Here is a 42617-nt window from a genome sequence, read left to right on the forward strand (position 1 = left end):
GAATAGAGGATCATCCATATGTTCTTTATGTTTTTTATTAAATACATTAGCTAATTCCTCAGGATCAGTAGGATTTTTCATCTGTTTAAATGGAACCTGCAAAGCACCGAGACAATAACATTTACTTTCTTCATTTCTTATTATTCCGTGATGACTGGTTAAAACTTTCCTTTCTGGGTCATAATTACAAACATCAAGCGTTTTAATTAAATTATATGTATCACCGGCGGAGAGTCTATGATTTGCCAGTCCTGCAGTATAGTTACCATTAAAATGGATTTCATGATTTCCAGCCAGAACGACGACATTTTTATTTATACGACTATCTTTATTACTCTCCATATTCCGCATAGAATTTAGCAAAGTAAGTATGTATTGGTCACCAAAAATAGTACTACATCTATCGCCGGTATGATCCCCAAGGAAGATACAGGGGGTAATCGCATCGCCTTTTAAAAAAATATGTTTATGCAACTTATTCAGGGTAAGATCCCTTGAATTTAATAAATCGTAGAGTTCTTCATTCTTTTTATGTTTGTATGCAAATGAAGCCATGCTTTCGTGATTTAATAATTCACATAATAAACTCCAACCATTTTTACTGATGCCTATATGCCCTGAAACGAGCAATGCATAAAGTACAGCACCCACTCTTCCATCTGTATCGCCAAAATAAGCCGTGTTGGCATTTTGTGAGTTTATCTGACCACACTGTTTATAAAAATCTATATTTGAGAAGATAGATTTAACTCTGTCATCAAACTTTTCCTTAGTGAGCATCTCAGTAGAGACATCCCAACGCCAGTCAGGTTTAAAATTACCGCTAAGAAGAGTAAAGAAATTTTCAGATATGATAGAAAGCCCATCAATTTTATAAATTATGTCTGATTTATCTCCGGAGAAATTAATAAAATAATAACCATCCCTACGCTCAATCGTAACGGTTATGGGAGACGATAATTTTAACACATGGTTATTGTCTGGTATAATTGTAAAGATAAACGTGTCAGTATCCATGTTGGCGAAACTATTATATTCTTGGATATCTATAGAAGGTTCACTATTGTAAAGCGATGTTTTCACCGTCTGATGAAAATAGTCATTTACATTCCAGTGACCATATTGCAGGAAATAGATGATATGCAGGCCTGCATTGTTACCTATTTGCGAAAATTTATCCAGAATATTAACTTCAACTGTCTTTGAAAGATGTTTTTTATCAACCTTGCCATGGTGTTGATGATTGTTAACTTTATCTGAATGCTTATCTTGATGGCTTAAGGATTTGTTTCCAATCAGATTGTGAATTGCTTTCATAAATAACCTGTGATATTTTTGAATTGTTTGTTACAAAATAAACGATACATGTCTGAAAGACATATTTACGACGATATAAAGCAATAATAATTATATGTTCGCTGATTTTAAACACCGAGACCATCCGGTCTTTTACCAATAATGAAAAATAATCCCTCCCTGGAAGATAATTGTAAAGAACGACATAATAAGAATTAATCTTAGGATAAATATTTATTTACCATGGCCTTTTGAACGCTGAAAAGTAGCGCTCTCCAAAGTAAACCCCGCTATAGTTATACTATGCATTTGTCTTTAATGATATCTCGTCATTGTATTAACAGGCTGAAATTATCATTAATGCACGTTTCAATATTAGCAGGGATACCTGAGGAGTTTAAAGTGAACATATATATCGGGTGGCTTTTCAAATTAATCCCTTTAATTATGGGCTTGATTTGTATCGCGTTAGGTGGCTTTGTGCTGGAAAGTTCAGGGCAAAGCGAATATTTCGTCGCGGGTCATGTGCTCATTTCTCTGGCAGCCATATGCCTGGCATTATTCACTACCGCATTTATTATCATTTCGCAGCTCACGCGCGGCGTTAATACGTTTTACAATACATTGTTCCCCATTATTGGCTATGCGGGGTCAATTATCACCATGATATGGGGTTGGGTACTGTTAGCAGGCAATGATGTGATGGCAGACGAGTTTGTCGCCGGCCATGTTATTTTTGGCGTTGGTATGATTGCCGCCTGTGTATCGACAGTGGCAGCGTCATCCGGTCACTTTCTGCTCATTCCTAAAAACGCAGCGGGGAGTAAGAGCGACGGAACACCGGTACAGGCTTATTCTTCATTAATCGGTAATTGCCTCATTGCCGTTCCCGTGTTACTCACCCTGCTCGGTTTCATTTGGTCGATAACGCTGTTACGCAGTGCCGACATAACCCCACATTATGTCGCCGGTCACGTATTGCTTGGGTTAACCGCAATCTGTGCCTGTCTAATTGGCCTTGTTGCCACAATCGTCCATCAAACACGTAATACGTTTTCAACGAAAGAGCACTGGCTGTGGTGTTATTGGGTTATTTTTCTCGGCTCAATCACGGTGCTGCAGGGCATATACGTGTTAGTCAGCTCCGATGCAAGCGCCCGACTGGCTCCCGGCATTATTCTCATTTGCCTCGGAATGATCTGTTACAGCATATTCTCAAAAGTCTGGCTACTGGCACTGGTCTGGAGACGTACCTGTTCGTTAGCCAACAGAATACCGATGATTCCCGTCTTCACCTGCCTGTTTTGCCTTTTCCTGGCATCGTTTCTTGCAGAAATGGCGCAGACCGACATGGGATATTTTATTCCTTCGCGGGTTCTGGTCGGTTTGGGAGCGGTATGCTTTACGTTGTTCTCAATCGTTTCAATATTAGAAGCGGGTTCTGCTAAAAAATAATTGCAACGTACCGGATAAAACCAGCGTCGACCAATTGCGTAACGCTGGTTTTTCTTAGGTATCATGAAATAACTTAACATTGATGGTTAAGTATAAAAAAACAGCAAAGTTACTGTCTTTTTTCAACCTGTTCATATTTTATAAAGATCTGGACTTCGGTCGATTTTTAATCACCATTCCCCCACCTTATTTTAAGCATGGAGGGTTTCAGTTCACGGGCTTATTAGAAAATAATCACAAGATAGCCACTATCAAAATTAGCTCATTTTTAATGCGGCTCTAATAATTTTCATCTTTAGGTAATAGGTCAGGACGACTTCGCTGCAATCAAATCCTGCGCACAAGCCCACGCACTCGACCACGCCCACTGGAAGTTATAGCCTCCCAGCCAACCAGTGACGTCCATCACTTCACCGATGAAGTACAGCCCAGGCACTTTGCGCGCTTCCATCGTCCGTGAAGAGAGTTCGTTGGTATCCACGCCGCCGAGCGTCACTTCGGCAGTGCGATAGCCTTCAGTGCCGTTCGGCTGCACACGCCAGTCGGTCAATGTGCTAATCAGTGCCTGTTGGTCACGTACGTTGAGCTGTTTTAGCGACACCTCCGGGATTTGCCCGAGTTGTTGTAACCGTTCAACCAACCGCTTAGGTAGATGAACCGCCAGTGTGTTTTTCAGGCTCTGATTCGGATGTGCGTTACGCTGTTCATTCAGGAAGGTTTCGAGGTCCACATCCGGTAGCAGATTAATGCTGACAAATTCACCCGGTTGCCAGTAGCTGGAAATCTGCAACACTGCCGGTCCAGACAAGCCGCGATGGGTGAAGAGTAAGTTCTCACGGAAAACGGTGCCGTTTTCAGCCGTAATCACGGAAGGTACCGCCACACCCGCCAGCACCTGTAACTCCTCGAGCAACGGTTTATGCAAAGTGAATGGCACCAGACCCGCGCGGGTCGGCAGCACGTTGAGGCCAAATTGTTCGGCAATCTTATAACCAAACGGCGATGCCCCCAGCCCCGGCATTGACAGCCCACCGGTCGCGATGACCAGTTTTTCGCTACCGACGGTCATGCCATTCAGTTCAAGCGTGAAGCCTGTTTCATCCTTCGCCACACTCAGCACTTCGCTTCGCAATCTGAAGGTCACATTGCCCTTCTCGCACTCAGCCACCAGCATGTCGACAATCTGCTGCGCGGATTCATCACAGAAGAGTTGCCCTAACGTTTTCTCGTGCCAGGCAATGCCGTGCTTATTGACCAGATCAATGAAATCCCACTGGGTAAAACGCGCGAGTGCAGACTTACAAAAATGCGGATTCTGGCTCAGATAAGCGCCCGGTTCGACATAAAGGTTGGTAAAGTTGCAGCGCCCACCGCCAGACATGAGGATTTTGCGCCCTGGTTTTTTACCATTATCGATCAGCAGAACCCGGCGTCCTGCCTGACCTGCCAGCGCAGAACAGAACATACCCGCCGCACCAGCGCCTATAATAATGGCATCAAACCTTTCCACGTTGCGCTCCTCTAAGAAAAAACGGGCGTGAATTGTAAAGATTCCTCAGTGGTCGCACCAGCATCAATATTACTAAAAGGAAGTATTTGCCTGAATTATATAAGATAATTATTTTTTGAGTGCAATCTATACAGGAGGCAAATCAAAAAAAGTCTATATTTCACTTTGCCCGCGCCGCGAAAGTCACTGATAATGCGCCGCGTTCATGTCCTCAAAATGGCGTAACGTCCTATGCTACATTTGTTTGCTGGCCTGGATTTGCATACCGGGCTGTTATTATTGCTTGCACTGGCTTTTGTGCTGTTCTACGAAGCCATCAATGGTTTCCATGACACAGCCAACGCCGTGGCAACCGTTATCTATACCCGCGCGATGCGTTCTCAGCTCGCCGTGGTTATGGCAGCGGTGTTCAACTTTTTGGGTGTTTTGCTGGGTGGTCTGAGTGTCGCCTATGCCATTGTGCATATGCTGCCGACGGATCTGCTGCTTAATATGGGATCGTCTCATGGCCTTGCCATGGTGTTCTCTATGTTGCTGGCGGCGATTATCTGGAACCTGGGTACCTGGTACTTTGGTTTACCTGCATCCAGCTCTCATACGCTGATTGGCGCGATCATCGGGATTGGTTTAACCAATGCGTTGATGACCGGGACGTCAGTGGTGGATGCACTCAATATCCCGAAAGTATTAAGTATTTTCGGTTCTCTAATCGTTTCCCCTATTGTCGGCCTGGTGTTTGCTGGCGGTCTGATTTTCTTGCTGCGTCGCTACTGGAGCGGCACCAAGAAACGCGCCCGTATCCACCTGACCCCAGCGGAGCGTGAAAAGAAAGACGGCAAGAAAAAGCCGCCGTTCTGGACGCGTATCGCGCTGATCCTTTCCGCTATCGGTGTGGCGTTTTCTCACGGCGCAAATGATGGTCAGAAAGGCATTGGTCTGGTTATGTTGGTACTGATTGGCGTCGCGCCAGCAGGCTTCGTGGTGAATATGAATGCCACTGGCTACGAAATCACCCGTACCCGTGATGCCATCAACAACGTGGAAGCTTACTTTGAGCAGCACCCTGCGCTGCTGAAACAGGCTACCGGTGCTGATCAGTTAGTACCGGCTCCGGAAGCTGGCGCAACGCAACCTGCGGAGTTCCATTGCCATCCATCGAATACCATTAACGCGCTCAACCGCCTGAAAGGCATGTTGACTACCGATGTGGAAAGCTACGACAAGCTGTCGCTTGATCAACGTAGCCAGATGCGCCGCATTATGCTGTGCGTTTCTGACACTATCGACAAAGTGGTGAAGATGCCTGGCGTGAGTGCAGACGATCAGCGCCTGTTGAAGAAACTGAAGTCCGACATGCTTAGCACCATCGAGTATGCGCCGGTGTGGATCATCATGGCGGTCGCGCTGGCGTTAGGTATCGGTACGATGATTGGCTGGCGTCGTGTGGCAACGACTATCGGTGAGAAAATCGGTAAGAAAGGCATGACCTACGCTCAGGGGATGTCTGCCCAGATGACTGCGGCAGTGTCTATCGGCCTGGCGAGTTATACCGGGATGCCGGTTTCCACTACCCACGTACTCTCCTCTTCTGTCGCGGGGACGATGGTGGTAGATGGCGGCGGCTTACAGCGTAAAACCGTGACCAGTATTCTGATGGCCTGGGTGTTTACCCTTCCGGCTGCGGTACTGCTTTCCGGCGGGCTTTACTGGCTCTCCTTGCAGTTCCTGTAATCGCACGCACCAAAACGAGCGGGTCAGTTGGCCCGCTTCAGATTGTTGACATAGTGCGCTTTGTTCATGCCGGATGCGGCGTGAACGCCTTATCCAGCCTACAAAAACATGCAAATTCAATAGATTGCAGAGATTATGTAGGCCTGATAAGCGTAGCGCATCAGGCAATTTTGCGTTTGTAATCAGTCTCGAGCGGGTCAGTTTGCTGGCCCGCTTTTTTTATGCGTTATTTTTTCTGAAGTGCTTAATGCCAAATCATCAATGCAATCAGACTGACCACCACCAGACCACACAATGCGCTGGTCAGAATAAACTGCCGACGCACCCGCTCACAGCGGCGAATAAACTCATCATCGTGATGATCGCGATAACGTTGGGCATAGATATACCAAACGAGACGCACCTGTTTGTTGGGTTGGCCATGTGAGGTAAAAAAGCCCCCTCCATCAACATATTGATAGAGCAATGGATCGCAGTTACGCAGTACCACTAACAACGCGCGTAGTGATGAGAAATAGCGCGCCATGTTAACAATGCAAACGACACATAAAGCCCAAAATAATGCGACGGTGCTTATCATACCTCCTCCCCGGCGACCTGCCCGCGGAGTTCCACCCCGGGGCTACCGCTCCCGATACGCTGCCAATCAGTTAACACCAGGTCCTGGAGAAACCGCTTTTGTGGTGACCAACATCCGAGCGGCTCTATAGATAGTGTAGGAGATCAGGTTGTTTTTTTTCCAGAAGGTTAACCACTATCAATATATTCATGCCGAAAATTTGTTTATCTAACGGGTAAGCAAGGCGGATTGACGGATCATCCGGGTCGCTATAAGGTAAGGATGGTCTTAACACTGAATCTTTACGGCTGGGTTAGCCCCGCGCACGTAGTTCGCAGGACGCGGGTGACGTAACGGCACAAGAAACGCTAGCTGGCCAGTCATCGACAACTTTATGGAAGGAGTAACACTATGGCTTATAAACACATTCTCATCGCGGTCGATCTCTCCCCGGAAAGCAAAGTTCTGGTAGAGAAAGCAGTCTCTATGGCTCGCCCCTACAATGCGAAAGTTTCTCTGATCCACGTAGATGTAAACTACTCTGACCTATACACCGGGCTTATTGATGTGAATCTGGGTGATATGCAGAAACGCATCTCTGAAGAGACACATCATGCGCTGACCGAGCTTTCCACTAATGCAGGCTACCCAATCACTGAAACCCTGAGCGGCAGCGGCGATCTGGGCCAGGTTCTGGTCGATGCAATCAAGAAATACGATATGGATCTGGTGGTTTGTGGTCACCACCAGGACTTCTGGAGCAAACTAATGTCTTCCGCACGTCAGCTGATCAACACCGTTCACGTTGATATGCTGATTGTTCCGCTGCGCGACGAAGAAGAATAATCTTCCCTCCACGACGTGTGCCTGAACGCCCGCATATGCGGGCGTTTTGCTTTTTGGCGCGCCTTGTTACCTGATGCAGCGTATACGCCTTATCTGGCCTACGATCTGCGTACGCAATCAAAATCCCCAGCCAATACAACATTTAACACCATCATATTTTCCATCATTAGTGTGATCAGCTGGTTATTTTCTGTTGTAATAGTGTATTAATCTATTCACCGCATCAATATTAAGAATCTCTGACAGATGTAAACTTTTTCGCGCGTTATCCCTTACGCGTTCATACTTTTCAGGATGGTATTGGAAGGTTAATAAATATGAATACAACAACACCCATGGGGATGCTGCAGCAACCTCGCCCATTTTTCATGATCTTTTTTGTCGAGTTATGGGAGCGATTCGGCTACTACGGCGTGCAGGGCGTACTGGCGGTTTTCTTCGTTAAACAGCTTGGATTCTCGCAAGAACAGGCTTTTGTCACCTTTGGTGCGTTTGCTGCGCTGGTCTATGGCCTCATCTCCATTGGCGGCTATGTCGGCGACCACCTACTGGGGACCAAACGCACCATTGTTCTTGGAGCGCTTGTGCTGGCGATTGGCTACTTCATGACCGGGATGTCGCTACTTAAGCCTGACCTGATTTTCATCGCCCTGGGCACTATCGCTGTCGGTAACGGCCTGTTTAAAGCTAACCCCGCCAGCTTGCTTTCGAAGTGCTATCCGCCGAAAGATCCACGGCTTGATGGCGCATTCACCCTGTTCTATATGTCGATCAATATCGGCTCGTTGATAGCGTTATCGTTGGCCCCTGTGATCGCTGATAGATTCGGCTATTCAGTCACCTACAACCTGTGCGGTGCGGGATTAATTATCGCGCTATTGGTTTACATCGCCTGTCGCGGAATGGTGAAAGACATTGGTTCTGAACCCGACTTCAAGCCGATGAGCTTCAGCAAACTGTTGTACGTGTTACTTGGCAGCGTGGTGATGATCTTCGTCTGTGCATGGCTGATGCACAACGTAGAAGTCGCCAATCTAGTGCTGATTGTTCTCTCCATCGTCGTCACCATCATCTTCTTTCGTCAGGCATTCAAGCTGGATAAAACCGGGCGTAATAAAATGTTTGTCGCCTTTGTTCTGATGCTCGAAGCGGTGGTGTTTTACATTCTCTACGCCCAGATGCCAACGTCGCTGAACTTCTTTGCCATCAACAACGTGCATCATGAAATTCTCGGCTTTTCCATCAACCCGGTCAGCTTCCAGGCGCTTAACCCGTTCTGGGTGGTACTCGCCAGCCCAATACTGGCAGGTATCTACACGCATTTGGGTAACAAAGGCAAAGACCTCTCGATGCCGATGAAATTTACTCTCGGTATGTTTATGTGCTCGCTGGGCTTTTTGACGGCTGCAGCTGCGGGAATGTGGTTTGCTGATGCACAAGGACTGACATCGCCGTGGTTTATCGTGCTGGTTTACTTGTTCCAGAGCCTGGGTGAACTGTTTATTAGCGCCCTTGGCCTGGCGATGATTGCTGCCCTGGTGCCGCAGCATTTGATGGGCTTTATTCTCGGGATGTGGTTCCTGACGCAAGCTGCCGCGTTCTTGCTTGGCGGCTATGTGGCAACATTTACCGCAGTACCAGACAACATTACCGATCCGCTTGAGACGTTGCCCGTCTATACCAGCGTGTTTGGTAAGATTGGCCTGGTTACGCTGGGCGTTGCGGTGGTGATGCTGCTGATGGTGCCGTGGCTGAAACGAATGATTGCGACGCCCGAAAGCCATTAATTATTCTTGCAGAAAGCAGGGTAGCGATAACGCTACCCTGCTTTACTTTTACACCGGCGTTCCGGCATAAATATCAAAGCGATGCCCTTTGGTGACAACCGCGTTTGGCGTGGCGACATTCGCCAGCGGCGGCGCGTAGTCCGGGCGCTTTACCACCACGCGTTTGGTCGCCAGCAAGCGTGCAGGCTCCAGCAATCCATCAGCGTCGAGATCCGGCCCCACCAGCGACTGGAACACGCGCATCTCTTTTTTCACCAGCGCGCTTTTCTGCTTATGCGGGAACATCGGGTCGAGATAGACCACCTGCGGGCGGGGAGTAATATCGGTTAGCGCCGTCAGGCTGGAGGCGTGGATTAACTGTAAACGCTCCTGCAACCAGCCGCCGATTTCCGCATCCGCATAACCACGCGCCAGGCCGTCGTCGAGCAATGCAGCAACCACCGGATTACGCTCCAGCATCCGCACGCGGCAGCCGACTGAAGCCAGCACAAAGGCATCGCGACCTAAACCTGCGGTAGCGTCTACTACGTCCGGCAAATAATCGCCTTTAATGCCTACCGCTTTCGCCACCGCCTCACCGCGACCACCGCCGAATTTGCGTCGGTGCGCCATCGCTCCGCCAACAAAATCAACAAAGATGCCACCAAGTTTTGGCTCATCACGCTTGCGCAGTTCCAGATGCTCCGGTGTTAACACCAGCGCCATCAGGTTGTCTTCATCATGTTCCAGCCCCCAGCGAGCCGCCAGAACAGATAAGGCACCGTCTCCGGTGCCTGTTTCATCAATTAAGCAGATTTTCACTGAATGATCAGCCCTTAATGCCGTAATGCTCCAGCATCGCATCCAGTTGCGGTTCACGACCACGGAAGCGTTTGAACAGATCCATCGGCTCTTCTGAACCGCCACGGCTCAGAATGTTGTCGAGGAACGACTGTCCGGTTTCACGGTTGAAAATGCCCTCTTCCTCAAAACGCGAGAAGGCATCTGCTGCCAGCACATCGGCCCACAGGTAGCTGTAGTAACCTGCAGCATAACCACCGGCGAAAATATGGCTGAAAGCGTGCGGGAAACGGCCCCATGACGGAGACGGTACCACGGCAACCAGTTTCTTGATTTCTGCCAGAGTTTCGAGGATTTTCGCCCCCTGATCCGGACGGAATTCTGCATGTAGACGGAAATCGAACAGGCCGAACTCCAGCTGACGCAGAATAAACAGCGCCGCCTGGTAGTTCTTCGCCGCCAGCATTTTATCCAGCAGTTCTTTCGGCAGCGGTTCGCCAGTCTCATAGTGACCGGAGATAAACGCCAGCGCCTCCGGCTCCCAGCACCAGTTTTCCATAAACTGGCTCGGCAGTTCGACCGCATCCCACGGCACCCCGCTGATCCCGGATACACCGGCGGTTTCAATGCGGGTCAGCATATGGTGCAGACCATGACCGAACTCGTGGAACAGCGTGATTACTTCGTCATGCGTAAACAGCGCCGGTTTACCATTCACCGGGCGGTTGAAGTTACAGGTCAGATACGCGACCGGTTTTTGCAGCGAACCGTCGGCTTTACGCATCTGGCCTACGCAGTCATCCATCCACGCCCCGCCGCGTTTGTTTTCACGGGCATACAGGTCGAGGTAGAAGCTGCCGCGCAGTTCGTTGTTCTCGTCATACAGTTCGAAGAAACGGACATCCGGGTGCCAGACATCAACATCTTTGCGCTCTTTGGCTGTGATGCCGTAAATACGTTTCACCACTTCAAACAAGCCGTTAACCGCTTTGTTTTCCGGGAAGTACGGACGCAGTTGTTCGTCGCTGATGCTGTAGAGGTGCTGTTTCTGTTTTTCGCTGTAGTACGCAATATCCCACGGCTGCAACTCATCGACGCCAAATTCGGCTTTGGCGAAGGTGCGCAGCTGTGCCAGCTCTTTTTCACCCTGCGGACGGGCGCGTTTTGCCAGATCGGTTAAGAAATCAAGCACCTGCTGCGGGTTTTCTGCCATTTTAGTGGCAAGGGATTTAAAGGCGTAGTTTTCAAAGCCCAGCAGTTGCGCCAGTTCGTGACGCAGCGCGAGGATCTCTTCCATCACCTTGCTGTTATCCCACTTACCGGCGTTCGGGCCTTGATCGGAAGCGCGAGTGCTGTAAGCGCGATACATCTCTTCACGCAAGGCCTGGTTGTCGCAGTAGGTCATTACCGGCAAATAGCTTGGGATATCCAGCGTCAGCAAGTAGCCCTCCAGTTCTTTCGCTTCGGCCTGGGCTTTTGCCGCTGCCAGCGCGCTTTCTGGCATACCCGCCAGTTCCGCTTCGTCGGTAACGAGTTTGGTCCAGCCCATCGTCGCATCAAGGACGTTGTTGCTGTACTGGTTGCCCAGTTCGGAAAGACGGGTAGCAATTTCGCCGTAGCGTTGCTGTTTCTCTTTCGGCAGACCGATGCCAGAGAGTTCAAAATCACGCAGGGCGTTATCAACCGCTTTCTTCTGCGCCGTATTCAGCGTGGCGTAATGATCGCCATCGCGCAGATCGCGGTACGCTTTATACAGCCCTTCATGTTGCCCTACCCAGGTGCTGTATTCTGACAGCAGCGGCAGGGTTTGTTCGTAGGCTTCACGCAGTTCCGGGCTATTTTTCACCGAGTTCAGGTGGCTGACCGGGGAGAAGATACGCCCCAACACATCGTCCACTTCCGCCAGCGGCTGGCAGAGATTTTCCCAGGTGTACGGTGCCCCTTGCGCTACTACGCGCTCCACATTTTCGCGGCAGTCATTCAATGCCTTCGTCACGGCTGGAACGACATGTTCCGGGAGAATTTTAGAAAACGGAGGCAATTCAAAGGGAGTCAGTAACGGATTCGTCATTAGCGCAGTCCTGGTTAAAGAGGTTAAGGAAGCGCTCAACAGGCGCTTTACATAATGTGTGTAGCATGGGGTTAAGTGTAGTGAATTTCAATGAGAAACGTTACGCTTTCGCGGCGACGGCCTCTTTTCGGTATACTGTCCTGATAGGCTTTTGTGCGCCCCGAATACGGGCCGATTTTTACTTACCGGAACACCTTTACCCATGCTCAGTTATCGCCACAGCTTTCACGCTGGCAACCACGCCGACGTTCTTAAACATACCGTTCAGAGCCTGATCATCGAGTCACTGAAAGAGAAAGATAAACCGTTTCTCTATCTGGATACCCACGCGGGTGCGGGACGTTATCAGTTAGGCAGTGAACATGCCGAGCGTACCGGCGAATATCTCGAAGGTATCGCCCGTATCTGGCAGCAGGACGATCTGCCTGCGGAGCTGGAACCGTACATCAGCGTGGTGGAACATTTTAACCGTAGCGGGCAGTTACGTTACTACCCAGGTTCGCCGTTGATTGCTCGCCAGCTACTGCGCGAGCAGGACAGTCTGCAACTGACCGAGCTGCACCCGAGCGATTACCCGTTGCTGCGTGCTGAATTTCAGAAAGACAGCCGTGCGCGCGTGGAAAAAGCCGACGGTTTCCAGCAGCTTAAAGCCAAGCTGCCGCCGGTTTCTCGCCGTGGTTTAATCCTTATCGACCCGCCGTATGAAATGAAAACCGACTATCAGGCGGTGGTCAGCGGCATTAACGAGGGGTATAAACGTTTTGCCACAGGCGTCTACGCGCTGTGGTATCCAGTGGTGCTGCGTCAGCAAATCAAGCGCATGATCCACGATCTGGAAGCGACCGGTATTCGCAAGATTATGCAAATTGAACTGGCGGTACTGCCAGACAGCGATCGCCGTGGCATGACCGCTTCCGGCATGATTGTGATTAACCCGCCGTGGAAGCTGGAACAGCAGATGAATAACGTGTTGCCGTGGTTGCACAGCAAACTGGTTCCGGCTGGCACCGGGCATGCCACCGTAAGCTGGATCGTGCCAGAGTAATTGCAGCCATCGCTGGCACCTATTACGTCTCGCGCTACAATCGCGGTAATCAACGATAAGGACAATATGTCATGACTAAACACTATGATTACATCGCCATCGGCGGCGGCAGCGGCGGTATCGCCTCCATCAACCGCGCGGCTATGTACGGTCAGAAATGCGCGCTGATTGAAGCCAAAGAACTGGGCGGCACCTGCGTGAATGTTGGCTGCGTGCCGAAAAAAGTGATGTGGCACGCGGCGCAAATCCGTGAAGCGATCCACATGTACGGCCCGGATTATGGTTTCGATACCACCATCAATAAGTTCAACTGGGAAACGTTGATCGCCAGCCGTACCGCCTATATCGACCGTATTCATACCTCCTATGAAAACGTGCTCGGTAAAAATAACGTTGATGTAATCAAAGGCTTTGCCCGCTTCGTTGATGCCAAAACCATTGAAGTAAACGGCGAAACCATCACGGCCGATCATATCCTGATCGCCACCGGCGGTCGCCCGAGCCACCCGGATATTCCGGGCGTGGAATACGGTATTGATTCCGATGGCTTCTTCGCCCTTCCTGCTTTGCCAGAGCGTGTAGCGGTTGTTGGCGCGGGTTACATCGCCGTTGAACTGGCGGGTGTGATTAACGGCCTCGGCGCAAAGACGCATCTGTTTGTTCGTAAACATGCGCCGCTGCGCAGCTTCGACCCGATGATCTCTGAAACGCTGGTCGAAGTGATGAACGCCGAAGGTCCGCAGTTGCACACCAACGCCATCCCGAAAGCGGTCGTGAAAAATGCTGATGGCAGCCTGACGCTGGAGCTGGAAGATGGTCGCAGTGAAACGGTGGATTGCCTGATTTGGGCGATTGGTCGTGAGCCTGCCAATGACAACATTAACCTCGAAGCCGCTGGCGTAAAAACCAACGAAAAAGGCTATATCGTCGTCGATAAATATCAAAATACCAGCGTTGAAGGTATTTACGCGGTGGGCGATAACACGGGCGCAGTGGAACTGACACCGGTGGCAGTTGCAGCAGGCCGCCGCCTCTCTGAACGCCTGTTTAATAACAAGCCGGATGAGCATCTGGATTACAGCAACATTCCGACCGTGGTCTTCAGCCATCCGCCGATTGGTACTGTTGGTTTAACGGAACCGCAGGCGCGCGAGCAATACGGCGACGATCAGGTGAAAGTGTATAAATCCTCTTTCACCGCGATGTATACCGCCGTCACCACTCACCGCCAGCCGTGCCGCATGAAACTGGTGTGCGTTGGACCGGAAGAGAAGATTGTCGGTATTCACGGCATTGGCTTTGGTATGGATGAAATGTTGCAGGGCTTCGCAGTGGCGCTGAAGATGGGCGCAACCAAAAAAGACTTCGACAATACCGTCGCCATTCACCCAACGGCGGCAGAAGAGTTCGTTACCATGCGTTAAATGTTAAAGGGCAAAGAGTGGTGTGCTCTTTGCCCTTAGTTACGTTTCCGCTATCAGTTCAGAAGCTGAAGCAGGAAGCGGATCAGTTCCAGCAGCGCAATTAACGCCCCAAGAACGATGATTGCTTTATCAATCACCCGTTTTCTCCATGCGATGGAGTGAGAATGCATCCGCTTACTCATCCACTGCCTGTCACGGCGCATGCCTCATTGTTAGATGTGGGCAATCTCACTCCGGCCAGAGCATCAGTTAACGGCACCACCCGTACCACTGTTCAGGTCTTTGAAAGCGTTTATGCGCATTACCAGAGTGAAAATGCCTCAGAGCCAACTGGATAATCATACAGTACTTGCGGGTTATAAAACCAGCATGTCCTTGCAATGGTTTCAGTATGGTATTAGCATTGATGTGTTAGATGATGGCTATCTCACTCCAGCCAGAGCCACCAACTCTGGGCTGAAGAGTAAAAAAACCGACGCGAAGTCGGTTTTTTTACGTCCGGATTCGGACAAGGCTTGGTACGGCAGCGACCCGATGAAAGTATATCAATCCTCTTTCACCACCATGTATAGCAAACTGTCCCTTCGCCAGCTGAAGAAATCGCTAACGCTTGCAATGTTAGCCACTGGCTAATAGTATTGAACCGTTAGATGTGGGCATTCTCACTCCAGCCAGAGCCACCAACTCTGGCTGAAGAGTAAAAAACCGACGCAAAGTCGGTTTTTTTACATCCTGATTCAGACTTCCTTTCAAATGAACACCCAACGCTTAATTCACACCTATACCTTTCTCTACACTTACATATTCGTTAAGTCATATATGTTTTTGACTTATCCGCTTCGAAGAGAGACACTAAGTGCAACAATCAGGAGCGTAATATGTCATTTCTGTTACCCATCCAACTCTTCAAAATTCTTGCCGATGAAACCCGTCTGGGCATCGTTTTACTGCTCAGCGAACTGGGTGAGTTATGCGTCTGCGATCTCTGCACTGCCCTCGATCAGTCGCAGCCCAAGATCTCCCGCCATCTGGCATTACTGCGTGAAAGTGGGCTATTGCTGGACCGCAAGCAAGGAAAGTGGGTTCATTACCGTTTATCGCCGCATATTCCAGCATGGGCGGCGAAAATTATTGAGCAGGCCTGGCGATGCGAACAGGAAAAGATTCAGGTGATTGTCCGTAACCTCGCCAGACAAAATTGTTCCGCAGACAGTAAGAATATTTGTAGTTAAAAAATTTATCTAAACACATATGAATATTCGAATGTGTTTTATCCAGGAGGCATGATGTTACTGGCGGGCGCTATCTTTGTCCTGACCATCGTATTGGTTATCTGGCAGCCGAAAGGTTTAGGCATCGGCTGGAGTGCGACACTGGGCGCCGTACTGGCGTTAGTTACTGGCGTGGTCCATCCGGGCGATATTCCGGTGGTGTGGAATATCGTCTGGAACGCGACGGCTGCGTTTATAGCCGTCATTATCATCAGCTTGCTGCTGGATGAGTCCGGCTTTTTTGAATGGGCGGCGCTGCACGTCTCACGCTGGGGCAATGGGCGCGGTCGCTTGCTGTTTACCTGGATTGTCCTGCTCGGTGCTACCGTTGCGGCCCTGTTTGCCAATGATGGCGCGGCGCTTATTTTGACGCCGATTGTCATCGCCATGCTGCTGGCTTTAGGGTTCAGCAAAGGCACTACGCTGGCGTTTGTTATGGCGGCCGGATTCATTGCCGATACCGCCAGCCTGCCGCTTATTGTCTCCAATCTGGTGAATATCGTTTCGGCAGATTTCTTTGACCTCGGCTTTCGCGAATACGCATCGGTGATGGTGCCAGTGGATATCGCTGCAATACTGGCTACCCTGGTGATGTTGCATCTCTATTTCCGCAAAGATATTCCGCAGAACTACGACATGGCGCTGCTTAAATCTCCCGTAGAAGCGGTTAAAGATCCTGCCACCTTCAAAACTGGCTGGGTTGTTTTACTGCTTCTGCTGGTGGGATTTTTCGTCCTGGAACCGCTCGGCATTCCGGTAAGCGCCATTGCGGCAGTGGGCGCGCTGATATTATTTGCCGTCGCTAAACGCGGTCATGCGATTAATACGGGTAAAGTGCTGCGCGGTGCCCCCTGGCAGATTGTCATCTTCTCGCTCGGCATGTATCTGGTGGTTTACGGCCTGCGCAATGCCGGACTAACGGAATATCTTTCTGGCGTACTCAACGTGCTGGCGGATCACGGCCTGTGGGCCGCGACGCTCGGTACCGGATTCCTCACTGCGTTCCTCTCTTCTATTATGAACAATATGCCGACGGTACTGGTTGGCGCGTTGTCCATTGATGGCAGCACGGCGTCTGGTGTCATAAAAGAAGCGATGGTTTATGCCAACGTGATTGGCTGCGATTTGGGGCCGAAAATTACACCGATTGGTAGCCTGGCAACGCTACTCTGGCTGCACGTACTTTCGCAGAAGAATATGACTATCAGCTGGGGATATTACTTCCGTACAGGGATTATCATGACCCTGCCGGTGCTGTTTGTGACGCTTACCGCGCTGGCGCTTCGTCTCTCTTTCACATCGTAATGAGATACTGATATGAGCAACATTACTATTTATCACAACCCGGCCTGCGGCACGTCGCGTAATACGCTGGAGATGATCCGCAACAGCGGTACAGAACCGACCATTATCTATTATCTGGAAACACCGCCAACGCGCGATGAACTGGTCAAGCTCATTGCCGATATGGGGATTTCCGTTCGTGCGCTGTTGCGTAAAAACGTTGAGCCGTATGAGGAACTGGGCCTTGCAGAAGATAAATTTACTGACGATCGGTTAATCGACTTTATGCTTCAGCACCCGATTCTGATTAATCGCCCGATTGTAGTGACGTCGCTGGGAACTCGCCTGTGCCGCCCTTCAGAAATCGTGCTGGAAATTCTGCCAGATGCGCAACAAGGCGCGTTCACCAAGGAAGATGGCGAGAAAGTGGTTGATGAAGCGGGTAAGCGCCTGAAATAAAGCGGCGATATCCACTGCCGATAGTTGGTAAAGTGCGCTTCGTTTATGTCGGATGCGACGCTAACGCGTCTTATCCGACCTACAAAACCGTGCAAATTCAATATATGGCATGAAATCTGTAGAGCGTAGCGTATCAGGCAATTTTGCTATTTACGCAGCACTCCTCGCGTAAGAATTCAATTATCGCTTCCAGCATTGCGTATTGCGAAACACACATCAGCGTTCGACTCTCACGGTTTTGTTTGACCAGTCCTACCGATACCAGTGCTGAAATATGGTGACTGAGTGTAGAGCCGGGTATCCCAAGCTGCTTTTGCAACTCACCGACCGGCAAACCTTGTTCCCCCGCTTTGACCAGATGCTTAAATATGAACAAACGGGTCGGATGACCTAACTCTTTCAGTGCCTTAGCGACCTCTTCCAATTGCATGTGCCACCCCCTCTGTCTGGTTGATATTTCGATAATACCAGAAATATCTTGATCTGAATTTCATTTCGATTATTCTGGAAATATAGTTTTATTCAATGAGGTTACTTATGAGTAGTTGGCTTGCGATGCTGCAAGATGCCGCAGAGATGTTTGTGTTTCTCGCCGTCGAGCTTTCTTTGCTGTTTATGGTGATTAGTGCCGGTGTCAGCCTGATAAGACAAAAGGTGCCAGACCATAAAATCCAGCAGATGATGGGGGCCAGAAAAGGGAGAGGCTATCTCCTGGCTGCTCTGTTGGGAGCCGTTACCCCGTTCTGTAGTTGCTCGACAATACCCATGCTACGTGGATTGTTGTCAGCGAAAGCCGGGTTTGGTCCGACTCTCACTTTTTTATTTGTTTCCCCATTACTTAATCCCATTATCGTCGGGTTAATGTGGGTGACCTTTGGCTGGAAAGTTACCTTGTTGTACGCGATTATCGCCGCCGGCGTCTCCGTACTTGCCAGTATTATCCTGGATTCCCTGGGATTTGAACGTCATATCATTGCCAGTAAAAGCTCATCAGCAAATTGTTGTGCTCCAGCCAAAACTTCGCCGGGGACGACATATACGCCAATAAAAGTGAGTTGCTGTAGTCCAGCGGCTAAAGCCATTGAGAAACCTGTAGTAAACTGTTGCAGTACCAAAGCTGTGGTAAGTATTAATCCCATAAAACTAGCCACCAAAGATGCGTTGCAACAGTTTAAAGATGTACTGCCATATCTTTTGTTAGGGGTATTAATAGGCTCTTTTATTTATGGCTTTATTCCCTCAGAGTGGATTGCCGCTCATGCAGGGGCAGATAATCCCTTCGCCATCCCATTGAGCGCCGTTGTCGGAATCCCGCTGTATATCCGGGCAGAGGCGGTTATCCCTCTGGCATCTGTTCTGATGACAAAAGGAATGGGTCTGGGAGCATTAATGGCATTAATCATCGGCAGTGCCGGAGCAAGCCTGACGGAAGTGATATTACTTAAATCAATGTTCAGAATACCGATGATAGTTGCATTCCTGACGGTTATCTTAGGTATGGCTATCTTGATGGGCTATTTGACTCAAATGCTATTTTAAATAGATGCCAGCAGTAAACTATAAGGAGCATTGTGAGTGCCTTATCCTTCTGAGTAGAAAATCATAGATAGGATAATCCTTAAAAATCACAAATAACTTAACTAATGCTTTGAGAATGATGACGGATCCGTCAGTAAGTCATCAATCGACAATCACCACGCAATCATGCTTCTCTGACATTTTATCGGAGAAGCAATGCCTCTTTGTCTCAGTGCTATCCCCCCTTTTAAAGGGCAGATTTCAGTCGCCAATACAACACATTTTTAAATACACTTTAACCTGGTTCATTATTACACATCTAAAACATCACAAAAATATCACTTCACACACTATCGGAGAACATCATAACTTTTTAAAATGAGCGCTTTTTGATAGTTGTTAATGTTTTCCTTTACGATACTATCACTGCCCTTTTTTATACACAAATATTACCGGGTGGAAATGAAAGGGAAGTTAAAGGTAATTATATCAGGAAGATATGACGCATTGTGTTTATTTCCGCGTAGAAGAAAATCCATTCCTGCTCTAATTCTCCGATTTGCAAAAATTTAGCGAAATAGATGAACAATAAGGAATGTTATGTCAATTGACTTTACCCCAGGTATGATAAATACATATCACGGCGATATTTATAACCGCACAACAGATACCGACAATATTAAAACACTAAACACACCGATGTGGCCTTGTGATAATCAGGAAGAACAGCAACCAATTAATTTTTCATTGTCTGAAGAAGGATATAACGCTGAACAATTTGATTTAGCGCAACAACAACTCCAACAAATTAATGCGTGCCACACGAACACCACATATACAAATGCAGACTACTCAAAAGTTGTGGCTCAACTTGTAAAACTTATTAATAACATTGAAACGATAAGTTCGACACCACTTACGCAACAGACACAATCAATACTTAATCAGATTAATAACATTAGATACGAAAAGAATAAAAACTCTGAATCTAAAATCATTGTTGTCTTTAATCCTAAGCCCAATAAGCCAATCATAACTAAAATTCTCGTAGAAGAGGGAATACCAGTAAGATTCAGTGTCCAAACCGTTTCTTCCCAAAATAAAAATTTTTCTGGGCAACGAACTGATTTACCAACTGATATAAAAGATATTCAACGCTTGTACCAAAAAATGACAAGGTTGTATATTGAGCACAGTAAAAATGAAAACAGGATGAAAGTCTTTGCTGGAACCAACTTTATTGATTTCAATATGACAGGACAGGACCTGTCCGGGTTCGTTCTAACCTTGTCAAGGTTTTATTTCGAAGATCTACTTAATGTAAACTTCACTGACGCAAATTTATTTGATACTATTTTTTCACATAAGGAAAACCCTATCACAAAATTACATAAAGATGAACAATATGTTGACAAACAAATCAATGGTTTATTTTCAACATTATTAACCATTAATGACAACTCTTTAAGAGCAAAAGCGGAAATTGCTTCGACAATAATAGAATTATTAGAAACCAGGGTAAACAATCTTTCATACAACGACATAATAAAATATCAGAAAGAATTCCAAAAAGAATGTTACAAGCAAGTTAAATATTTTACAACACCCTCTCGATACAATAGAATTAAAAAATGGGCACAAATGTCTGAATATCAATTCGAAATATTTCAACACGATACGTTTCATCCTAAAAAAATGTCATACGCACCTTATTTAAAGAGATCGCTACCTGATGAAAAAACTATAAATTATGGGGTGGAAATAGAAATACCAACTGGCAAAAGAATTCGCTTATCAAATCATTACCAGAATATAATCCCATAATATTGAACATTAGCGCTTTATAAGCATTGAATAAAAATAGATTTTATGTACCTTTAAAAAAAGGCTATTTTATGGGGCGATGGATACTCATGTCACGCCCCAAAATTAACAGAATTAAACTAAACAGAAGGGATATAAACATCAGACAGGTTTACGTTACTATCAGGCATATCGCCTCAGAATCAGATGAAAACTATAAAGAAATATCTATTATGGTTTTAATATTTGTTGATAAGGATAGTAACATGAACATGACAAAAGGTGCACTCATCCTCAGCCTTTCATTTTTGCTTGCCGCATGTAGTTCAATTCCGCAAAATATCAAAGGCAATAACCAACCTGATATTCAAAAAAGTTTTGTTGCTGTTCATAACCAGCCGGGGTTATATGTTGGTCAACAAGCGCGCTTTGGCGGGAAGGTTATCAACGTTATCAATGGCAAAACGGATACGTTGTTAGAAATCGCTGTATTACCGTTGGATAGCTATGCGAAGCCTGATATTGAAGCCAACTATCAGGGCCGACTGCTCGCCAGACAAAGCGGCTTCCTTGATCCAGTGAACTATCGTAATCACTTTGTTACCATCCTCGGTACCATTCAGGGTGAACAACCTGGCTTTATCAATAAAGTCCCGTATAACTTCCTGGAAGTGAATATGCAGGGCATCCAGGTGTGGCATTTGAGAGAAGTGGTTAATACCACCTATAACCTGTGGGATTACGGCTATGGTGCATTCTGGCCGGAACCGGGCTGGGGCGCGCCTTACTACACCAATGCGGTGAGTCAAGTAACACCTGAGCTGGTCAAATAACACCACCGAGAGATGCAGATGCTTTCTCAGCATCTGCATCATGCATTACATCAAATTAATACACAGCCAGCTAACTATTATTATTATAAGCCCTGTCCTGTTAATTACCTTTGGCAAACTGATTATAAAGTTAATGTCCGCACCAGGAGTCGGTTATGTTTCTTATAATTACCAGGGATACGATGTTCTTCACTGCGATGAAAAACATTCTGAGCAAAGGTAATGTCGTTCATATACAGAATGAAGAAGAGATCGACGTAATGTTGCATCAGCATGCCTTCGTCATTATTGATACATTAATGAATAATGTATTTCATTCTAATTTGCTCACTCAGATTGAACGATTAAAACCTGTCCATGTGATTATTTTCTCTCCCTTTAATATTAAACGCTGCCTGGGGAAAGTACCGGTGACCTTTGTTCCGCGAACTATCACCATCATCGACTTTGTCGCACTCATCAATGGCAGTTACTGCTCTGTGCCTGAAGCGGATGTGTCCCTTTCGCGCAAGCAGCATCAGGTTCTGAGCTGCATTGCGAATCAAATGACAACGGAAGATATTCTGGAGAAACTGAAAATATCGCTAAAAACGTTCTACTGCCATAAACACAATATCATGATGATCCTCAATCTTAAGCGGATCAATGAGTTGGTACGCCATCAGCATATTGATTATCTGGTGTGATCGATTGATTAATATAAAGAGGCCCAGCAATAAATAGCCAGACCTCCCTTTAATTATACGTTATGCAGTAACGCCTTCCGGTATCAGCGAAGCAATTTGCTTACGCCATTGCGCTTGCTCCTGTTCGCCTTCTGTACGTTGACCATAAAGTTGCGCTATCTGCGTACCATCATGGGCAAACAATTCCAGACTGGTCACATAACCGTCACTAGCAGGTTTACGGGTTACCCAGGTTTCAGCAATGCTCTCTTCTAATAGATGAAGAGTAAACGTCGGGTTAAAAATATTCAGCCAACCTTTCATTGGCACCACTTTTTCTACCACGCCAGTGAAAATCTGTACGCAGCCACGGTTGCCAACAAACACCATGATTTCATTGCCATCCTGCTGTGCAGATTCAAGAATTTGCGCCAACGCACTGTTGGATACTTTGCAGGCCAAATCGTCTGCCACCAGATTGAACGCCTGTTGGCGCGTCAGGTTGTGGCGCTTGAGCAACGTAAAAAACTGATGAACGTCGGTCATCGCCCGCCACTCTTGCTCGACCACACTGGCATCGGCTCGCTTTTGAACAACTGGCGCATCAACGGCTTTTAACTCAAGCGGCGTATTCTCATCGGTGATAAACCGTGCCAGAAGCTCACTCCATGCCGCCATATCGGTATTGTCGGTGGCATAAACTTTTAGTAATGCATCGCCCTGATGATCAAAGAACTGAATACTCTGGCGTTCGCCACGAGTCGTATTTTCTTTGATGTGGAAAACACTGGCCCATTGATTAAGAAACAGACGCAAATCCAGCGCGCGCGGATTGAGGATCAATCCGGCATGTCCGTTTAAATGCTGGTTTGTGAACGCACCAACTTGCTCATGGACTGCATATTCATTACGACAAATACATTTGGTCTCGCCAACACTTTCGAGCGCCGCCAGAATGTCACGGATATCGCCGCACATCCGCCACGCATCGTGCGTGACGCGCGCAAATGCCAGTTCTGCTTCGCTAATATTCATTAAACCTGCGATGTCACGCGCGTACTTTCCGGGATTTTGTTCTTTTAACTCAAGCCAGCGTGTGTAGTGGTTCATTGTCTCTCTTCCTTCCAGATAAATGCCCCGAAATATCGGGGCAGATGATTACCATTGATAACTCACGAAAATTTTTCCGTTACGACCATCCTGTGGGATGCCTTGCGGCGACCAGTACTCTTTGTCGAAGGCGTTTCCCAATACCAGAGTAGTGGTCATACCTTTGAGCGCCTGCTGCCCTTGATAACTGACGTAGAAATCATTCACACCATAGCCAGGTTGTTTGCTGTAACTGCTGCTGATATGTGTTGAGCGATCGGCAAACGTACCGACCCAACCAACAGAGAAGCCACTGTGAGCGATCGGAATATTCAGGGTGCTGGTAACGGTATCCGGGTTAATACTGGAAATATATTCCCCGGTATCGGTGTCTTTGCCGCGGGTACGGTTATAGGCCACATCAAGGCTAAACAGATCAGTGGTATATTTCGTCATCACATCCCAGCCCCAGATTTTGGCGTTCGGGACGTTATACGACATAGTTGTCGCCGCCGCGAAATCGACAGTCGTGGAGATGTAATCCTTCGCTTTGGTATCAAAGTAGCTGGCTTTAAATTCTAGGGCATCATTGGACAACATCAGGTCATCAAAACGCAGCCCAAAACCGTACTCCTGAGTTTCGTTAGTTTCCGGACGTAAGTTCGGGTTTGGCACCCAATAGTTGGTATAGAAGCGACCAATCGAGAAGTGCTTAGAATCGTTATACATTTCGCCCATCGTCGGGGCGCGGAATGCCTGGGCATATGAGCCAAATAACATCAGCCAGTTGGTCGGGTTGATAGTCATCCCCGCACGAGATGACCATTTGTCGGCATCAACATCTTTGTAGCCGTCGCTGCTACCGCGATAACTGTCATAGCGGGTTCCGCCAAGCAGAGTAATCGGCAGATCGCGTAAGGTGATCTCATCCTGTAGCCAGCCGGAGCTAAAATCGATTTTTGCTTGCGGGAAGCCCGTCGTCGCGCCGCCCGGATGTTGTTCCTGACGATAATACTCACCGCCATATGTCAGTAAGTGAGAAGCGAAACTGTCGGCAAATAGAGTGGAACGGTTCTCCAGCCTGGCTCCTTTTGTTATCTGTTCACGATACTCGCCGGAACTCCCCGTGTTTTGCGCATTAATACGGACTTCCGACCAGTAAATTTTTGCATCTGCATTTAACCAGTCGTTGCCCTGCGGGGCGAGTTTATAAGAAAGCTGCGCATCGCGTTGAATTGTTGAACGATCAACCATCGGGTTGCTGCTATCAGAAGCCTCAACAGTCTGCGGATTTTTTGGTTCACGCGCGTCGTTGTTGTAGTAACGCACTAAACCGCTCAGAGACTGGGCTGAATCAATTTGCCAGGTCCCTTTCGCCAGCATGTTATTAATGGACTCGTCATTCGGCGCGGTTTCACCATTGCTCTGGCGTAAATCACCCCGATCGCGACTGGACCAGGCCACAATACCATCCAGATTTTCAGTTCGCCCAAACGCGCTCGCGCCTAATCCCAGGCTATGGTCCCCCGTGCCACCAGTACCAAAGACACGAAAACCACTACTTTGTCCTTCCTGCAATAAATCTTTTGCATCGACCGTATCGTAGGAGATCACCCCACCCAGCGCGCCACTGCCATACAGTAATGCTGAAGGTCCGCGAACAATCTCAACACGCTTGATCAGCGCCGGATCGAGAAAAGTACCATTCAGATGTCCGGTATCCGTTCCCTGGCGAACACCATCGACAAGAACCAGCACGCCGCGATGATCATAGCCACGCATATTTACATCCTGACCGTTGGTTCGTCCGGTACCATCAAGAGTAATTCCAGGAACATGACGCAGCAGATCGGTGGCTGAAGTAGCCGTTTGATTTTCAGGAGCGGAAGTGTCGATGACGCTGACCATCATAGGCGCTTCGAAGGAACTACGGGCATTCCCCGTTGCCGTAACGATCATGGTTTCAGTAGCAAAAGCAAACGTTGGCAAGGTGGCAGAAACAGCCAAAGCCAACAAACTCAAACGCAACGAGGTAAATTGCGGACGTGACATAGCGATTCTCCATGAGGAAAATAAAAAATGCTGGCTGCCTGGGTTAATACCGGGGTGGCTGGCGAGAAATAAATTTATTTAAAATTCAGAGCGATAATATTCGCCGGGTGAGTTTACAGGCGTTTATATCCCATGAAATTGCCTGGTATCTCGGCAAATACGCAAAAGCACGCCCTCTTTGTCAGGCAAAACGATATGCCCCATCAGGAGTGAAGAGCGCTGTGCGTTATCCCTTGCAAATGCTATGGTTTTGTTATCCATATGGTCGTGTTTTGTTAAGCGCGAACGTGATAATGAGAATTATTATCGATCAATTTTTTATGATCAAGCTTTTTTTAACCGCCATTAACACAATAAACAGGGGGTTATGAAACCTATCCTGCGCCCTGGAAACCACTTTGTTTTTATGGTTATTCCCCCATAACCTCATCACTAAACTTTGTCGTTAACAGTGATAATTTTCTCTTCTCTTTGCTCTGAAAGCCGCGATATCTCTGGGTTCTCAGCTTTTTCCCGCGCTGAAATTTAGTCGGTAACAAGAACGTTAGCTGACGAAGCATCTTGATAAAAATCAAAAATAAATACGCTTGTAACGCCTTGCGTATTGAATCGACGGTTGTATTTCATATATAACTCAAATGATAATCATGATCATTCTCAATTTGATAAGAGTTCTCATATTATGCCAAGGATCATCACCAGGCCGTTTCTTTTTTCCCCACTGACGTTATGTATTTCAGCCGTGGCCTCTGCCGCGAAGACCGCGGTAAAACGAAAAAAATTGTTTACGGCAGTACTGGCTCTTAGCTGGGCTTTTAGCGTAACGGCTGCCGAACGTATCGTGGTCGCAGGAGGATCGCTGACGGAGCTAATCTACGCGATGGGCGCTGGCGAACGCGTGGTTGGTGTCGATGAAACGACATCTTATCCACCAGAAACCGCCAAACTGCCGCATATTGGCTACTGGAAACAACTCAGCAGCGAAGGCATTTTGTCACTTCGCCCGGATAGCGTAATTACCTGGCAGGATGCCGGGCCACAAATTGTGCTCGACCAACTACGAGCGCAGAAAGTCAACGTCGTCACCCTGCCGCGTGTGCCTGCCACCCTTGAGCAGATGTACGCCAACATTCGCCAACTGGCAAAAACGCTACAGGTTCCTGAACAAGGCGAGGCGCTGGTGACACAGATCAACCAACGCCTGGAGCGAGTACAGCAAAACGTGGCGGCCAAAAAAGCCCCGGTTAAAGCCATGTTTGTTCTCTCCGCAGGCGGAAGTGCGCCACAGGTTGCCGGTAAAGGCAGCGTCGCGGACGCCATTCTTTCGCTTGCCGGAGCAGAAAACGTCGCAACCCACCAGCAGTACAAAAGCTACAGTGCAGAATCACTGATTGCGGCTAATCCAGAAGTGATTGTCGTAACCTCACAAATGGTCGATGGCGATATTAATCGGCTACGTTCTATTGCCGGAATTACCCACACTGCCGCATGGAAAAACCAGCGCATTATCACCGTTGATCAAAACCTGATTCTGGGAATGGGTCCGCGTATTGCTGATGTCGTTGAGTCTTTACACCAGCAGCTTTGGCCGCAATAAATGGATTTAAATCAGACGAATGAACGCAAATAACACCCTGGATCTCACGCCACATTTTGCTTTAGACGGTGATCAGCCATTTAAAGACAGGCGCGCCATGATGCCGTTTTGTGGGGCCATTCCAGTTGCCAAAGAGCAACTGGCACAGACCTGGCAAGAGATGCTCAATCAAACGGTATCACCACGTAAGCGACTGGTTTATCTACACATTCCTTTTTGTGCAACACACTGCACGTTTTGTGGTTTTTATCAGAACCGTTTTAATGAAGATGCGTGTGCTCATTATACCGACGCCCTGATTCGTGAAATAGAAATGGAAGCGGACAGCGTATTGCATCAGTCTGCCCCCATCCACGCGGTCTATTTCGGTGGCGGCACGCCTTCCGCGCTTTCGGCACACGATTTGGCCAGAATTATCACCACATTACGAGAAAAGCTGCCACTGGCCCCTGATTGTGAAATCACTATCGAAGGCCGGGTACTGAATTTTGACGCTGAGCGAATCGATGCTTGCCTTGATGCAGGAGCAAACCGCTTCTCAATTGGTATTCAGTCGTTTAACAGCAAAATCCGTAAGAAAATGGCCCGCACCTCGGATGGCCCAACCGCCATTGCGTTTATGGAAAGCCTGGTCAAACGCGACCGTGCTGCGGTGGTCTGTGACCTTCTGTTTGGCCTGCCGGGTCAGGATGCGCAAACCTGGGGAGAAGATCTGACTATTGCCCGCGATATCGGTCTCGACGGCGTCGATCTCTATGCGCTCAATGTCCTGCCCAATACACCGCTGGGCAAAGCCGTGGAAAATGGGCGTACTACCGTGCCCTCTCCGGCAGAACGACGCGATCTTTATCTGCAAGGGTGTGACTTCATGGACGAAGCTGGTTGGCGCTGTATCAGTAACAGCCACTGGGGCCGTACCACACGCGAACGCAATCTCTATAACCTGCTGATTAAACAAGGTGCCGATTGTCTGGCCTTTGGTTCCGGAGCCGGCGGTTCGATTAATGGTTACTCCTGGATGAACGAACGCAGTCTTCAGACCTGGCATGAATCCGTCGCGGCAGGCAAAAAACCGCTGATGATGATCATGCGTAACGCCGAACGTAATGCGCAATGGCGTCATACCTTGCAGTCAGGTGTTGAAACAGCGCGTGTACCGCTGGATGAACTTACGCCACATGCCGAAAAACTCGCGCCGTTACTGGCTCAATGGCACCAAAAAGGCTTAAGCCGCGATGCTTCAACTTGCCTGCGGCTGACTAATGAAGGTCGTTTCTGGGCAAGCAATATTTTGCAGTCTCTTAATGAACTAATTCAGGTACTTAATGCGCCAGCGATTGTGCGTGAAAAACCATAACAGGAGTGATTTATGAGCCATGTCTCGTTACAAGAATTTTTGAAAACGGAGCCGGACGGTACGCTGGAGGTGGTAGCCGAACAATACAACACCACACTGCTGGAAGTAGTGAGGAATCTACCCTCCTCTACCGTAGTGTCAGGCGATAAATTCGATACTGTCTGGGATACCGTCTGCGAATGGGGCAACGTCACCACGTTAGTACATACTGCCGATGTAATCCTCGAATTTAGCGGCGAACTGCCTTCGGGTTTCCATCGCCACGGCTATTTCAACCTACGCGGAAAGCACGGCATGTCCGGGCATATCAAAGCAGAAAACTGCACACATATTGCCTTGATCGAACGTAAATTTATGGGCATGGACACCGCATCCATTCTCTTTTTCAACAAAGAAGGCAGCGCAATGCTGAAAATCTTCCTCGGCAGGGATGACCATCGTCAGCTCCTGAGCGAACAAGTCAGCGCCTTCCATGCTCTGGCAGCATCGTTAAAGGAACACGCCTGATGACGCCGTGGCTACTCTTTGGCGCAGGCGGAAAAGGTGTGGGTGCCAGAACGCTTGAACTGGCGCTGGCGGAACAACGTCCGGTCGTTGCTGTCATTCGTCATGCTGATGCCGCCACGAAACTGGCGCAACAAGGCGTACAGGTTTTTACAGGCGACGCCTGTGATGCCAGCGTAGTCGCGGCTGCTTGCCGCGCAGCTGGCCCGGATGCGCTTATCATCTCAACAATGGGCGGAGCTCAGGATTATCTGGCACACAGAACAGTGATTGATGAGGCCGAAAAGGCCGGCATCAGTCGCATGATTCTGGTGACCTCTTTGGGATGTGGCGATAGCTGGCCGTTTTTATCGGAGCGGGCAAAGGCTGCGTTTGGTCAGGCGGTACGGGAAAAAACGCTGGCGGAAAGCTGGTTGCAAACCAGCCAACTTGATTACGCCATTCTCCGCCCTGGCGGTCTGCTTGATGGTGCGGCAACGGGCAAAGCACAACGGATACAAAATCAGGAGTGTCATGGTTTTGTTAACCGCGCCGATGTCGCCGCACATATCCATGAACTGGCAAATGCGCCAGCACTTAACCAGCAGGTCTACAGTCTGATTGAACCGGACCTGAAACCGGCGTGATCCCCCGGCGCGGAATCTCCGCGCCGTAATGTCGTAACGGAGTTTTGCGTGCTCAAGGATTCACTCTCTTCCGCCAGGGTCTTTATGGGGCTATCACTATTATTGCTAGCTCTGGTGCTGTTCGGTGCCAGTCAGGGAGCGTTAAAGATCAGTTTTGATGCCCTTTTTGATGAGGAATACCGCGATATCTGGCTCAATATTCGTCTACCACGGGTTTTGCTGGCGGTGCTGGTAGGTGCAGCGTTGGCAACCGCCGGGGTAATTATGCAGGGGCTTTTTCGCAACCCAATGGCTGACCCTGGATTACTCGGCGTCAGTAGCGGTTCTGCATTAATGGTTGGCGTTGCTATTGTGCTGCCCTTTTCCTTCCCAGTGGTGCTGGTGCTCTATGAGCAAATGGTGTTTGCCATTGCCGGAAGTTTAGTGGTCTGCACCATCATTTTTCTCATCACGCAGCGCCATCGCGATGGCAGCATGATGCAATTATTACTCGCCGGTATCGCCATCAATGCCCTGTGCGGCGCAGCGATCGGCATCCTGAGCTATATCGGCGATGAGCAGCAGCTACGACAACTCACATTGTGGATGATGGGCAATCTTGGACAGGCGCAATGGCCGACGTTATTGGTTGCCAGTTCATTCATCCTACCGGCCATTATTGCAACAACTTGTCTCGCCGGAACGCTGAATTTACTGCAGCTCGGTGATGAAGAAGCCCACTACCTCGGCGTGAACGTTAAGCGTAAACGCCAGCAATTATTGTTAGTGAGCTCACTGCTCGTTGGTGCCGCCGTATCGGTAAGCGGCATTATCGGCTTTATTGGCCTGGTGATCCCGCATCTGATTCGTATGACTACCGGGGCAAATCACCGCTGGCTAATCCCTTGCTCCGCCCTCGCCGGAGCCTGTTTATTGCTGATGGCAGACACGCTTGCCCGCACACTGGTACAGCCAGCAGAAATGCCCGTGGGATTATTAACCAGCCTGCTTGGTGGCCCTTATTTTATGTGGTTGATTCTGCGCAACCGGAGGATCACATGATCAGCGCCCAGAATCTGGTTTATAGCCTTCAGGGGCGGCGTCTGACTGATAATGTCTCGCTGACTTTTCCCGGTGGGGAAATTGTTGCCATTCTCGGCCCTAATGGTGCGGGAAAATCTACGCTGCTTCGCCAGTTAACCGGCTATCTTCAACCTGATAGCGGCGAATGTCGGTTGTTTAATAAGCCATTAAATGAATGGTCGATTACTGAACTGGCGAAACACCGGGCCGTGATGCGTCAAAATAGCCACATGGCGTTTCCATTCAGCGTACAAGAAGTTATCCAGATGGGGCGGCATCCGCATCGTACTGGTAATCAGGATAATGAAACAGCACAAATAATGGCGTTATGTGACTGTCAGGCGTTAGCAAACCGCGACTATCGGCAATTATCCGGTGGTGAACAACAGCGCGTGCAATTAGCGCGCCTGCTGGTGCAACTCTGGGAACCAACTCCCTCACCGAAATGGTTATTTCTTGATGAACCAACTTCGGCGCTGGATATTCACCATCAGCAGCACTTGTTTCGTTTATTACGCCAGCTAGTTCACGAACGGCAGTTCAATGTTTGCTGCGTATTGCACGATCTAAATCTTGCCGCGCGTTATGCAGACCGTGTTGTATTAATGCAAAAAGGAAAGGTTATCGCAAATGGTAAACCGCAGGACGTATTGACACAGCAGGCGCTGACAATGCTCTACGGCGCGGATATTACCGTACTTAAAGATCCTGCCAACCATTCACCACTGATCGTCCTCGATCATTAAAACCAACAGGAGTACCGCTCTGGTACTCCTGCGAATAAATAACTATATAGATTAGCTAATTGAAACGCCTTTCACCCCTGCCATACCTTTTAATAATCGCAACAGATCTTCTATCGACGTCGTGGCATGAAGCTGAATATCAATGGCGACCACTTCATGATCTTCATTTTCCTGCAACGAAACTAAATCCGTTTTTATTTTTTGCTGCTTAAACCAGTCGAGCATTGATACCGTATTACCGTTCACTAATGTCAGCTGTAAATGGTAATTTTTATTCATCAGGCGGAAGGTTAATTGATGGAAGACTTCCAGCACCAGTAAGGTCATCACTGAACCATAAATGCCCAGTTCGTACATACCGCTACCAATAACCATACCAATGGCGGCGGTCACCCAGATATCCGCTGCCGTCGTCAGACCTACAATATTTTGGTTACGAACGAGAATGTTACCTGCACCGATAAACCCGACGCCCGTCACCACCTGAGCAGCAATACGGCTGGGGTCCAGTCCGACGTGATCTAAAGACAGCACGTCAGCAAAACCATATTTCGAAACAATCATAAACAGGGCGCTTCCCATGCCAATTAATACATGTGTGCGTAACCCTGCTCCTTTGCCGCGCATTTGCCTTTCCATGCCAATAGCGCCACAGGCAATTGCTGCGAGTATAAGACGTATAATAAATTCTGCTGTCATATAAAAATGCAAAAAGGAGCAGCAAGATGGCTCAACTTGCTACTCCTTTTTACTTGTGCCCCATTAATTCGGCAAGTCATTAGATGCTTGATTTTTGAAAGTATACAAATTTTTCTGCGGATTTTTTTTGCAGTATTCGATCACTTTAGGAATTTGAGTAAGATCGGTTTCATTTAAAGTAACAGTATCACCACCTTTATAAACTGTTTCTTCATGCAGCATCCACCACGCAACCGGTGTCATTGCTTTTGGATTCAGATCAATAAATTCCTGGCAAGTCATATCTTTAGCGGATTCATTGGCTGCCAGCGCAGATTGTGCGTTCACCAGTGACAAAGCCGCTACAGCGCCCATAAAAATAAACGCTTTACGGAGAGATGAAATATTCATTTTGTAACCCATTCAATATAGAGATTAAATATGAACAGAAGGAATAGCTGCTTTTGAAGAAGGTATTCCTACCTGTTCAATATGCAAGGAAGTACGATGTAACGTATTCCCGGAATTACATATCTTTCTTAACTTTGTCCCATTCGCTTTTAACTTTATCTTTAAAGTTGGCTTGTTTATCCTGAGTACAAGCCTGAACGATCGCTGGGGTTACGGTTGCAATACCCTGAACATCTAAAACCGCATCTTCTGGTTTATCTTTATTGTTCAGTGCTTCAGCAAAACCAACTGCAGTTGGCTGGAAGGATTCGTCCACAGCCAGAAAATCTTCACAGGTCCAGGTGTTGACCGGTTTTTTGTTATCAGCTGCTTTTTGTGCATCCGCTGCATTGCTCACCACTGGCAGAAGAAGCAGACCACCAAGAATAACGCCTAATACTTTTTTCATCGTAATATCCTCAACTATAAAGTGAAAGAGCCGTCACGAATCAATTTCGACACTGAGGTTATAACCTGGTTTTCTGTATATGTCATGTTGATGGAAAATATCAAAATCAGATATTTTTATTTCAATACAATGAGTTACAGATGCATCTGATACTGTAATTAGGAAATTTTTATTAAATCGACTGCATTCTTAGACGCGTTTTTGGCATAGATTGATAGCAGGGGATTTTCTTCTTAATTTTATAGGGTGGTTCTATGTTATATATAGATAAGGCAACAATTTTGAAGTTTGATCTGGAGATGCTTAAAAAACATCGCAGAGCAATCCAGTTTATTGCCGTGCTGCTGTTTATCGTCGGGTTGCTGTGTATCAGTTTTCCGTTCGTCTCTGGCGATATTTTAAGCACAGTAGTGGGTGCATTATTAATCTGCTCGGGTATTGCGCTTATTGTCGGGCTATTCAGCAACCGCAGTCATAATTTCTGGCCGGTATTATCCGGTTTCCTCGTCGCAGTCGCCTATTTATTGATCGGCTATTTCTTCATCCGCGCACCAGAGCTGGGCATTTTTGCCATTGCGGCATTTATTGCCGGTTTGTTCTGTGTGGCAGGGGTTATTCGCCTGATGAGTTGGTATCGTCAGCGTTCAATGAAAGGCAGTTGGCTACAGCTCGTTATTGGTGTGCTGGATATCGTCATTGCCTGGATATTCCTTGGTGCTACGCCGATGGTTTCTGTAACGCTGGTTTCCACACTAGTGGGAATTGAACTGATATTTAGCGCCGCTAGCCTGTTCAGCTTCGCCAGTTTGTTTGTTAAAAAGCAATAATTATCCCTATTGCCACCTGGATCATAGTCACTTGATGTGACTATGATCCAATTAATACTCTCTCCGCTACACAGCATTTTAGATCAATTGCGCGCTATCATTGAAATAATTACCTGCTGATGAGTATTTCAACCTACTGAATTTTATCTGATTTTTTTCATTGCATGGCAAATTAGCCATTTCAAACATTATCATGGCTGATATTTTCCGTAGTCAGGTTTAATGTTTTAAAAGTGCTGTGGGAAAGTGAACAAAGAGTTCCGTAAACGTTGATGCTATGGGCGGTTAAATAAGTAATCCGGGTTCATTTTTTTGCAACTGGCGTTGATTACATTGCATAAATATCCGTGTCTCCAGACGCTATATAAAAACCTGAAGACATGAATGAGTTATTTACTCAGGTAATTTCAATGCGTTAAAAGAAAGCTGGCAATCCAATTGCCAGCTTAAGTCGAAACAAGGAGACTCGATATTTAAATCGGATTACATTTTAACTTTAGTAATATTCTTCAGAGATCACAAACTGGTTATTGATAACTTATTCTTGGGCAGTAATCCGCAAACGTTAATTTTTTGTTTGCAGTTTACAATCTGATAACAACCAGGAATTTTACTTAGGATCAATATATGGAGTGCGTGATGGATAAATCTGAAGTATTGATTAGTGTTAATAGACGTATTAGTTCACGAAGGGCAAGGTTCTTATAGGCGTTTACTATATTGAACAACGATTCGGACAGGGATGTAAATAATGAAAAGGATGACATGTTCGAAACGATAACGGCTAAGGAGCAAGTTATGATTTTTCTCATGACGAAAGATTCTTTTCTTTTACAGGGCTTTTGGCAGTTGAAAGATAATCACGAAATGATAAAAATCAATTCCCTGTCAGAGATCAAAAAAGTAGGTAATAAACCCTTCAAGGTTATCATTGATACCTATCACAACCATATCCTTGATGAAGAAGCGATTAAATTTCTGGAGAAATTAGACGCCGAGAGAATTATTTTTTTGGCACCTTATCACATCAGTAAACTAAAAGCTAAAGCGCCTATTTATTTTGTCAGCCGCAAAGAAAGTATCAAAAATCTTCTTGAGATTACTTATGGTAAACACTTGCCTCATAAGAATTCACAATTATGTTTTTCACATAATCAGTTCAAAATTATGCAGCTGATTCTGAAAAACAAAAACGAAAGCAATATCACGTCAACGCTCAATATTTCGCAACAAACATTAAAGATTCAGAAATTCAACATTATGTACAAGCTGAAACTAAGACGTATGAGCGACATCGTCACCCTGGGTATCACATCTTATTTTTAGTCAGGACATAATTAACTGAAAATGATGGCAGGCATGAAGAGGGATGCAGATGCTGATTTCATTATCCCCGGTGATGACTAAAGGAGAGGCGAAAACGACTTTATTCCCCTGGTATGTGTATCCACCAGTAGAACCCTTCGTTGCCCGAATGCTGGCAGGAACTGTTGGCAGAACGGCAACATTTTTTTTGTCGTTGACCTCACCATGTCGATCACTGTGCTTGCATCCCATCTTACTGGCTGACAACCCCACTATGCCGCTGGTCTGTAAATCCCTCATACCTCTCCTCGCGCGCAATTTAAAGAACCGTTATATCTCAAGAATTTTCAGGGACTAAAATGAACAGAAGAAGAAAACTGTTAATACCGTTGTTATTCTGCGGCGCGATGCTCACCGCCTGCGATGACAAATCGACGGAAAACGCCGCCGCCATGACGCCTGAGGTCGGTGTCGTCACACTCTCCCCCGGTTCGGTCAATGTGTTGAGCGAATTGCCCGGTAGAACCGTTCCTTATGAAGTTGCCGAGATACGCCCTCAGGTGGGCGGTATTATCATTAAACGCAACTTTATCGAAGGCGATAAAGTGAACCAGGGCGATTCGCTGTATCAGATTGATCCTGCACCTTTACAGGCCGAGCTGAACTCCGCCAAAGGCACGCTGGCGAAAGCGCTCTCTACCGCCAGCAATGCCCGCATCACCTTTAACCGCCAGGCATCATTGCTGAAGACCAACTACGTTAGCCGTCAGGATTACGACACCGCGCGCACCCAGCTGAATGAAGCAGAAGCCAATGTCACCGTCGCCAAAGCGGCTGTTGAACAGGCGACGATCAATCTGCAATACGCAAATGTCACCTCGCCGATTACGGGCGTCAGCGGGAAATCGTCGGTGACCGTCGGCGCACTCGTTACCGCTAATCAAGCCGATTCACTGGTTACCGTACAACGTCTGGACCCGATTTATGTCGATCTCACGCAGTCGGTGCAGGATTTCTTGCGCATGAAAGAAGAGGTCGCCAGTGGGCAAATCAAACAGGTTCAGGGCAGTACGCCAGTACAGCTCAATCTGGAAAATGGTAAACGTTACAGCCAGACCGGCACGCTGAAATTCTCCGACCCGACGGTGGATGAAACCACGGGCTCCGTGACGTTACGGGCGATTTTCCCCAACCCAAATGGTGACTTGCTGCCAGGTATGTATGTCACGGCATTAGTGGATGAAGGTAGCCGCCAGAATGTATTACTGGTGCCGCAGGAAGGCGTCACCCACAACGCGCAGGGTAAAGCAACGGCGCTCATTCTGGATAAAGACGATGTTGTGCAGCTACGCGAAATTGAAGCCAGCAAAGCCATCGGCGACCAGTGGGTTGTCACCTCTGGCTTGCAGGCTGGCGATCGGGTGATCGTTTCCGGGTTGCAACGCATTCGTCCGGGTATCAAAGCACGTGCAATTTCCTCCAGCCAGGAAAACGCCAGCACCGAATCGAAACAATAACGTTGCAGGCTTAAGGGGACTTTCATGGCTAACTATTTTATTGATCGCCCGGTTTTTGCCTGGGTACTTGCCATTATTATGATGCTTGCAGGTGGTCTGGCGATCATGAACTTACCGGTTGCGCAATATCCGCAGATTGCGCCACCAACCATTACCGTCAGCGCAACCTATCCGGGTGCCGATGCGCAAACGGTAGAAGACTCGGTCACTCAGGTGATTGAGCAAAATATGAATGGGCTTGATGGCCTGATGTACATGTCTTCAACCAGCGATGCGGCGGGTAATGCCTCCATCACTCTGACCTTTGAGACGGGGACATCGCCTGATATCGCGCAGGTTCAGGTGCAAAATAAACTGCAACTCGCTATGCCTTCATTACCTGAAGCGGTGCAGCAGCAGGGTATTAGCGTCGATAAGTCGAGCAGTAATATCCTGATGGTAGCGGCGTTCATTTCTGATAACGGCAGTCTCAACCAGTACGATATCGCGGACTATGTAGCGTCTAATATCAAAGACCCGCTAAGCCGTACCGCGGGCGTTGGTAGCGTACAACTCTTTGGTTCCGAGTATGCCATGCGTATCTGGCTGGACCCGCAAAAACTCAATAAATACAACCTGGTACCTTCCGATGTTATTTCCCAGATTAAGGTGCAAAACAACCAGATTTCTGGTGGTCAACTGGGTGGCATGCCACAGGCGGCAGACCAGCAACTGAACGCCTCGATCATTGTGCAGACGCGTCTGCAAACGCCGGAAGAATTTGGCAAAATCCTGTTGAAAGTTCAGCAAGATGGCTCGCAAGTGCTGCTGCGTGATGTCGCCCGCGTCGAACTTGGGGCGGAAGATTATTCCACCGTGGCGCGCTATAACGGCAAACCTGCTGCCGGGATCGCCATCAAACTGGCTACCGGAGCAAACGCCCTGGATACCTCGCGAGCGGTGAAAGAGGAGCTGAACCGTTTATCGGCTTATTTCCCCGCAAGCCTGAAGACGGTTTATCCTTACGACACCACACCGTTTATCAAAATTTCTATTCAGGAAGTTTTCAAAACGCTGGTTGAGGCTATCATCCTCGTCTTCCTGGTCATGTATCTGTTTTTGCAGAATTTCCGAGCCACAATCATCCCGACGATTGCCGTACCGGTGGTTATTCTCGGGACGTTTGCGATCTTGTCGGCGGTCGGTTTCACCATCAACACCCTCACCATGTTCGGGATGGTGCTGGCGATAGGGTTGTTGGTGGATGACGCCATCGTGGTGGTAGAAAACGTCGAGCGCGTGATAGCGGAGGATAAACTGCCGCCGAAGGAAGCAACGCATAAATCCATGGGGCAAATCCAACGCGCTCTGGTCGGGATTGCCGTTGTGCTTTCCGCGGTGTTTATGCCAATGGCCTTTATGAGCGGTGCAACCGGGGAGATCTACCGACAGTTCTCCATCACGCTGATCTCCTCGATGCTGCTTTCAGTATTTGTCGCAATGAGCCTGACCCCTGCCCTGTGCGCCACCATTCTGAAAGCCGCGCCGGAAGGCGGTCACAAACCTAACGCCCTGTTCGCACGCTTCAACACGCTGTTTGAAAAATCGACTCATCACTATACCGATAGCACCCGCTCGCTGTTGCGTTGTACCGGTCGCTACATGGTGGTCTACCTGCTGATTTGCGCCGGGATGGCAGTGCTGTTCCTGCGTACGCCGACCTCTTTCTTACCAGAAGAGGATCAGGGGGTATTTATGACCACCGCGCAGTTACCTTCCGGTGCAACCATGGTTAACACCACGAAAGTGCTGCAACAGGTGACTGATTATTATCTGACAAAAGAGAAAGATAATGTTCAGTCGGTGTTTACCGTTGGCGGCTTTGGCTTCAGTGGCCAGGGGCAAAACAACGGTCTGGCGTTTATCAGCCTCAAGCCGTGGTCTGAACGTGTCGGCGAGGAAAACTCAGTTACCGCGATCATTCAGCGGGCAATGATTGCGCTAAGCAGTATCAATAAAGCCGTCGTCTTCCCGTTCAACTTACCCGCGGTGGCTGAACTGGGTACCGCGTCAGGTTTTGATATGGAAATGCTGGACAACGGTAACCTGGGGCACGAAAAACTGACCCAGGCGCGAAACGAGCTGTTATCACTGGCTGCGCAATCGCCGAACCAGGTTACCGGGGTACGCCCGAACGGCCTGGAAGATACGCCAATGTTCAAAGTTAACGTCAATGCCGCGAAAGCCGAGGCAATGGGTGTGGCGCTGTCTGATATCAACCAGACAATTTCCACCGCCTTCGGCAGCAGCTACGTGAACGACTTCCTCAACCAGGGGCGGGTGAAAAAAGTGTATGTCCAGGCAGGCACGCCGTTCCGTATGTTGCCGGATAACATCAACCAGTGGTATGTACGCAACGCCTCTGGCACGATGGCACCGCTTTCGGCCTATTCGTCTACCGAATGGACCTATGGTTCACCGCGACTGGAACGCTACAACGGCATCCCGTCAATGGAGATTTTAGGTGAAGCGGCGGCCGGGAAAAGTACCGGTGACGCAATGAAATTTATGGCAGACCTGGTCGCTAAACTTCCGGCAGGCGTCGGCTACTCATGGACCGGACTGTCGTATCAGGAAGCGTTATCCTCAAACCAGGCTCCCGCGCTGTATGCCATTTCACTGGTCGTGGTGTTCCTCGCCCTTGCCGCACTTTATGAGAGCTGGTCAATTCCGTTCTCGGTGATGTTGGTTGTACCGTTAGGTGTCGTTGGCGCATTACTGGCCACCGATCTGCGCGGCTTAAGTAATGACGTCTACTTCCAGGTTGGTTTGCTGACTACCATCGGGCTTTCCGCCAAGAACGCCATCCTGATCGTCGAATTTGCCGTTGAGATGATGCAGAAAGAAGGGAAAACGCCGATAGAGGCAATCATCGAAGCGGCGCGGATGCGTTTACGCCCAATCCTGATGACCTCTCTGGCCTTTATTCTCGGCGTGTTGCCGCTGGTAATCAGCCACGGCGCAGGTTCTGGCGCGCAAAACGCGGTAGGTACCGGCGTGATGGGCGGGATGTTTGCCGCAACAGTGCTGGCCATTTACTTCGTTCCAGTCTTTTTCGTTGTAGTGGAACATCTCTTTGCCCGCTTTAAAAAAGCGTAACGTGTAAATGAGAGTAAGGTTGAACGTGAGGGTTCAGCCTTACTCTTTCCTGCTAACCATTCACCACTCAACAACCAGCTAACCGTCAGGAATACCAGGCTTAGTACACAGCACTGAAAGTAAAAACCACTCCAGCCATTCGTCATCAATTTGAACAGCACAATACTGACCCACATTCCCGTAATTGTATAAATTGTCAGCTTAATAATCCCAAACATGCCGAGTCTTTTCCTCCTGAAAATACCTATACCGCCTGGCATACTGCGAAAGAGAACTAGCCGGTAGCCCGGTAGAAATCATCAGGGAAGAGTTTCACATGAAGCACGTGTGAGATCCTGACCAATATTCAAATGCGAAATATGTCAGGAAAAGGTACCTGGCGAATGTTGCGCAAACTGATGTGGCGTTACACCATAATATTGTCGAAATGTGTTTATAAAGTACGACGTACTGCTATACCCACATTTTTCCGCAATAGTATGTAGAGGAATTTGACGTAACTCGAGTAATCGTCTGGCCATCGACATCCTGGAGGCGAGTAATATTTTACTGAAACAGGTATTTTCATCCTGCAACTTTTTTTTGATGAGACTCTCGCTGGTATACATTCTTTCCGCGATATCGCGTAGATACCAACGTTTAGCGATATCAAAGCTAATAAGGCGTTCAACTTTTCCTGAAACAGTACTGATACTATTGAAAAGTAAGGGGATAAGTTCTTTCTTATGAGAAAACATTGATAAACAGGAAAGGTAAAGCATCTTGCTCATTATCGGCGAATTTACCCCGGATTCATTGAAACTATCAAAAATCGCCGTCACCAGAGGCATGGGGGGGGACTGGTTAATTAACAAACGGTCTTTGCTATGTAACCCTAAATTGCGTGGTAGCTGACGAATATTTTGTAAGTAATGGCAAATTGTCAGCTCATCGATATCCAGCCGTGGCGTATCCGGTGAACAAAACGCAAAATCGTCTGCCAAATTTTTATCCAGCAGTAGGATACTTTCGTTGTGCAACGATATTTTTTGCTGTTCATGATGAATATCCAATGAACGACGAACGAGGATCACCGAGCAGACATGAGTCATGACTATCCCTTATATTTCATTACTGCGATTATTTCAATTTCAGTATACTAATGAAATGACGCCAGACTGTTTCTTAGTGCAAAAACTGCCATATTTGGTAGGACCAAAATTTATCCACAAAGTAGTTTTGCATAACAGTTAATTGATAATAAGTAAATGCAACACCAATATATTTTCACACAGCGTATAGCTTATGTTTATAAAAAAATGGCTGATCTTATTTCCAGTAAAAGTTATATTTAACTTACTGAGAGCACAAAGTTTCCCGTGCCAACAGGGAGTGTTATAACGGTTTATTAGTCTGGAGACGGCAGACTATCCTCTTCCCGGTCCCCTATGCCGGGTTTTTTTTATGTCTGAGTAAAACTCTATAATCTTATTCCTTCCGCAGAACGGTCAGTGCCGTAAAAATTCCCTTGTGCAACAATACTTGCCACCGAGTCACGGTTCGGCAATTCTTGTGCCGATCGCTCCTGATACTCTGTGGGCGTCATCCCATAATAATTTCGAAAAACGTAAATGAAATACGACACGCTGTGATAACCACAGGACACTGCGACTCTTTTAATTGAAAAACCATATATAACAATAAGTTGTAAAGCACGTTGCATTCTACACTCAGTAAGCAACTGTGAATATGACGTACCTTCTTCGCGCAATTTTTTCTTTAACAGGCTTGAACTCATCAACAGCTCGCTGGCGATTTGGGCTAATGTCCACTCATGGGCGATATTATTATTGATGACCGTACAAACTCGTGTTCGCATGTTCGGTTGCAAAACGTTCAGAAGCAGCGGTATAAACTGCTCGTCCTCCAGGAAAACAGATAACAACGCAAAGATTAATGCTCTTTTACGGAGCATTTCTGCATAGCGCAGATTCTTATTCTGCGATAGTTGCGCAACCTCCTGAAAAACAGGAATATCTCTGGTACAGTGATGAACGAGTAACGAAGGAACTTTTTTATGTGCATGAAGATTTAATGCCTCCTCCTTGAGCATCGGGAGAAATAATGAAAGCGTGTCCCTTGAAACTAATACAAAATTCTCGACACACTTATCCACTTGAATTTGACTTGCATCCGCAAAAACCAGTTCACCGCCATTAAAATAGCGATATTCACCATTAACCATGGTGAGAATATATTTATGTCTTGCGTACGCAATTAGACATTTACCATGTAGTGATTGCATAGTCGGCTTAATATTACATAAACATATTACTGTTTATTAATGTAGCACGCCGCCCTCTTAAGTCAAATTGATTGATAAATAAATTTAAACGAAGCGGGAAAACAGGATGATAATCTACGGCAGGATGACTGGATTTATAATACAAAAGTCGTGCTTAAGAACGCAGTGAAATTAATAGTAAGCAAATAATCCCTTGCGGTGACATTAAGAATATCAGTTACATTGAATAAACATTCATATAACATATATCTTATCAACACGATGAATAGACAGCCAATATATTATTGCTATTAATAAGCAACCGAATGCCCAACTGTTTTTTAAAGGTTGGGCATTCGGTTTTTACAAAATTATGTTATCAGGTGTGTTTAAAGCTGTTCTGCTGGGCTATACCCTGCAGTTTCGGGTGATCGCTGAGGTATTTCAGGGAGGCTTTGTAGTCTTCCAGTAACAGTTCAGCAAAGTCCATTTCGAAGCCACGACGGCACATAATGCGCATCACCACGATGTCGGTGGCTTCACCGCCGAGGGTGAAGGCCGGAACCTGCCAGCCGCGCAGACGCAGACGTTCAGAGAGGTCATACAGGGTGTATCCCGGATCTTCACCATCTTTCAGTTTGAAGCAAACCGCCGGGATGC

General features: G+C 47.6%; 40 protein-coding genes and 1 pseudogene. 24 read left to right on the forward strand and 17 right to left on the reverse strand.

Annotated features, from left to right (window positions below; translation table 11 throughout):
• On the reverse strand, window positions 1–1317 hold a 1317-nt coding region (locus HEN33_RS16370; RefSeq protein WP_183083445.1), incomplete at its 3' end, for a DUF4049 domain-containing protein.
• 381 nt (window positions 1318–1698) lie between these two features.
• Here HEN33_RS16370 and HEN33_RS16375 point away from each other — a divergent pair.
• A complete protein-coding gene (locus HEN33_RS16375) occupies window positions 1699–2751 on the forward strand; it encodes a DUF2776 domain-containing protein (protein ID WP_142432812.1) in 1053 nt (350 codons plus the stop codon).
• Window positions 2752–3058: 307 nt separating this feature from the next.
• Here the strand turns inward: HEN33_RS16375 and HEN33_RS16380 are convergent, their stop codons facing one another.
• Complete coding sequence (locus HEN33_RS16380; RefSeq protein ID WP_176262615.1) at window positions 3059–4261, reverse strand: aminoacetone oxidase family FAD-binding enzyme; 1203 nt, start codon at window positions 4259–4261, stop codon at window positions 3059–3061.
• Between the two features lie 231 nt (window positions 4262–4492).
• On the opposite strand from HEN33_RS16380, the gene pitA reads away from it, so the two are divergent.
• A complete protein-coding gene (gene pitA / locus HEN33_RS16385; protein WP_000902780.1) occupies window positions 4493–5992 on the forward strand; it encodes an inorganic phosphate transporter PitA in 1500 nt (499 codons plus the stop codon).
• 244 nt (window positions 5993–6236) lie between these two features.
• On the opposite strand, the gene uspB is transcribed toward pitA, so the two are convergent.
• The gene (gene uspB / locus HEN33_RS16390; protein ID WP_000626187.1) at window positions 6237–6572 is read right to left on the reverse strand and encodes a universal stress protein UspB; all 336 of its coding nucleotides are present in this window, start codon (window positions 6570–6572) and stop codon (window positions 6237–6239) included.
• 390 nt (window positions 6573–6962) lie between these two features.
• On the opposite strand from uspB, the gene uspA reads away from it, so the two are divergent.
• Window positions 6963–7397 (forward strand): universal stress protein UspA, encoded by a 435-nt coding sequence (uspA, locus tag HEN33_RS16395; protein WP_000323571.1) that lies wholly within the window; start codon window positions 6963–6965, stop codon window positions 7395–7397.
• 98 nt (window positions 7398–7495) lie between these two features.
• Here the strand turns inward: uspA and HEN33_RS26385 are convergent, their stop codons facing one another.
• Window positions 7496–7549 (reverse strand): hypothetical protein, encoded by a 54-nt coding sequence (locus tag HEN33_RS26385; protein WP_212591402.1) that lies wholly within the window; start codon window positions 7547–7549, stop codon window positions 7496–7498.
• Window positions 7550–7714: 165 nt separating this feature from the next.
• Here HEN33_RS26385 and dtpB point away from each other — a divergent pair, with 165 nt between their 5' ends.
• Window positions 7715–9184 (forward strand): dipeptide/tripeptide permease DtpB, encoded by a 1470-nt coding sequence (gene dtpB / locus HEN33_RS16400; RefSeq protein WP_105288472.1) that lies wholly within the window; start codon window positions 7715–7717, stop codon window positions 9182–9184.
• Between the two features lie 48 nt (window positions 9185–9232).
• Here the strand turns inward: dtpB and rsmJ are convergent, their stop codons facing one another.
• Both rsmJ and prlC read right to left on the reverse strand, forming a co-directional pair.
• Window positions 9233–9985, reverse strand: coding sequence for a 16S rRNA (guanine(1516)-N(2))-methyltransferase RsmJ (rsmJ, locus tag HEN33_RS16405; RefSeq protein WP_000686620.1), 753 nt, complete (start codon window positions 9983–9985; stop codon window positions 9233–9235).
• A 7-nt stretch (window positions 9986–9992) separates the two neighbouring features.
• A complete protein-coding gene (prlC, locus tag HEN33_RS16410) occupies window positions 9993–12035 on the reverse strand; it encodes an oligopeptidase A (RefSeq protein ID WP_001353599.1) in 2043 nt (680 codons plus the stop codon).
• Between the two features lie 202 nt (window positions 12036–12237).
• Between prlC and rlmJ the strand changes: the two genes are divergently transcribed.
• Window positions 12238–13080, forward strand: a complete 843-nt coding sequence (gene rlmJ, locus HEN33_RS16415) for a 23S rRNA (adenine(2030)-N(6))-methyltransferase (RefSeq protein WP_176262614.1) — start codon at window positions 12238–12240, stop codon at window positions 13078–13080.
• A 71-nt stretch (window positions 13081–13151) separates the two neighbouring features.
• On the forward strand, window positions 13152–14504 hold the full coding sequence (gene gorA, locus HEN33_RS16420; RefSeq protein ID WP_000160796.1) for a glutathione-disulfide reductase: 1353 nt from the start codon (window positions 13152–13154) through the stop codon (window positions 14502–14504).
• 53 nt (window positions 14505–14557) lie between these two features.
• Here gorA and dinQ read toward each other — a convergent pair whose 3' ends face one another.
• Window positions 14558–14641 (reverse strand): damage-inducible type I toxin DinQ, encoded by an 84-nt coding sequence (gene dinQ, locus HEN33_RS16425; RefSeq protein WP_001295215.1) that lies wholly within the window; start codon window positions 14639–14641, stop codon window positions 14558–14560.
• 178 nt (window positions 14642–14819) lie between these two features.
• On the opposite strand from dinQ, the gene HEN33_RS16430 reads away from it, so the two are divergent.
• The 4 genes from HEN33_RS16430 (at window position 14820) to arsC (ending at window position 17518) form a co-directional block, all read left to right on the forward strand.
• Entirely contained in the window at window positions 14820–15137 is a 318-nt protein-coding gene (locus HEN33_RS16430) for a hypothetical protein (protein WP_064735148.1), read from the forward strand.
• Between the two features lie 245 nt (window positions 15138–15382).
• Window positions 15383–15736, forward strand: a complete 354-nt coding sequence (gene arsR, locus HEN33_RS16435) for an As(III)-sensing metalloregulatory transcriptional repressor ArsR (protein ID WP_160524379.1) — start codon at window positions 15383–15385, stop codon at window positions 15734–15736.
• Window positions 15737–15790: 54 nt separating this feature from the next.
• Entirely contained in the window at window positions 15791–17080 is a 1290-nt protein-coding gene (gene arsB / locus HEN33_RS16440; RefSeq protein ID WP_176262616.1) for an arsenite/antimonite:H(+) antiporter ArsB, read from the forward strand.
• 12 nt (window positions 17081–17092) lie between these two features.
• Window positions 17093–17518: a glutaredoxin-dependent arsenate reductase gene (gene arsC / locus HEN33_RS16445; protein WP_176262613.1), complete on the forward strand. Its 426-nt coding sequence runs from the start codon at window positions 17093–17095 to the stop codon at window positions 17516–17518.
• Window positions 17519–17651: 133 nt separating this feature from the next.
• Here arsC and HEN33_RS16450 read toward each other — a convergent pair whose 3' ends face one another.
• Window positions 17652–17948 carry an ArsR/SmtB family transcription factor gene (locus HEN33_RS16450; protein ID WP_001175589.1) on the reverse strand — a complete coding sequence of 99 codons (297 nt, stop codon included), beginning with the start codon at window positions 17946–17948 and terminating at the stop codon, window positions 17652–17654.
• Between the two features lie 107 nt (window positions 17949–18055).
• Here HEN33_RS16450 and HEN33_RS16455 point away from each other — a divergent pair, with 107 nt between their 5' ends.
• The 4 genes from HEN33_RS16455 (at window position 18056) to HEN33_RS16470 (ending at window position 22358) form a co-directional block, all read left to right on the forward strand.
• Window positions 18056–19057, forward strand: a complete 1002-nt coding sequence (locus tag HEN33_RS16455) for a permease (protein WP_032185440.1) — start codon at window positions 18056–18058, stop codon at window positions 19055–19057.
• 579 nt (window positions 19058–19636) lie between these two features.
• A complete protein-coding gene (locus tag HEN33_RS16460) occupies window positions 19637–20860 on the forward strand; it encodes a hypothetical protein (protein ID WP_183083446.1) in 1224 nt (407 codons plus the stop codon).
• A 245-nt stretch (window positions 20861–21105) separates the two neighbouring features.
• Window positions 21106–21672 (forward strand): outer membrane lipoprotein Slp, encoded by a 567-nt coding sequence (slp, locus tag HEN33_RS16465; protein ID WP_001057453.1) that lies wholly within the window; start codon window positions 21106–21108, stop codon window positions 21670–21672.
• A 155-nt stretch (window positions 21673–21827) separates the two neighbouring features.
• Window positions 21828–22358, forward strand: coding sequence for a helix-turn-helix transcriptional regulator (locus HEN33_RS16470; protein ID WP_000478615.1), 531 nt, complete (start codon window positions 21828–21830; stop codon window positions 22356–22358).
• A gap of 60 nt (window positions 22359–22418) precedes the next feature.
• Here HEN33_RS16470 and chuS read toward each other — a convergent pair whose 3' ends face one another.
• Window positions 22419–23447 (reverse strand): hematinate-forming heme oxygenase ChuS, encoded by a 1029-nt coding sequence (gene chuS / locus HEN33_RS16475; protein ID WP_032303986.1) that lies wholly within the window; start codon window positions 23445–23447, stop codon window positions 22419–22421.
• Window positions 23448–23495: 48 nt separating this feature from the next.
• Window positions 23496–25478 (reverse strand): TonB-dependent heme/hemoglobin receptor ChuA/ShuA, encoded by a 1983-nt coding sequence (gene chuA / locus HEN33_RS16480; RefSeq protein ID WP_042065395.1) that lies wholly within the window; start codon window positions 25476–25478, stop codon window positions 23496–23498.
• A gap of 682 nt (window positions 25479–26160) precedes the next feature.
• Between chuA and shuT the strand changes: the two genes are divergently transcribed.
• The 6 genes from shuT to HEN33_RS16510 are packed head-to-tail and all read left to right on the forward strand — an operon-like array spanning window position 26161 to window position 31370.
• Window positions 26161–27075, forward strand: coding sequence for a heme ABC transporter substrate-binding protein ShuT (gene shuT, locus HEN33_RS16485; RefSeq protein ID WP_176262768.1), 915 nt, complete (start codon window positions 26161–26163; stop codon window positions 27073–27075).
• A gap of 19 nt (window positions 27076–27094) precedes the next feature.
• Window positions 27095–28432: a heme anaerobic degradation radical SAM methyltransferase ChuW/HutW gene (gene hutW, locus HEN33_RS16490; protein ID WP_176262767.1), complete on the forward strand. Its 1338-nt coding sequence runs from the start codon at window positions 27095–27097 to the stop codon at window positions 28430–28432.
• A 12-nt stretch (window positions 28433–28444) separates the two neighbouring features.
• Window positions 28445–28939, forward strand: a complete 495-nt coding sequence (gene hutX, locus HEN33_RS16495) for a heme utilization cystosolic carrier protein HutX (RefSeq protein WP_032185377.1) — start codon at window positions 28445–28447, stop codon at window positions 28937–28939.
• Entirely contained in the window at window positions 28939–29562 is a 624-nt protein-coding gene (gene chuY, locus HEN33_RS16500) for an anaerobilin reductase (RefSeq protein WP_000189351.1), read from the forward strand. The genes hutX and chuY overlap by 1 nt, the downstream gene beginning before the upstream one ends.
• A gap of 48 nt (window positions 29563–29610) precedes the next feature.
• Entirely contained in the window at window positions 29611–30603 is a 993-nt protein-coding gene (gene shuU / locus HEN33_RS16505) for a heme ABC transporter permease ShuU/ChuU (RefSeq protein WP_000910402.1), read from the forward strand.
• Complete coding sequence (locus HEN33_RS16510; protein ID WP_000622316.1) at window positions 30600–31370, forward strand: heme ABC transporter ATP-binding protein; 771 nt, start codon at window positions 30600–30602, stop codon at window positions 31368–31370. Before shuU ends, HEN33_RS16510 begins: the two co-directional genes overlap by 4 nt.
• A 51-nt stretch (window positions 31371–31421) precedes the next feature.
• Here the strand turns inward: HEN33_RS16510 and HEN33_RS16515 are convergent, their stop codons facing one another.
• The 3 genes from HEN33_RS16515 to hdeA form a co-directional block, all read right to left on the reverse strand.
• On the reverse strand, window positions 31422–32069 hold the full coding sequence (locus HEN33_RS16515; protein ID WP_001296814.1) for an MgtC/SapB family protein: 648 nt from the start codon (window positions 32067–32069) through the stop codon (window positions 31422–31424).
• Window positions 32070–32132: 63 nt separating this feature from the next.
• Complete coding sequence (gene hdeB, locus HEN33_RS16520; RefSeq protein WP_001298717.1) at window positions 32133–32459, reverse strand: acid-activated periplasmic chaperone HdeB; 327 nt, start codon at window positions 32457–32459, stop codon at window positions 32133–32135.
• Between the two features lie 115 nt (window positions 32460–32574).
• Window positions 32575–32907 (reverse strand): acid-activated periplasmic chaperone HdeA, encoded by a 333-nt coding sequence (hdeA, locus tag HEN33_RS16525; protein ID WP_000756553.1) that lies wholly within the window; start codon window positions 32905–32907, stop codon window positions 32575–32577.
• A 254-nt stretch (window positions 32908–33161) separates the two neighbouring features.
• Between hdeA and hdeD the strand changes: the two genes are divergently transcribed.
• Both hdeD and gadE read left to right on the forward strand, forming a co-directional pair.
• A complete protein-coding gene (gene hdeD / locus HEN33_RS16530) occupies window positions 33162–33734 on the forward strand; it encodes an acid-resistance protein HdeD (protein WP_000965671.1) in 573 nt (190 codons plus the stop codon).
• 798 nt (window positions 33735–34532) lie between these two features.
• A complete protein-coding gene (gene gadE, locus HEN33_RS16535) occupies window positions 34533–35060 on the forward strand; it encodes an acid resistance transcriptional activator GadE (protein ID WP_021578057.1) in 528 nt (175 codons plus the stop codon).
• Here gadE and HEN33_RS16540 read toward each other — a convergent pair whose 3' ends face one another.
• Window positions 35061–35339: a hypothetical protein gene (locus HEN33_RS16540; RefSeq protein WP_001205315.1), complete on the reverse strand. Its 279-nt coding sequence runs from the start codon at window positions 35337–35339 to the stop codon at window positions 35061–35063.
• Window positions 35340–35446: 107 nt separating this feature from the next.
• Between HEN33_RS16540 and mdtE the strand changes: the two genes are divergently transcribed.
• Window positions 35447–36556, forward strand: a complete 1110-nt coding sequence (gene mdtE, locus HEN33_RS16545) for a multidrug transporter subunit MdtE (RefSeq protein ID WP_313753830.1) — start codon at window positions 35447–35449, stop codon at window positions 36554–36556.
• Window positions 36557–36580: 24 nt separating this feature from the next.
• A complete protein-coding gene (gene mdtF, locus HEN33_RS16550) occupies window positions 36581–39694 on the forward strand; it encodes a multidrug efflux pump RND permease MdtF (protein ID WP_176262765.1) in 3114 nt (1037 codons plus the stop codon).
• Between the two features lie 362 nt (window positions 39695–40056).
• Here mdtF and gadW read toward each other — a convergent pair whose 3' ends face one another.
• The 3 genes and pseudogenes from gadW to HEN33_RS16565 form a co-directional block, all read right to left on the reverse strand.
• Window positions 40057–40785, reverse strand: coding sequence for an acid resistance transcriptional activator GadW (gene gadW / locus HEN33_RS16555; RefSeq protein ID WP_176262764.1), 729 nt, complete (start codon window positions 40783–40785; stop codon window positions 40057–40059).
• 368 nt (window positions 40786–41153) lie between these two features.
• The gene (gene gadX, locus HEN33_RS16560; protein ID WP_176262796.1) at window positions 41154–41978 is read right to left on the reverse strand and encodes an acid resistance transcriptional activator GadX; all 825 of its coding nucleotides are present in this window, start codon (window positions 41976–41978) and stop codon (window positions 41154–41156) included.
• 358 nt (window positions 41979–42336) lie between these two features.
• Window positions 42337–42617, reverse strand: a pseudogene (locus HEN33_RS16565) (glutamate decarboxylase); the annotation flags it as partial.

It is taken from the genome of Escherichia sp. 94.0001 (assembly GCF_013369155.2).
GTDB classification, from domain to species: domain Bacteria; phylum Pseudomonadota; class Gammaproteobacteria; order Enterobacterales; family Enterobacteriaceae; genus Escherichia; species Escherichia coli_F.

Bases quoted from the DNA above. Each gene is read 5' to 3' on its own strand.
- pitA (WP_000902780.1), top strand. From the start codon at position 4,493: ATGCTACATTTGTTTGCTGGCCTGGATTTGCATACCGGGCTGTTATTA.
- uspB (WP_000626187.1), bottom strand. From the start codon at position 6,572: ATGATAAGCACCGTCGCATTATTTTGGGCTTTATGTGTCGTTTGCATT.
- uspA (WP_000323571.1), top strand. From the start codon at position 6,963: ATGGCTTATAAACACATTCTCATCGCGGTCGATCTCTCCCCGGAAAGC.
- dtpB (WP_105288472.1), top strand. From the start codon at position 7,715: ATGAATACAACAACACCCATGGGGATGCTGCAGCAACCTCGCCCATTT.
- prlC (WP_001353599.1), bottom strand. From the start codon at position 12,035: ATGACGAATCCGTTACTGACTCCCTTTGAATTGCCTCCGTTTTCTAAA.
- rlmJ (WP_176262614.1), top strand. From the start codon at position 12,238: ATGCTCAGTTATCGCCACAGCTTTCACGCTGGCAACCACGCCGACGTT.
- gorA (WP_000160796.1), top strand. From the start codon at position 13,152: ATGACTAAACACTATGATTACATCGCCATCGGCGGCGGCAGCGGCGGT.
- HEN33_RS16430 (WP_064735148.1), top strand. From the start codon at position 14,820: ATGCCTCAGAGCCAACTGGATAATCATACAGTACTTGCGGGTTATAAA.
- arsR (WP_160524379.1), top strand. From the start codon at position 15,383: ATGTCATTTCTGTTACCCATCCAACTCTTCAAAATTCTTGCCGATGAA.
- arsB (WP_176262616.1), top strand. From the start codon at position 15,791: ATGTTACTGGCGGGCGCTATCTTTGTCCTGACCATCGTATTGGTTATC.
- arsC (WP_176262613.1), top strand. From the start codon at position 17,093: ATGAGCAACATTACTATTTATCACAACCCGGCCTGCGGCACGTCGCGT.
- HEN33_RS16450 (WP_001175589.1), bottom strand. From the start codon at position 17,948: ATGCAATTGGAAGAGGTCGCTAAGGCACTGAAAGAGTTAGGTCATCCG.
- HEN33_RS16455 (WP_032185440.1), top strand. From the start codon at position 18,056: ATGAGTAGTTGGCTTGCGATGCTGCAAGATGCCGCAGAGATGTTTGTG.
- HEN33_RS16460 (WP_183083446.1), top strand. From the start codon at position 19,637: ATGTCAATTGACTTTACCCCAGGTATGATAAATACATATCACGGCGAT.
- slp (WP_001057453.1), top strand. From the start codon at position 21,106: ATGAACATGACAAAAGGTGCACTCATCCTCAGCCTTTCATTTTTGCTT.
- HEN33_RS16470 (WP_000478615.1), top strand. From the start codon at position 21,828: ATGTTTCTTATAATTACCAGGGATACGATGTTCTTCACTGCGATGAAA.
- chuS (WP_032303986.1), bottom strand. From the start codon at position 23,447: ATGAACCACTACACACGCTGGCTTGAGTTAAAAGAACAAAATCCCGGA.
- chuA (WP_042065395.1), bottom strand. From the start codon at position 25,478: ATGTCACGTCCGCAATTTACCTCGTTGCGTTTGAGTTTGTTGGCTTTG.
- shuT (WP_176262768.1), top strand. From the start codon at position 26,161: ATGCCAAGGATCATCACCAGGCCGTTTCTTTTTTCCCCACTGACGTTA.
- hutW (WP_176262767.1), top strand. From the start codon at position 27,095: ATGAACGCAAATAACACCCTGGATCTCACGCCACATTTTGCTTTAGAC.
- hutX (WP_032185377.1), top strand. From the start codon at position 28,445: ATGAGCCATGTCTCGTTACAAGAATTTTTGAAAACGGAGCCGGACGGT.
- chuY (WP_000189351.1), top strand. From the start codon at position 28,939: ATGACGCCGTGGCTACTCTTTGGCGCAGGCGGAAAAGGTGTGGGTGCC.
- HEN33_RS16510 (WP_000622316.1), top strand. From the start codon at position 30,600: ATGATCAGCGCCCAGAATCTGGTTTATAGCCTTCAGGGGCGGCGTCTG.
- HEN33_RS16515 (WP_001296814.1), bottom strand. From the start codon at position 32,069: ATGACAGCAGAATTTATTATACGTCTTATACTCGCAGCAATTGCCTGT.
- hdeB (WP_001298717.1), bottom strand. From the start codon at position 32,459: ATGAATATTTCATCTCTCCGTAAAGCGTTTATTTTTATGGGCGCTGTA.
- hdeA (WP_000756553.1), bottom strand. From the start codon at position 32,907: ATGAAAAAAGTATTAGGCGTTATTCTTGGTGGTCTGCTTCTTCTGCCA.
- hdeD (WP_000965671.1), top strand. From the start codon at position 33,162: ATGTTATATATAGATAAGGCAACAATTTTGAAGTTTGATCTGGAGATG.
- gadE (WP_021578057.1), top strand. From the start codon at position 34,533: ATGATTTTTCTCATGACGAAAGATTCTTTTCTTTTACAGGGCTTTTGG.
- HEN33_RS16540 (WP_001205315.1), bottom strand. From the start codon at position 35,339: ATGAGGGATTTACAGACCAGCGGCATAGTGGGGTTGTCAGCCAGTAAG.
- mdtE (WP_313753830.1), top strand. From the start codon at position 35,447: ATGCTCACCGCCTGCGATGACAAATCGACGGAAAACGCCGCCGCCATG.
- mdtF (WP_176262765.1), top strand. From the start codon at position 36,581: ATGGCTAACTATTTTATTGATCGCCCGGTTTTTGCCTGGGTACTTGCC.
- gadW (WP_176262764.1), bottom strand. From the start codon at position 40,785: ATGACTCATGTCTGCTCGGTGATCCTCGTTCGTCGTTCATTGGATATT.
- gadX (WP_176262796.1), bottom strand. From the start codon at position 41,978: ATGCAATCACTACATGGTAAATGTCTAATTGCGTACGCAAGACATAAA.